47 protein-coding genes and 1 pseudogene are annotated in these 53,031 nt (G+C 62.4%); 25 read left to right on the forward strand and 23 right to left on the reverse strand.

The genetic code is table 11. The features are described 5' to 3' along the window. Positions 1–58: 58 nt before the first annotated feature. The 10 genes from ACFSUD_RS16575 to mutM all read right to left on the reverse strand — a co-directional run bounded on the left by ACFSUD_RS16575 (position 59) and on the right by mutM (position 12,134). Positions 59–736: a hypothetical protein gene (locus ACFSUD_RS16575; protein WP_386375621.1), complete on the reverse strand. Its 678-nt coding sequence runs from the start codon at positions 734–736 to the stop codon at positions 59–61. Next, positions 733–2,067: a DUF4365 domain-containing protein gene (locus ACFSUD_RS16580; RefSeq protein WP_386375622.1), complete on the reverse strand. Its 1,335-nt coding sequence runs from the start codon at positions 2,065–2,067 to the stop codon at positions 733–735. The genes ACFSUD_RS16575 and ACFSUD_RS16580 overlap by 4 nt, the downstream gene beginning before the upstream one ends. A gap of 515 nt (positions 2,068–2,582) precedes the next feature. Further along, on the reverse strand, positions 2,583–4,997 hold the full coding sequence (gene gyrB, locus ACFSUD_RS16585) for a DNA topoisomerase (ATP-hydrolyzing) subunit B (protein WP_386375623.1): 2,415 nt from the start codon (positions 4,995–4,997) through the stop codon (positions 2,583–2,585). Between the two features lie 79 nt (positions 4,998–5,076). Next, the gene (locus ACFSUD_RS16590; protein ID WP_386375624.1) at positions 5,077–5,697 is read right to left on the reverse strand and encodes a LysE family translocator; all 621 of its coding nucleotides are present in this window, start codon (positions 5,695–5,697) and stop codon (positions 5,077–5,079) included. Next, a complete protein-coding gene (gene recF / locus ACFSUD_RS16595) occupies positions 5,694–6,791 on the reverse strand; it encodes a DNA replication/repair protein RecF (RefSeq protein WP_386375625.1) in 1,098 nt (365 codons plus the stop codon). The genes ACFSUD_RS16590 and recF overlap by 4 nt, the downstream gene beginning before the upstream one ends. A gap of 55 nt (positions 6,792–6,846) precedes the next feature. Beyond that, positions 6,847–7,965 (reverse strand): DNA polymerase III subunit beta, encoded by a 1,119-nt coding sequence (gene dnaN, locus ACFSUD_RS16600; protein ID WP_386375626.1) that lies wholly within the window; start codon positions 7,963–7,965, stop codon positions 6,847–6,849. A gap of 139 nt (positions 7,966–8,104) precedes the next feature. Then, positions 8,105–9,484: a chromosomal replication initiator protein DnaA gene (gene dnaA, locus ACFSUD_RS16605; RefSeq protein ID WP_386375627.1), complete on the reverse strand. Its 1,380-nt coding sequence runs from the start codon at positions 9,482–9,484 to the stop codon at positions 8,105–8,107. Between the two features lie 522 nt (positions 9,485–10,006). Then, positions 10,007–10,270 (reverse strand): 30S ribosomal protein S20, encoded by a 264-nt coding sequence (gene rpsT, locus ACFSUD_RS16610; protein WP_386375628.1) that lies wholly within the window; start codon positions 10,268–10,270, stop codon positions 10,007–10,009. Positions 10,271–10,442: 172 nt separating this feature from the next. After that, positions 10,443–11,219 carry an enoyl-CoA hydratase gene (locus ACFSUD_RS16615; RefSeq protein WP_386375629.1) on the reverse strand — a complete coding sequence of 259 codons (777 nt, stop codon included), beginning with the start codon at positions 11,217–11,219 and terminating at the stop codon, positions 10,443–10,445. 63 nt (positions 11,220–11,282) lie between these two features. Further along, a complete protein-coding gene (mutM, locus tag ACFSUD_RS16620) occupies positions 11,283–12,134 on the reverse strand; it encodes a bifunctional DNA-formamidopyrimidine glycosylase/DNA-(apurinic or apyrimidinic site) lyase (RefSeq protein WP_386375630.1) in 852 nt (283 codons plus the stop codon). Between the two features lie 91 nt (positions 12,135–12,225). Here mutM and ubiE point away from each other — a divergent pair, with 91 nt between their 5' ends. Both ubiE and ubiB read left to right on the forward strand, forming a co-directional pair. After that, entirely contained in the window at positions 12,226–12,978 is a 753-nt protein-coding gene (gene ubiE / locus ACFSUD_RS16625) for a bifunctional demethylmenaquinone methyltransferase/2-methoxy-6-polyprenyl-1,4-benzoquinol methylase UbiE (RefSeq protein WP_386375631.1), read from the forward strand. After that, complete coding sequence (gene ubiB / locus ACFSUD_RS16630) at positions 12,978–14,510, forward strand: 2-polyprenylphenol 6-hydroxylase (protein ID WP_386375632.1); 1,533 nt, start codon at positions 12,978–12,980, stop codon at positions 14,508–14,510. The genes ubiE and ubiB overlap by 1 nt, the downstream gene beginning before the upstream one ends. A gap of 68 nt (positions 14,511–14,578) precedes the next feature. Here ubiB and ACFSUD_RS16635 read toward each other — a convergent pair whose 3' ends face one another. Then, on the reverse strand, positions 14,579–15,760 hold the full coding sequence (locus ACFSUD_RS16635; protein WP_386375633.1) for an acetyl-CoA C-acyltransferase family protein: 1,182 nt from the start codon (positions 15,758–15,760) through the stop codon (positions 14,579–14,581). Between the two features lie 126 nt (positions 15,761–15,886). Between ACFSUD_RS16635 and ACFSUD_RS16640 the strand changes: the two genes are divergently transcribed. The 4 genes from ACFSUD_RS16640 (at position 15,887) to ACFSUD_RS16655 (ending at position 19,879) form a co-directional block, all read left to right on the forward strand. Then, positions 15,887–16,453: a helix-turn-helix domain-containing protein gene (locus tag ACFSUD_RS16640; protein ID WP_386375666.1), complete on the forward strand. Its 567-nt coding sequence runs from the start codon at positions 15,887–15,889 to the stop codon at positions 16,451–16,453. 113 nt (positions 16,454–16,566) lie between these two features. Continuing rightward, positions 16,567–17,754 (forward strand): glycine C-acetyltransferase, encoded by a 1,188-nt coding sequence (locus tag ACFSUD_RS16645; RefSeq protein WP_386375634.1) that lies wholly within the window; start codon positions 16,567–16,569, stop codon positions 17,752–17,754. After that, positions 17,751–18,794 carry an L-threonine 3-dehydrogenase gene (gene tdh, locus ACFSUD_RS16650; protein WP_386375635.1) on the forward strand — a complete coding sequence of 348 codons (1,044 nt, stop codon included), beginning with the start codon at positions 17,751–17,753 and terminating at the stop codon, positions 18,792–18,794. The genes ACFSUD_RS16645 and tdh overlap by 4 nt, the downstream gene beginning before the upstream one ends. Positions 18,795–18,841: 47 nt before the next feature. Then, the gene (locus ACFSUD_RS16655) at positions 18,842–19,879 is read left to right on the forward strand and encodes a phosphatase domain-containing protein (protein WP_386375636.1); all 1,038 of its coding nucleotides are present in this window, start codon (positions 18,842–18,844) and stop codon (positions 19,877–19,879) included. A 35-nt stretch (positions 19,880–19,914) separates the two neighbouring features. Here ACFSUD_RS16655 and serA read toward each other — a convergent pair whose 3' ends face one another. Together serA and ACFSUD_RS16665 are read right to left on the reverse strand one after the other, a co-directional pair. Then, positions 19,915–21,510: a phosphoglycerate dehydrogenase gene (serA, locus tag ACFSUD_RS16660; protein ID WP_386375637.1), complete on the reverse strand. Its 1,596-nt coding sequence runs from the start codon at positions 21,508–21,510 to the stop codon at positions 19,915–19,917. 68 nt (positions 21,511–21,578) lie between these two features. After that, positions 21,579–22,742: a phosphoserine transaminase gene (locus tag ACFSUD_RS16665; RefSeq protein WP_386375638.1), complete on the reverse strand. Its 1,164-nt coding sequence runs from the start codon at positions 22,740–22,742 to the stop codon at positions 21,579–21,581. Positions 22,743–22,899: 157 nt separating this feature from the next. On the opposite strand from ACFSUD_RS16665, the gene serB reads away from it, so the two are divergent. Beyond that, positions 22,900–23,775: a phosphoserine phosphatase SerB gene (gene serB, locus ACFSUD_RS16670; RefSeq protein WP_386375639.1), complete on the forward strand. Its 876-nt coding sequence runs from the start codon at positions 22,900–22,902 to the stop codon at positions 23,773–23,775. 161 nt (positions 23,776–23,936) lie between these two features. Beyond that, positions 23,937–24,250, forward strand: a pseudogene (locus ACFSUD_RS16675) (YciI family protein). Positions 24,251–24,266: 16 nt separating this feature from the next. Here ACFSUD_RS16675 and ACFSUD_RS16680 read toward each other — a convergent pair. Continuing rightward, positions 24,267–25,247, reverse strand: a complete 981-nt coding sequence (locus ACFSUD_RS16680) for an asparaginase (RefSeq protein WP_386375640.1) — start codon at positions 25,245–25,247, stop codon at positions 24,267–24,269. Positions 25,248–25,426: 179 nt separating this feature from the next. Here ACFSUD_RS16680 and ACFSUD_RS16685 point away from each other — a divergent pair, with 179 nt between their 5' ends. Together ACFSUD_RS16685 and rlmN are read left to right on the forward strand one after the other, a co-directional pair. Beyond that, positions 25,427–25,957, forward strand: coding sequence for an invasion associated locus B family protein (locus ACFSUD_RS16685; RefSeq protein WP_386375641.1), 531 nt, complete (start codon positions 25,427–25,429; stop codon positions 25,955–25,957). A gap of 112 nt (positions 25,958–26,069) precedes the next feature. Continuing rightward, positions 26,070–27,263, forward strand: coding sequence for a 23S rRNA (adenine(2503)-C(2))-methyltransferase RlmN (gene rlmN / locus ACFSUD_RS16690; protein ID WP_386375642.1), 1,194 nt, complete (start codon positions 26,070–26,072; stop codon positions 27,261–27,263). A gap of 38 nt (positions 27,264–27,301) precedes the next feature. Here rlmN and ACFSUD_RS16695 read toward each other — a convergent pair whose 3' ends face one another. Continuing rightward, on the reverse strand, positions 27,302–28,156 hold the full coding sequence (locus tag ACFSUD_RS16695) for an LOG family protein (protein WP_386375643.1): 855 nt from the start codon (positions 28,154–28,156) through the stop codon (positions 27,302–27,304). 230 nt (positions 28,157–28,386) lie between these two features. Here ACFSUD_RS16695 and dapD point away from each other — a divergent pair, with 230 nt between their 5' ends. From dapD to ACFSUD_RS16735, 8 genes are all read left to right on the forward strand, one after another. After that, complete coding sequence (gene dapD / locus ACFSUD_RS16700; RefSeq protein WP_386375644.1) at positions 28,387–29,214, forward strand: 2,3,4,5-tetrahydropyridine-2,6-dicarboxylate N-succinyltransferase; 828 nt, start codon at positions 28,387–28,389, stop codon at positions 29,212–29,214. A gap of 104 nt (positions 29,215–29,318) precedes the next feature. Continuing rightward, on the forward strand, positions 29,319–29,573 hold the full coding sequence (locus ACFSUD_RS16705; RefSeq protein WP_386375645.1) for a GlsB/YeaQ/YmgE family stress response membrane protein: 255 nt from the start codon (positions 29,319–29,321) through the stop codon (positions 29,571–29,573). A gap of 62 nt (positions 29,574–29,635) precedes the next feature. After that, positions 29,636–29,974 (forward strand): hypothetical protein, encoded by a 339-nt coding sequence (locus ACFSUD_RS16710; protein WP_386375646.1) that lies wholly within the window; start codon positions 29,636–29,638, stop codon positions 29,972–29,974. A gap of 179 nt (positions 29,975–30,153) precedes the next feature. After that, complete coding sequence (gene dapE / locus ACFSUD_RS16715; protein WP_386375647.1) at positions 30,154–31,299, forward strand: succinyl-diaminopimelate desuccinylase; 1,146 nt, start codon at positions 30,154–30,156, stop codon at positions 31,297–31,299. After that, positions 31,296–31,718: a GNAT family N-acetyltransferase gene (locus tag ACFSUD_RS16720; protein WP_386375648.1), complete on the forward strand. Its 423-nt coding sequence runs from the start codon at positions 31,296–31,298 to the stop codon at positions 31,716–31,718. The genes dapE and ACFSUD_RS16720 overlap by 4 nt, the downstream gene beginning before the upstream one ends. After that, on the forward strand, positions 31,715–32,323 hold the full coding sequence (locus ACFSUD_RS16725; RefSeq protein ID WP_386375649.1) for a TIGR04282 family arsenosugar biosynthesis glycosyltransferase: 609 nt from the start codon (positions 31,715–31,717) through the stop codon (positions 32,321–32,323). Before ACFSUD_RS16720 ends, ACFSUD_RS16725 begins: the two co-directional genes overlap by 4 nt. After that, entirely contained in the window at positions 32,320–34,554 is a 2,235-nt protein-coding gene (gene rnr / locus ACFSUD_RS16730) for a ribonuclease R (RefSeq protein ID WP_386375650.1), read from the forward strand. Before ACFSUD_RS16725 ends, rnr begins: the two co-directional genes overlap by 4 nt. A gap of 99 nt (positions 34,555–34,653) precedes the next feature. Further along, positions 34,654–35,961, forward strand: a complete 1,308-nt coding sequence (locus ACFSUD_RS16735) for a lytic murein transglycosylase (protein ID WP_386375651.1) — start codon at positions 34,654–34,656, stop codon at positions 35,959–35,961. Positions 35,962–36,038: 77 nt separating this feature from the next. Here ACFSUD_RS16735 and ACFSUD_RS16740 read toward each other — a convergent pair whose 3' ends face one another. From ACFSUD_RS16740 to ACFSUD_RS16755, 4 genes are all read right to left on the reverse strand, one after another. After that, a complete protein-coding gene (locus ACFSUD_RS16740) occupies positions 36,039–37,217 on the reverse strand; it encodes an ABC transporter permease (protein ID WP_386375652.1) in 1,179 nt (392 codons plus the stop codon). Between the two features lie 2 nt (positions 37,218–37,219). Next, entirely contained in the window at positions 37,220–38,926 is a 1,707-nt protein-coding gene (locus ACFSUD_RS16745) for an ABC transporter permease (protein ID WP_386375653.1), read from the reverse strand. 93 nt (positions 38,927–39,019) lie between these two features. Next, entirely contained in the window at positions 39,020–40,126 is a 1,107-nt protein-coding gene (locus ACFSUD_RS16750) for an extracellular solute-binding protein (protein ID WP_386375654.1), read from the reverse strand. Positions 40,127–40,245: 119 nt separating this feature from the next. Beyond that, positions 40,246–41,346, reverse strand: a complete 1,101-nt coding sequence (locus tag ACFSUD_RS16755) for an ABC transporter ATP-binding protein (RefSeq protein WP_386375655.1) — start codon at positions 41,344–41,346, stop codon at positions 40,246–40,248. A gap of 234 nt (positions 41,347–41,580) precedes the next feature. Between ACFSUD_RS16755 and ACFSUD_RS16760 the strand changes: the two genes are divergently transcribed. Both ACFSUD_RS16760 and argE read left to right on the forward strand, forming a co-directional pair. After that, a complete protein-coding gene (locus tag ACFSUD_RS16760) occupies positions 41,581–42,762 on the forward strand; it encodes a M24 family metallopeptidase (protein WP_386375656.1) in 1,182 nt (393 codons plus the stop codon). Then, complete coding sequence (gene argE, locus ACFSUD_RS16765; RefSeq protein ID WP_386375657.1) at positions 42,759–43,916, forward strand: acetylornithine deacetylase; 1,158 nt, start codon at positions 42,759–42,761, stop codon at positions 43,914–43,916. Before ACFSUD_RS16760 ends, argE begins: the two co-directional genes overlap by 4 nt. On the opposite strand, the gene ACFSUD_RS16770 is transcribed toward argE, so the two are convergent. After that, positions 43,917–45,341, reverse strand: a complete 1,425-nt coding sequence (locus ACFSUD_RS16770) for an aspartate aminotransferase family protein (RefSeq protein WP_386375658.1) — start codon at positions 45,339–45,341, stop codon at positions 43,917–43,919. A 90-nt stretch (positions 45,342–45,431) separates the two neighbouring features. Next, complete coding sequence (locus ACFSUD_RS16775) at positions 45,432–46,118, reverse strand: GntR family transcriptional regulator (protein ID WP_386375667.1); 687 nt, start codon at positions 46,116–46,118, stop codon at positions 45,432–45,434. Between the two features lie 146 nt (positions 46,119–46,264). Here ACFSUD_RS16775 and ACFSUD_RS16780 point away from each other — a divergent pair, with 146 nt between their 5' ends. From ACFSUD_RS16780 to ACFSUD_RS16800, 5 genes are all read left to right on the forward strand, one after another. Continuing rightward, complete coding sequence (locus ACFSUD_RS16780; RefSeq protein WP_386375659.1) at positions 46,265–47,350, forward strand: polyamine ABC transporter substrate-binding protein; 1,086 nt, start codon at positions 46,265–46,267, stop codon at positions 47,348–47,350. 79 nt (positions 47,351–47,429) lie between these two features. After that, entirely contained in the window at positions 47,430–48,557 is a 1,128-nt protein-coding gene (locus tag ACFSUD_RS16785) for an ABC transporter ATP-binding protein (protein WP_386375660.1), read from the forward strand. Between the two features lie 34 nt (positions 48,558–48,591). Then, on the forward strand, positions 48,592–49,467 hold the full coding sequence (locus ACFSUD_RS16790) for an ABC transporter permease subunit (RefSeq protein WP_386375661.1): 876 nt from the start codon (positions 48,592–48,594) through the stop codon (positions 49,465–49,467). Next, positions 49,464–50,285: an ABC transporter permease gene (locus tag ACFSUD_RS16795; RefSeq protein ID WP_386375662.1), complete on the forward strand. Its 822-nt coding sequence runs from the start codon at positions 49,464–49,466 to the stop codon at positions 50,283–50,285. The genes ACFSUD_RS16790 and ACFSUD_RS16795 overlap by 4 nt, the downstream gene beginning before the upstream one ends. After that, positions 50,282–51,610: an NAD(P)/FAD-dependent oxidoreductase gene (locus ACFSUD_RS16800; protein WP_386375663.1), complete on the forward strand. Its 1,329-nt coding sequence runs from the start codon at positions 50,282–50,284 to the stop codon at positions 51,608–51,610. The genes ACFSUD_RS16795 and ACFSUD_RS16800 overlap by 4 nt, the downstream gene beginning before the upstream one ends. Before the next feature lie 32 nt (positions 51,611–51,642). On the opposite strand, the gene ACFSUD_RS16805 is transcribed toward ACFSUD_RS16800, so the two are convergent. Both ACFSUD_RS16805 and ACFSUD_RS16810 read right to left on the reverse strand, forming a co-directional pair. Next, positions 51,643–52,302, reverse strand: coding sequence for a flagellar hook capping FlgD N-terminal domain-containing protein (locus tag ACFSUD_RS16805; RefSeq protein ID WP_386375664.1), 660 nt, complete (start codon positions 52,300–52,302; stop codon positions 51,643–51,645). A 12-nt stretch (positions 52,303–52,314) separates the two neighbouring features. Further along, positions 52,315–53,031: flagellar hook-length control protein FliK (locus tag ACFSUD_RS16810; RefSeq protein WP_386375665.1), on the reverse strand; the 717-nt coding region annotated here is incomplete at its 5' end.

Raw genomic sequence — 53,031 nt, forward strand, 5'->3', positions numbered from 1 at the left:
CAAGTGAGAAGATCACCCGAACCGGCGCCGTTGAAGGGATAGCGTTCCGGATCAGCGACTAAATCAGCACCCTGTTAATCTTGCGCGGAATCTTGGCATCAGGATTGATGACATCTTCCCAAACGATCTGGATCGAGAATCTAAGGTCCATCGCCCGGGCCTTGAGCATTCCGCGAAAATTTGGCGATGCACCCTTGCTTGCTCCGAATTTGGCCGTCCCGTTGTCGATAACGCCATCGGACGCACGCTCCTTCCTCCAGACGCGTTCGGTTAGACTGACGGGCAGAGCAACCAGAACCACGTCTGGGCGATCATGATGAGCCTCCAGTTGCTCAAGCTGAGCCATCACCGCATCTACCGCCATCTCTATCGCCCGGATATCGCTCTGTTCTTTAATAATTTTTTCGATCTGGTTCTTCGTGAGCAACCCATCTTCGCCTGCCACCACCTCAAATCGACAGCGATAGGGGTTCTTATTTCTCAATCCTGGGAAGTCTGGATGAAGGTTTGGGTGTTTCTCCTTCTTGCCTTCGAATCCGTCCTCAATCGAGCTCAAGAACTCAGACGAGTTTTCCTTAGTGAGAGCACTTCCGACAATTCCGACCTTTATGGAATCTCCCAAATTTGTCTGAAGCGGGCCTGCCTGAAGCAGACCCAACCTGGGGGCAGGATGATGGTGTTGGTCACCAAACTCCAGTTCCGGCTCCGGAAAGATCTTTGTCCTGAACTGGCTCATATGTCGAAGCTACCTTGTTCATCCGTAGCCGATTGCCTTCTGGCCTTCTGCGCCTTAGCTCCCCAAACGTCTTCTGGGACACTTCTTGGTAATCCGATGATCGGCAGTTCAGCGAACCCAATGACATGATTGCCTTCGCGGCCAGAGCCCAGCAAACCACCTGCGTCTTCAAATTCCATGCCTGACAACAGCCGATGCCACATGATCACCTGCCCCCTGACAGTGCTGTTAGTATCAAGGCGCTTCTTCCCGGACAGCAGGGCATCAGGGTAATTAAGTCCACGTTCCCCGTCAGACGTAAAGTGATAGGATGGGTTGATGATCAGATACCATTGATCCGCCAGGCGCTCAAAACGGGGAACGAAGGAATGGTGCCGAACGTAATCAACAGGCCTCCCATCCTTCGATTTCTTGTAGACGCTGACGACCTCCGCCTGGGTCTTCTGCTTTGCACCCAGGTAATGGAACTTGCGCGCAACGCTGCCGGGGGTCGGCAAAAAGTAAAATTGCCGTTTCTTTCGATCCCACCCCAGTTGATCTCGAAAGTCATGCGCCAAAGTATGCCGCACCAGCCCCGCAAACTTATGTTGCTGATCCACTGCGTCATGTGTGGCCAGGAAGTTGGTTTCGATCTTTTCAACCTGATCCCTCTCAACGAGGTCGCGAACGGGCGTGGTCAGTGGATCGCAGAAGGTCCAGAGCGAAGTTCCATCAATCATCCAGTCATATCTCTGAATTCCCCGATTCATTTTCATTCGAGCGAGCGCCTTCTGCGGGGAAAGCTGAGTTTGCGCTACGAAGATTTCGTCCGGAAGCTTCAATGGGATCATGTTGACAATCGCGTCTTCTCCTCCACCGAGCGGTGGGACGTAGTATCCGTGCCCTTGCTTGGTGACCGTGAGAGAAGCAAGGCGATCCTTCGCTCTACTATCCAAAACGTCCAGTGCCTTGTTGAAATGCAATGTCCGTTCAGTCTCACCGACGAGATTTTCGAGCGACTGCCAATAGAAAGTGTCATCGGAGCTTCTGTAAAGCACCAAGATTACGGGTAGGTTGGAACCGCGCCAATAATCGAAGTCTGAAGCGCGAACTCTATAAGTGAACCCGGAATCGGTTTCCCCAGTATATCCGCCATTCTCTGTGGCCTTGACCTGCACAGCGATCATTTTTGCGGTAGGCTGATCATCCGCCATAACTTCCGCGATGCCGTCGATCCCTGCTTCGAGCCGTGACCGTCCATCGAATTGGAACCCCATTCGCAAGAATTGGAGATTAGCAGCCTTCTCACCAATTTCGCCAATTCTTTGGCTTGTTGTGATCCTCTTGTTCATAGGTCGATTCCCAAAGGGTTACCGGTTCGATTTGTAGCACCTTACCTTGCGTTACATAAGCCCACGACTACAATATGCTGGATAGGCCGCTACGGTGACTGACACTTGTAGCGAGCAGCTAATGGATCTCCGAAAACTTGGAAACCTTAGCGCTGGATCGCCGCAACCGGGATTTCTGCCTGTGTCGGTGGATATGGCCGCAGATCTTCATCGACGATGCACTGAAGGTCTATTGTGACAGGGAGTGCAATTCAATTTTGCGCTTGCGAACAAGTTACCGAAAGCACTTGGTTGAATGCCGGATCTGGCTACATTAGCGTTATGGGCAATGGCGGAATTCGGAGGATCGAGTGCTCAGAGCGAAAACACTGGCTGCCGACACATTATTGATCAGTCTCTGAGGCTAACAAAATGCCACTTTTTGGCTGCGATTGCCCAAGTGCTTGATACTAAATGAATACTTGGATTAACTGCATCCTCACGGCGCGAAAAAATATGCGCTCACCTACACCACATCAAAAATCCAGATTCTCCACGCTCAACGCGTTTTTCTGGATGAATTCGCGGCGTGGTTCCACGACGTCGCCCATCAGCTTCGTGAACAGGTCATCAGCCTCGGCCATGTCCTCGACCCTGACCTGCAGCAGCGTGCGGGCGTCCGGGTCCAGGGTGGTTTCCCAGAGTTGGTCGGGGTTCATCTCGCCGAGTCCCTTGTAGCGCTGGAGCGATAGGCCCTTTTCGCCTTCGGCTAGAATCGCGTTGAGCAGGTCCATCGGGCCGTGGATCAGTTGGCTGCGGTCCTTGCGGACCAGGGTGGCCGGGAGGTTATAGACCTCCTGCAGATGGTCGGTGAAGCTGCCCGAGCGTTTGGCCTCGCCCGAGCGAAGCATCCGGCCGTCGAGGCTGCGGACTTCCTCGACGCCGCGCAGGATGCGCGCCAAGCGAATGCCGTGGTCCTGCGTGATCCGCCCCTGCCAGCCACGCTCGTATTCCAGGGCGATGAGGTTGAGCCGGTCGGCGACCTTGTCGGCCACGCCCTGCAGATTCCCGTCCACGGCGCCCGGTACGAAGGCACCGGCGATGGCGGCCTGTTCCAGGATATGGCGGGGGTAATGGGTCGGGAAGGCTTCGAGCACCCGGCGCAGCTGCCGGGCAAGATCGACCACGCGTGCGAGATCCTGGCCGCTGATCTCCTCGCCATTGCCCTGACGCAGCATTGCGCCGTCGATACCCTGCTGGATCAGGTAGTCATCCATTGCCGCCTGGTCCTTGAGATAGACCTCGGACTTGCCGCGCGACACCTTGTAGAGCGGCGGCTGGGCGATGTAGAGATGTCCGTTCTCGATCAGCTCTGGCATCTGGCGATAGAAGAAGGTCAGCAGCAGCGTGCGGATATGGGCGCCGTCGACATCGGCGTCGGTCATGATGACGATCTTGTGGTAGCGCAGCTTGTCGATGTTGAATTCATCCCGCCCGATCCCGGTGCCGAGCGCCATCACCAGGTTGCCGATTTCCTGAGAGGACAGCATGCGGTCGAACCGGGCACGTTCCACGTTGAGAATCTTGCCCTTGAGCGGCAGAATCGCCTGGGTCTGGCGATCGCGGCCGGTCTGGGCGGAGCCGCCGGCGCTGTCGCCCTCGACCAGGAAGACCTCGGTCTTGGCCGGGTCCTTTTCCGAGCAATCCTTGAGCTTGCCGGCCAGAAAGTTCACGTCCATCGCGGTCTTGCGCCGGGTCAGCTCACGGGCCTTGCGCGCCGCTTCGCGGGCCTGCGCGGCCTCGATGATCTTGCCGACCACGATCTTGGCTTCGTTCGGGTTCTCCTCGAACCATTCCGCCAGCTTCTCGCCGACCAGACTTTCGACCGCCGGACGCACTTCGGAAGAGACCAGCTTGTCCTTGGTCTGGGAACTGAATTTGGGATCGGGCACCTTGACCGAGAGCACGCAGGTCAGCCCCTCGCGGGCATCGTCGCCGGTGAAGGAGACCTTCTCCTTCTTGGCGATGCCGGAGGATTGCGCGTAATTATTGATCGTGCGGGTCAGCGCGCCGCGAAAGCCCGCCATATGGGTGCCGCCGTCGCGCTGCGGGATGTTGTTGGTGAAGGGCAGCACCGCCTCATGATAGCTGTCGTTCCACCACATCGCGACCTCGACGCCGATATCGTCACGCTCGCCCGTGATGAAGATCGGTTCGGGCATCACGGAATGTTTGTGACGGTCGAGATATTTGACGAACTCCTTGACCCCGCCTTCGTAGAACAGCTCGGCGGTGAGCGGCTCCACGGGACGTTCGTCGCGCAGGATGATGCGCACCCCGGAGTTCAGGAAGGCAAGCTCCCGCAGACGTTTTTCGAGGGTCTCGAAGGAATATTCCAGATTGCTGAAGGTATCCGTCGAGGCGAGGAAGCGCACCTCGGTGCCGGTGCGGTCGGTCTCGCCGACGACTTTCAGGTGTTCGACCGTATAGCCGCCCTCGAAACGCGCCACATGTTCCTTTCCCTCGCGCCAGATCCGCAACTCCAGCCAATCGGAAAGGGCATTGACCACCGAGACACCGACGCCGTGCAGACCGCCCGAAACCTTGTAGGAATTGCTGTCGAACTTGCCGCCGGCATGGAGCTGGGTCATGATCACTTCGGCAGCGGAAACGCCTTCTTCCTCATGGATGCCGACCGGAATGCCGCGGCCGTTGTCGCTGACCGAAACCGAATTGTCATCGTGCAGCGTGACGGTCACCGCATCGGCATGACCGGCCAGCGCCTCGTCGATGCCGTTGTCCACGACCTCATAGACCATATGATGCAGGCCGGAGCCGTCATCGGTATCGCCGATATACATGCCCGGCCGCTTGCGTACAGCGTCCAACCCCTTCAAAACCTTGATGGAATTTGCGCCATAATCCTGGCTGGTCTGCGCGTTCTCGGACATTCGGTAAAACCCTTTTCATTTGCCCGTTTTATAGGGTTTCTGCGGGGGGTTGTCACGGCGCTGCGGCAAGTTTCTGCGCCTACATGAAGGGGATGAGCAGGCCGACGCAGATCAGCAGGACACCGGAGGTCATGTTGATCCTTTTGAGGATATGCGGCGCGGTCACCAGGGTACGGAGCCGCCCCACGAGGCCCGCCAGCAGGAGGTTGCCGACCAGCGGTATCAGCACCGAGGCGGCAGCGATGGCGGCGACATCGGGCCAGGAGATCTGTCGCAGATCGAAGAAGCCAGGCAGCACGCCGAGATAGAAGAGGACCGCCTTGGGATTGCCGATGATTGCCAGCAGCCCGGCCAGGAAGCCCGACCACATGCCGGGGCGGGTCAGGCTGCTGTCGGCGCTGATCTTCGCCCCGGCATGGCGGATCAGCAGCGCCCCCATGACGAGGAATACCCCGGCGGCGAGCCAGCGCAGCAACAACATGAAGATGTCGAACACGGACAGGATCCAGGAAATACCCAGCACGGCCACCAGCGGCCAGAGCAGATCGCCGACCGACACCCCGAGCGCCAGCGGCCAGGCGGCGTGAAACCCTCCCGAAAGCGCCCGTGCCATCATCGCCAGCCAGACCGGCCCCGGGGTCAGGAACAGGATCAGCAACGCGCCGCAATAGAGCAGCAGGTCGGGCAGGGTGATGGTCATGTCAGGGGTCCGACTCTGGAGCCGCCGTCTTCTTCGGTGACTTCGAGAAGCTGGGCGCGCGAGGCGATATGGTCGAACAGTTCCGGCCCGGTACCGGTCATCCAGGCCTGCGCGCCCAATGCGACGATCTCGTCATAAAGCGCGGCGCGGCGGGTGGCGTCGAGATGCGCGGCAACCTCGTCGAGCAGCAGGATCGGCGGTGCACCGATGTCACCGGCAAGAGCGCGGGCATTGGCGAGGATCAGCGACACCAGCAGCGCCTTCTGCTCGCCGGTGGAGCAATCGCGTGCCGCAACGCCCTTGTCGCTGTAGATGCCCTGCAGATCGGCCCGATGCGGCCCGATCAGGGTCCGCCCGGCGGCGAGATCCTGACGGCGGCTATCGGCCAGCGCGGCACGCAGCGCCTGGGTCTCGGTCGGCATGTCGCAGATCAGCGTCAGATCGGCCCGCGGGAAAGCGGTCTGCGCCTCGGCCTGCGCGGCCGCGATCGCCTCCAATGCCTGCAGACGGTTCGCATGGATCGCCGCTCCGGTCTCGGCCAGACGCGTTTCGAGCGCGCCATACCAGGACGGTTCGCGCACCATGTCCTTCAACAGCCGATTGCGCTCGCGCATCGCCTTGTCATAGCTCAGGGAGAGCTCCGCATGATCGGGCAGAAAGCTCAGGGTCATCCGGTCAAGAAACCGGCGCCGCCCCTCGGCCCCCTCGATCCACAGACGGTCCATCGCCGGGATTAGCCAGAGCACCCGGGCGATCTGCCCCAATGCCGTCTGTGCCGCGGCCTTGCCGTCGATGCGCAATTGCCGCGCGGCGCCGCCTTCGGACCAGATCTCGATCTCATGCAGGCTGCCGTGCGCGTGCAGCAGTCCCGTCAGCTTCCATCCCAGGGCTTCGGAACGGCGGGTCATGTCCTCGGCACTGGCACGGCGCAGGCCGCGACCGGGCGAAAACAGCGATACCGCTTCGAGGATATTGGTCTTGCCCGCGCCGTTCGGACCATGGATCGCGATCGGGCGCGCATCGCAATCGATCACCGCGCGTTGATGCGAACGGAAATGCGACAGGGTCAGCCGCGACAGATGGAGGCCGTTCATCTCAGGCGCCGACGTCTTTCAGCGGCGTCAGGCGCTTCGGAATGAGCGCGCTCGCTCACACCCGCATCGGCATGACGACATAGACCGCTGACATGTCGTTGCCTTCACGCATCAGCGTCGGATCGCCCGAAGAGTTGAACAGGAACACGGCATTCTCGCGGTCCACCTGGCTGGCGATCTCCAGCAGGTATTTCGCGTTGAACCCGATCTCCAGCCGCTCGTCGCCATAAGCCACGGCCAGCTCTTCCTCGGCAGCACCACTGTCGGGCGCATTGACGGACAGGATCAGCCGGTCTTCGTCGAGCTGCAGCTTCACCGCGCGGGAGCGTTCCGAGCTCACCGTAGCCACACGATCGACGGCCTGGGCGAAATCCTTGGCATCGACCTCCATCTTGCGCGTGTTTCCCTGCGGAATGACGCGGGTGTAGTCGGGAAAGGTGCCGTCGATGACCTTCGAGGTCAGGGTGATCTGCGGCGTGGCAAAGCGCACCTTGGTCTCGGAGACGGAGACCGCGATTTCCATATCGTCGTCTTCCAGCAACTTGCGCAGCTCGCCCACGGTCTTGCGCGGCACGATCACGCCCGGCATGTCACCCGCGCCCTCCGGCAGCGGCGCGTCGATCCGGGCGAGACGATGGCCATCGGTGGCCACACAGCGCAGGACACGCCCCTCGTCGCCATCTGCAATATGCATGTAGACGCCATTGAGGTAATAGCGGGTCTCTTCTGTGGAAATGGCGAATTTCGACTTGTCGAACAGGCGCCGCAGCACCGGCGCGGGAGCGGAGAAGTTCGACGCGTATTCCGACGAGGCCATGACCGGAAAATCTTCGCGGGGCAGGGTGGCGAGCGAGAAGTTCGAACGGCCCGCCTCGACCGTCACCCGCCCGGCGGCGCTGTCGGCGGTGATGTTGATCAGCGCGCCGTCCGGCAGCTTGCGCACGATCTCGTTGAGCAGCGTCGCGGAGACGGTGGTGGCGCCTGGGCGCTCGACCTGCGCCGGGGCCTTGTCGACCACTTCGATATCCAGATCCGTTGCCCGGAATGAGACATCGCTGCCTTCGGCTTCGATCAGGACGTTGGCGAGGATCGGAATGGTATTGCGCCGTTCCACCACGGATTGCGCCTGCGAGACGGCCTTGAGCAATGCGGCGCGTTCGATGCTGAATTTCATTGGCCTTCTCCTCAATGCCGGGAGAGGCAAACTACCCAATTCCCATGCTTCCACAAGACTTTTGTTGATTCGCCGACAGGATTGCAAGGGGCAGCCGCATGACAGCCCTCTTGCACCACGACAGCTGTTGCGCGGGCGCTCAGGACTCGAGCGCGCGGCGCAGCAGCTCGAGATCCTCGGCGATCTGCCCGTCGGTCTGTTTCAATTCTTCGATCCGGCGCACCCCGTGCATGACGGTGGTATGGTCGCGGCCTCCGAAACGGCGGCCGATCTCCGGCAGGGAGCGGCTGGTCATCTGCTTGCACAGATACATTGCGACCTGACGCGGCCGGGCATAGCTGCGCAGGCGTTTGGGGCCGATCATGTCGCTCAGCCGGATGTTGTAATGCTCGCTCACCTTGCGCTGGATCTCCTCGACCGAGACCTTGCGCTCGGAGGCGCGCAGCACGTCGGCAAGGCAATCTTGGGTCAGCTCCATGTTGATCTCGCGCCCGACCAGCGAGGCGAAGGCGAAGAGCCGGGTCAGCGCCCCTTCGAGAACCCGCACGTTGGAAGTGATGCGATGGGCGAGGAATTCGAGGATGCCGTCCTCGATCACCAGGCTTGGATAGCTCTGGCGCTGCACCTCGACCTTGCTCTGCAGGATGCCAAGGCGCAATTCGTAATCGGTCGGGTGCAGGTCCACCACCAGCCCACATTGCAAGCGCGACTTGACCCGATCCTCGAGATCCTTGATCTCGCCCGGCGCGCGGTCGGCGGAAATGATGATCTGTTTATGCTGGTCAACAAGCGCGTTGAACGTATGGAAGAATTCTTCCTGGGTGGAATCCTTGCCGGCGATGAATTGCACGTCATCGACCATCAGCACATCGACAGAGCGAAAGATTTCCTTGAAATCCATCATCTTGCGGTCACGCAGCGCCTGCACGAAACGATACATGAACTGCTCGGCCGAGAGGTAGAGCACGTTCATCTCAGGTTTGCGGATCGCCAGCTCCTGCGCGATCGCATGCATCAGGTGGGTCTTGCCGAGGCCGACACCGCCGTAGAGAAACAGCGGATTGAAGGTCACGGCGCCGCCTTCGGCGACCCGACGGGCGGCGGCATGGGCCAGCTCGTTGGGCTTGCCGACGACGAAATTGTCAAAGGTGAAACGGCTGTCGAGCGGCGCGGTGTTGAGAGTGGCGGAGCCGGGCGCGACGGCAGGGGTCGGCTTGGCCAGCGCGGCGCTGGTCTGTTCCGCCGCCGGTGCGGGCGCTTCGGCGGTCTCGGCCATCTGCGGCGTGATCGCGAAGTTGAGCCGGTTGACCGTCGGCTCGGCCATGCGGACCTCGTGCAGGATAAGTTCGGAGAAGTTCTGGCTGACGTAATTGCCGAAGAAGTTGGTCGGCACGTTCAGGGTCAGGATTCCATCACGGATCTCGCCGGGCGTCAGCGGCTTGATCCAGGTGGTGAAATTGTTCTGCCCGACCGTTTTCAGCAGCCGCTGTCCGATTTCGCCCCATTGATCCCAAGTCATCGCGCCTCAATCCTCTTGTCTCACACGCGGAAGGAATGCCCGACCGCCCAAACCTACCAATCGAAAGACAACAAGCCATACCCCCGGTCCCATCGGGTGCCGACCATGTTGTCCTCCGGACCTTTACAGATTGGTTTCGCCCGGCGGCCGCTGCTGATTTCTTCAGCGCTGGCCTTGCCGGACATAACCGCCCGCTCTCGTATCGTGACAGGGCAAATGTGCTGGCAGCAGCATTCGCAGACCGTTCGGCAGCCTTCGTCAGAAGATCACCATACGTCTCCGAAATCGTCGGCGCGCCCTTGCGGATCTGCCTTGTTTTCGGAGCCTGTCCCCCCATGCGATGTGACTCGCATCCCTGTCGTAGCAATTGAAACCGGTTGGCTTCAACACATCTTCAAACTTGACTCCGCCTTTGTCTGAAAAGAATCTGCGGCACCCAAATTCGTGCAACACTCCATAAAAAAAGGCGCCGCGGAGCGACGCCTTGATTTGTAAGATGTTTCGGTGATTCCCTCGCTGGGATCAGGCCAGAGCTTTGACCCGGGCCGAGAGGCGCGACATTTTCCGTGCGGCGGTGTTCTTGTGGAACACGCCTTTGGTGACGCCACGCATCAGTTCGGGCTGAGCGGTCTGCAGCGCCTTGGTGGCCGCGTCCTTGTCGCCGGAGGCGATCGCTTCTTCGACCTTGCGCAGGTAGGTGCGGATCCGCGAACGGCGGGCCTTGTTGATCGCAAAGCGCTTTTCGTTCTGGCGGGCGCGCTTCTTGGATTGCGGGGTATTTGCCATGAGTATCAACCTTCGGGTTCAGATGTTGCGTTTCGGATTGCGTGACGCCGAACCCATGCCGGAACGTGACCGGAAAGGTGATTCTAGCCAGAGCGGGCTGCACGCGCATGTATGGCGCCGCCTATACGTCAGTCGGCGGCGCATTGCAAACCGGTATCACCGGCGCGTCATTCTATTTGTCGCGGAACTGCGCCTCGCGCTTTTCGAGGAAGGCCGACATGCCCTCTTTCTGATCCTCGGTGGCAAAGAGCGAATGGAAGACCCGGCGCTCGAACAACAGCCCCTCGCGCAGCGGCACCTCATAGGCACGGTTCACCGCCTCCTTGACGACCATGACCGAAATCATCGATTTCTCGGCGATCTTGGCCGCGGCGCCGGTCGCCTCTTCCATCAGCTTCTTGACCGGCACGACCCGGCTCACCAGTCCCGAACGCTCGGCCTCGGCTGCATCCATGAAGCGACCGGTGAGGTTCATGTCCATCGCCTTCGACTTGCCCACCAGCCGCGTCAGGCGCTGGGTGCCGCCGATTCCGGCTACAACGCCGAGGTTGATCTCCGGCTGGCCGAACTTGGCGCTCTCCGAGCAGATGATGAAATCGCACATCATCGCCAATTCGCAGCCACCGCCAAGCGCATAGCCGGAAACCGCCGCGATGATCGGTTTGCGGATCTGCAGGATCTGCTCGGTTTCCGGGGTGAAGAGATCGCCGGCGAACGCCTCGACGAAGGTCTTGTCGCGCATCATCGAGATATCGGCACCGGCAGCGAAGGCCTTCTCCGAGCCGGTGATGATGATGCAGCGCACCTTCTCGTTTTCCTGACAGGCTTTCAGCGCCTTGGCCAGTTCGCTCAGGAGTTGATCGTTCAGCGCGTTCATCGCGTCCGGCCGGTTCAGCGTGATCAGCGCGATATGGTTGTCCACGTCCAGAATGATCGTTTCATAAGCCATCAAGAATGCTCTCGTTTGTTACGCTCAGAGACAGGGCATAACACGCAGCCCCCACGTTTCAAGTTATCTTTGACATAGCGCACAGTAGAAAGAGGACCGTCCCGATTGCACGATACGCCGGATCACCCCGGTGCAATCCGCGCGGCGACAGGGCGCGCCCTCGCGACCATAGACATCGAAACTGTGCTGGAAATAGCCGAGCTCGCCATCGGCCTGCCGGAAGTCGCGCAGCGACGAGCCGCCTGCCGCGATCGCCTCCTGCAGCACCGCGCGGATGATCGGGACCAATGTTGCCAGCCGTGCCGCCGATATCCGCCCGGCCGGCCGGCTCGGGCTGATCCCGGCCCGGTGAAGTGCCTCGCATACATAGATATTCCCAAGCCCGGCCACGATGCGCTGATCCAGAAGCGCCGCCTTGATCGGCATGCCGCGCCCCTTCAGCGCGCCGATCAGATGGGCCTCGTTGAACCGGTTGCCGAGCGGCTCGGGGCCGAGCGCCGCCAGCAATCTATGCGCCTCGGCGCTTTGCGTGGCCAGCAGATCCATCGCCCCGAAACGCCGCGGATCATTGAAAGTGATCCGCGCGCCGTTGTCCATGTCGAGAACTACGTGATCGTGCTTCTGAGCTGCGGGATGCTCATGGACAAATTGTCCCAGCGGATCACCCGAGACCAGCATGCGCCCCGACATGCCAAGATGGATGAGCAGCGATTCCCCGGAGGAGAGATCTGCCAACAGGTATTTCGACCGCCGCCGCAATGCCGTGACCCGCTGACCGGCCAACCGCTCCGCCATGCCCTCGGGGAAGGACCAGCGCAGGTCGGGCCGGTTCACCGCGGCGCGGGCAATCACCTGACCCTCCATCACCGGCGCCAGCCCGCGGCGCACGGTCTCGACCTCTGGCAATTCGGGCATTCTGTCCTTCCTTCCTGCGGCAATGGCACGGATTGTCCCTGCCGCCCTGAACACTATAACAAGGCATGAGCAGCAAGGACTACAAGACGCGATGAGCGAGCACACGGGCAAGACCACACATTTCGGCGCCAAGATGGTTCTGGAGAGCGAGAAGGCGGGCAGGGTCAAGGATCTGTTCGGCGATGTCGCGCATAAATACGACGTGATGAACGATGCGATGAGCCTCGGCATCCACCGGGTCTGGAAGGACGCGATGATGGACTGGCTGGCGCCACGTGCCGGGCAGAGACTGCTCGACGTGGCCGGCGGCACCGGCGACATCTCCTTCCGCTTCCTCAAGCGCGCCGGCTCCGGTCATGCAACGGTGCTCGACCTGACTGAACCGATGCTGGTCGAGGGGCGCAAGCGCGCCGAGGCGCAGGCGCTCGGAGACAGTCTCGACTGGGTGGTCGGCGATGCGATGGCGCTGCCGTTTCCCGACAATAGCTTCGACGTCTACACGATCAGCTTCGGCATCCGCAACGTGACCGGTCCGCAGGAGGCGCTGAACGAAGCGTTCCGGGTGCTGCGTCCCGGTGGTCGGCTGATGGTGCTCGAATTCAGCCAGTTGCCGAATCCGATGATGCAGAAGGCCTATGACCTCTATTCCTTCAACGTGATCCCGCGCCTTGGCCAGATGATCGCCAACGATCGCGATTCCTATCAATATCTCGTCGAGTCGATCCGCAACTTCCCCGATCAGGACACCTTCCTCGGCATGGTGCGTGCCGCCGGTTTCGCCCAGGCGAAATACCGCAACCTGAGCCTTGGCATCGCGGCGATACATTCCGGCTGGAAGATCTGATGCGCGGCCCCCACAACATCTGGCGGCTGATCCGCACCGGCGCGACGCTGGAGCGCACCGGGGCGATGAATGTCGTGCTCGATGCCTTCGATGCCACGCCGGGCCTGCGTTTCATGGCCCGTGCCCTCGGCCTGCCGTTCAAGTTTCTCGGCTACAGGGGCGACCCGTCGATGCCGCCCGCCACCCGTGCCCTCACGGCGCTCGGCCCGGCCTATATCAAGTTTGGCCAGGTGCTCTCGACCCGGCCCGACGTGGTCGGCGACGATCTCGCGGTGCAATTGCGCGTGCTGCAAGACAAGTTGCCACCCTTCCCGGTCGATGTCGCCAAGGCCGAGGTCGAACAGGAGCTCGGCCTGCCGATCGAGGCGATGTTCTCCCAGTTTAGCGCCCCGGTCGCCGCCGCCTCCATCGCCCAGGTCCATCACGCGCGCCTTGCCGAAACCGGCGAAGAAGTCGCCGTGAAAGTGCTGCGCCCGCAGATCGAACGCGCCTTTCGCAAGGATATTGACGCCTTCTACCTCGCCGCGCGGATGATCGAGTTGGTTTCGCCGGGATCGCGCCGCCTGCGCCCGATGGAGGTGATCCGCCATTTCGACGGCGTGGTGCGCGGCGAGCTCGACCTGCGCCTGGAAAGCGCCGCGGCGTCGGAATTCTCGGCCAATACCAAGGAGGACGCGGGTTTCCAGCTTCCGGCGATCAAATGGGAATATTCCGCCCGCCGTGTTATGACCCTGCAATGGGCCGACGGCGTGTCGATGGGCGACAATGCCGCGATTGACGCGGCCGGCCATGACCGGGTGGCCCTCTCCGAACGCGTGCTCCAGCTGTTCCTGCAGCACGCCCTGCGCGACGGTTATTTCCACGCCGACATGCACCAGGGCAATCTCAAGGTCGCCCCGAACGGCGATATCATCGCCTATGATTTCGGCATCATGGGCCATATCGACGAATATACCCGCCGGGTCTATGCGGAGATCCTCTACGGGTTCATCCGCCGCGATTATCACCGTGTCGCGCGGGTCCATTTCGAGGCCGGCTACGTACCCGCCGACAAGGATGTCGATGAATTCGCCCGGGCCCTGCGCGCCGTCGGCGAGCCGATCTTCGGCATGGATGCCACGCGGATCTCGATGGCGCGGCTGCTCACCTATCTCTTCGAGGTCACGGAGCGCTTCGGCATGGAGACCCGCACCGAACTCATCCTGCTGCAACGCACCATGGTGGTGGTCGAGGGCGTGGCGCGCTCTCTCAACCCGCATATCAACATCTGGCAGGTCGCCAGCCCCATCGTCAGCGATTATATCGCCAAATCCCTCGGCCCCCGGGCCGCGCTCGCCGACATGGCCAGCACCGCCAGGGTGCTCGCCCGTTTCGGACCGCGCCTGCCGGGCCTCGTCGAGGCTGCGCTCCTGCGCCAGAGCAACGAGACCCCGTCGAAACGCCGCCCGCGCAAACGCTGGCTGATCCTCTCCGCCGGGGTCGGCTCGGCCTTCACCATGGCGCTGGTCGCGTTGATCGAAACCTTGGTCTGACCGCCTCTTTATGCGGCAAATACTCTGCAGGGGTCCGGGGGTGCAAAACCCCCGGTCCGTCCTCGGCCTCAGGCAACCCGCTCGATCGCCAGCGCGATTCCCTGACCGCCGCCGATACACATGGTGATCAGCGCCCGACGCCCCTCGATCCGCTCCAGCTCGTAAAGCGCCTTCACCGCAATGATCGCCCCGGTGGCCCCCACCGGATGTCCCAGCGCAATCGCCCCGCCATTGGGGTTGACGCGCGCGGGATCGAAGCCGAGCACCTTGCTGACCGCCAGGGCCTGGCTGGCAAAGGCCTCGTTGCTTTCGATCACGTCGAAATCCGCCGCGTCCAGACCGGTCCGTGCCAGCAGGTTCTGCACCGCGGGCACTGGCCCGATCCCCATCACCTCCGGCCGCACCCCGGCATGGGCATAGCCAATGATCCGCGCCCGCGGGCGCAGACCGGCCTTCTGCGCCGCAGCCGCCGTGCCGAGCACCAGCGCCGCCGCACCGTCATTGATGCCGCTGGCATTGCCCGCCGTAACGCTGCCGTCCTTCTGGAAGGCCGGGCGCAGCCCGGCGAGTGCTTCGGCAGTGGTTGCCTTGGGATGCTCATCGCGCTGGAACGCCACCTTGTCACGCTTGACCCGCACCTCGACCGGGGTGATCTGCTCCGCAAAATATCCCGCCTCAATCGCCCGGGCGGCGCGGCTCTGGCTTTCCAGCGCAAATTCATCCATCTCGGCGCGGCTGATGTCATGTTCTCCGGCGACATTCTCCGCCGTCACCCCCATATGGCCGGTCCCGAAAGGACAGTTCAGCGCGCCGAGCATCATGTCGAGGCTGCGCACATCGCCCATCTTCTGCCCCCAGCGTGCGTCCGGCAGGATATAGGGCGCGCGCGACATGCTCTCCGCCCCGCCCGCCAAGGCGAAATCGGCATCCCCCAGCATCAGTGCCTGAACGGCCGACACGATCGCCTGCACGCCCGACCCGCAGAGCCGGTTGACGTTCATCGCGGGCACGCTATCGGGCACCCCGGCCTGCATTGCCGCAACCCGGCTGAGATACATGTCGCGCGGCTCGGTGTTGATCACATGGCCGAAGACCACGTGACCGATTTGCTCGGGCGCCACACCTGCACGCTCAAGCGCCGCTTTCGCGGCCACGGTCCCGAGGTCGATCGGGGATGTCCCGGCCAATGCCCCGCCGAATGTGCCGATCGCGGTACGCGCGCCGCCGAGGATGTAGATATCGTCTGCCATGGTGAAATCCTTTTCCGGGTCTGGCGCATCCTGACGCAGGTTGAAACGTCTGTCAGCCCCGACGTCCCGTCAGAGCTCCGGCAAACGGACTTGACAGCAAGGGGCGGACCGCCGCACTTGTCCGTCATGACGGAAAATCCTGACGCTATTCTGACCCAGCTGCCCGCCCGCCTGAAGACGGCGCGACAGGCGCAGGGCCTGAGCCTCGAGGCCGTGGCGAAGCTTTCTGGCGTATCGCGGTCCATGGTGAGCCAGATCGAGCGCGGCGAAAGCTCCCCGACGATCGCGACCCTGTGGAACCTGACCCGCGCGCTGCAGGTCGATTTCGCCGGTCTGCTCGACAACGCGCCGGAACGCGACGAGATCGAGATCCTCCGCGCCGCCGCCGTGCCGACGATCAATAACCTCGGCAGCGGCTGCCGGATCCGTATTCTCTCCCCGCCGGAGGAGGCGGGTCGCCACGAAGTCTATGAACTGCTCATCGCTCCGGGCGGTGCGCTCGAAAGCCCGCCGCATACCCGCGGCGCGCGCGAGCATCTCAGCATTTCCGAAGGCGTGGCAGAGATCTGCAGCGGCGCGGCCTGCGAGCATTTGCACCCGGGCGATACGGCGCGCTATGCTGCCGATGTCGCCCATGCGATCCGGGCGGTGGAAGGGCCGGTGCGAGCCTTTCTTGTCGTGCAGGATGCCTGACGCTTTGGCAAGCAGCCCTTCCGGCATGATGGATTAATTCCTGCATAACGGAAATCCGCTATTTCGGATGGGTTTCCGTTGTGATAGATAAGCCCTTGTAAGGGAGTCACGTCATGAACCAAGCCTATCTCGACCACCTGTCTGAAATTCTCGCAGGGATCGATGCCGACGGGATGATGAAGCAGGAACGGTTGATCACCTCGCCCCAGGGCAGCGAGATCACCGTCGGTCGGCGTGACGTGATCAACCTCTGCGCCAATAATTATCTGGGTCTCGCCGATCATCCCGACCTGATCGAAGCGGCGCGGGCCGCGTTGGCGCCCAAGGGCTTCGGCATGGCCTCGGTCCGCTTCATCTGCGGCACGCAGGACATTCACCGCGAATTGGAGCAAAAGCTGGCGCAGTTCCTCGGCAAGGACGATTCAATCCTCTTCGCCGCCTGTTTCGATGCCAATGGCGGGCTGTTCGAGCCGCTGCTGAGCCCCGAGGATGCGGTAATCTCCGATGCGCTCAATCATGCCTCGATCATCGACGGGATCCGCCTCTGCAAAGCCAGGCGCTACCGCTATGCCAACAGCGATATGGAAGAACTCGAAGCGCAGCTCAAAAAGGCGCGCGAGGACGGGGCGCGGTTCATCATGATTGCCACCGACGGTGTGTTCAGCATGGACGGCTATCTTGCCAAGCTCCCCGAGATCACCGCGCTGGCCGAGCGATACGACGCTCTGGTGATGGTCGATGATTGTCACGCCACCGGGTTCATGGGGCCGAAGGGCGCGGGCACGCCTGCCCATCACGGGGTCGAGGTCGATATCCTCACCGGCACGCTGGGCAAGGCGCTCGGCGGTGCGATCGGTGGCTATATCGCCGGGCCGCAGCCGGTGATCGACCTTCTGCGTCAACGGGCAAGACCCTACCTGTTCTCCAATTCGCTGCCCCCCGCCATCGTCATGGCCGGGATCAAGGCGCTGGAACTGGTGGAACAGGGCGACGAGCTGCGGGCGCGGCTGTTCGAGAACACCGAATATTGGCGCGCCGGGCTGGACCGGCTCGGCTTCGACCTGCTGCCGGGCGAACATCCGATCGTGCCGGTAATGCTCGGCGAGGCGGGCAAGGCGCAGGAAATGGCGGCGCGGCTTTTCGAGGAGGGCGTCTATGTCTCCGGCTTCTTCTACCCAGTCGTGCCGCGCGGTCAGGCACGGATCCGCACCCAGATGAACGCCGCGTTGAGCCAGGCGCAGCTTGACCAGGCGCTTGCAGCTTTCGAGAAAGCCGGAAAGGCCTGCGGGGTGATCCAATGAGCAACGAGATGAAGGCGCTGTCGAAGCTTCATGCGCGCGAAGGCCTCTGGATGACCCGCGCCCCGGTGCCGGAGATCGGCGCCGATGACGTGCTGATCAAGATCAACAAGACCGGTATCTGCGGCACCGATATCCATATCTGGAACTGGGACGAATGGGCGCAGAAGACGGTGCCCGTGCCGCTGATCACGGGGCATGAATTTGCCGGTGAGATCGTCGAGCTCGGTGCCAATGTCGAAGGGCTGAGCATCGGCCAGCGTTGCTCGGGCGAGGGGCATCTGATCGGGACGCAATCGCGCCAGAGCCGGGCGGGCAAGTTCCATCTCGACCCCGCGACACGTGGGATCGGCGTCAACGAACAGGGAGCCTTCGCGGAATATCTGAGGCTGCCCGCGTTCAACGTGGTGCCGCTGCCGGACGGGATCAGCGACGATATCGGCGCGATCCTCGATCCGCTGGGCAATGCCGTGCATACGGCGCTGAGCTTCGACCTCGTCGGGGAAGACGTGCTGATCACCGGTGCCGGTCCGATCGGCATCATGGCGGCGGCGGTGGCACGTCACGTCGGGGCGCGTCACGTGGTGATCACCGATGTGAATCCCGACCGCCTGGCACTGGCCGAGAAGGTCGCCGATGTGGTCACGGTCAATGTCGCGGAGGAAGAGCTGGCTCCGGTCATCGCACGGCTGAAGATGAAACAGGGTTTTGACGTCGGACTCGAGATGAGCGGCAACCAGCGTGCGCTCGACCAGATGGTCGAGGCAATGACCATGGGCGGACGCATCGCGATGCTCGGCATCCCGCCGGGCAAGAGCCCGGTGGACTGGAGCCGCATCGTCTTCAAGGCGATCACCATCAAGGGCGTCTATGGCCGGGAGATTTTCGAGACCTGGTACAAGATGATCGCGATGCTGGAGAACGGGCTCGATGTGTCCGGGATCATCACCCATCGCTTTCCGGTGGACGAGTTCGAAGCTGGTTTCGCCGCGATGAAATCGGGGCAGTCGGGCAAGGTGGTGCTCGACTGGCGCAAGGCATAGCGGGCCTGTCGCGCAGCCCGGCCGGTGAGCCAGAGAGCCGCGTTCCGATGCGGCTGAGGGCGGCGGTCGCGCGGCTGGTGCATGGCGTCGCCTGGCGGGCGGAATACCTGCTCGACCGGCTGCGCGGCCAGCGCGATCCGCGGGTCGTCATCGAGCCCTATATCGGCTATGCGGACCCCGATCACCTGGTCCTGCGCGGCCGGGTGCTGACGGCGTTGCGCCGTCACAAACCCGCGCCGACGCAATCGCTCTGGCTCAATTTCAAGCAGATGCTGTCGCTGTTCCTCACCGATGAAGTCGCCGGTGTCGAGCTGCAGGCGCGCGGGGTCACGGCGATCAGCGACGAGGAGGGCTATTTCACCCTGCTCCTGCCGCGCGAAGCCCGGATCGGGGCGGGCTGGCGCGAGATCCCTGTCAGCATTCCGGGTCGCAAGGGCAGCGCGATCTGCCCGGTGCTGATCGCTTCGCCAGAGGCGCGTTTCGCGGTGGTCTCGGATATCGACGATACGCTGCTCAGAACCGGCGCCTATTCGCTGCTGCGCAATCTCTGGACCTCGCTGACCGGCAACGCGCTGACGCGGCGTATCTTTCCCGATGCGGTGACCTTCATCCGGAGCCTGTCGCAGGACGGGCTGAACCCGGTCTATTACGTCAGCTCGAGCCCCTGGAACCTGCATCATTTCCTGACCCGGATCTTCGCAAGGGCCGGGCTGCTGCGGGGGCCGAAGTTCTTGCGCGATCTCGGGCTCAGCAAGACCCAGTTCATCACCGGCAGCCATGGCGATCACAAGGGCAGCAGCATCAACGTGCTGATGGCTGCCAATCCGGATCTGGCTTTCGTGCTCATCGGCGATACCGGGCAGAAGGATGCCTTCGTCTATCGCGACGCGGTGGCGCGGCATCCGGGGCGGGTGGCGGCGGTGGTGCTGCGCGAACCGGGGCCGGGGCCGGATGCCGCGAGTTCGCAGGCGATGGCGGAAATCGCCGCGCTCGGCGTAACGCTGCTGCATGGCCCCTCCTTCGAGGGCTTCGCCGCCGAGCTGCTGGCGGAGCCGGTGTCGCGAAAGGCACATCAGGCAATGTGACGCGGCGCTGACGCTGCGTCCTTCGGTGATTGTGCTCAGACCACGTCGAACTGCAGCGGCTTGATCTGCTTGAACATGCCGGTTTCGTGCAGCTTTGCGATCACCGAGGCGGGCACTTCCTCATCGACATAAAGCAGGGCGATGGCCTCGCCCTTCGCGGCCTGCCGACCAAGCGTGAAATTGGCGATGTTGACGCCGTTCGCGCCCATGGTCTGCCCGAGCGTGCCGATGATCCCCGGAACATCCTCGTTAGAGGTATAGAGCATATGGGCGCCGACCTCGGCATCGATGGTGATGCCCTTGATCTGGATGAACCGCGGCTTGCCGTCCGAGAACACCGTACCCGCGATCGAGCGTTCGCGTTTCTCGGTGACGACGGTGACCTTGATGTAGCCATCGAAAACGCCGGACTTGTCCTGGTTGGTGGTGCTAATCTGGATGCCCTTCTCGCGCGCCACGACCGGAGCGGAGACCATGTTCACATCCGGATTGGCGCGTTTCATGATGCCCGCCACGACACCGCAGTTCAGCGCCTTGTGGTTCATCGCGGCAACCGACCCGTCATAGAGGATGTTGATCGCCTTGATCGGCTCGTCGGTCATCTGCCCGATGAAGGCGCCGAGGTGATCGGCGAGCTTCACCCAGGGTCCCATGACCTTGGCTTCCTCGGCCGTGACCGACGGCATGTTCAGCGCGTTGGTCACGGCACCGGTCAGCAGGTAATCCGACATCTGCTCGGCCACCTGCAGCGCCACGTTTTCCTGCGCTTCGGTAGTGGCGGCGCCGAGATGCGGCGTGCAGACCACGTTGGGCAGGTTGAACAGCGGGTTCTCGGTCGCCGGTTCCTGCGCGAAGACGTCGAAGGCCGCACCGGCGACATGGCCCGATTTCAGCAGCTCCGCGAGCGCCTCCTCATCGACCAGCCCGCCGCGGGCGCAATTGATGATGCGTACGCCCTTCTTGGTCTTGGCCAGCGCTTCGCGGCTCAGGATATTGGCGGTCTGCTCGGTATAGGGCACATGCAGGGTGATGAAATCGGCGCGCTTGAGCAGCTCGTCGAGCTCGACCTTCTCGACGCCCATCTGCTCGGCCTTTTCCTCGCCCAAGAAGGGATCATAGGCCACGACCTTCATCTTCAATCCGCGTGCACGGTCGCAGACGATGCCGCCGATATTGCCCGCACCGATCACGCCCAAGGTCTTGCCGGTCAGTTCGACGCCCATGAACTTGGACTTCTCCCACTTGCCCGCATGGGTCGAGGCGCTGGCCTCGGGGATCTGCCGGGCCACGGCGAACATCATCGCGATGGCATGTTCGGCGGTGGTGATCATGTTGCCGAAGGGCGTGTTCATGACGATCACGCCCTTCTTGGAGGCGGTCTCCTTGTCGATGTTGTCGGTGCCGATCCCGGCGCGGCCGATGACCTTGAGGTTCGGCGCAGCGGCGAGGATTTTTTCGGTCACCTTGGTGGCCGAGCGGATCGCGAGGCCGTCGTAATCGCCGATGACCTCGGCGAGCCGGTCCTTGTCCTTGCCCAGATCGGGCTGGAAATCGACGTCGATGCCACGGTCGCGGAAGATCTGCACGGCGGCTTCCGACAGGCTGTCGGAGATGAGTACTTTGGGAGCCATGTTTGTGGTCCTTTGCAAAAATATGGGGGCAGGGGCAGCGTGCTGGGTCACGCGCCTGCTGGAATGTTTTACGCGTTGATTTCGGTCTCGAAAGCCCATGCGAGCCAAGGCAGCATCGCCTCGATATCTGCCGTCTCGACCGTGCCACCGCACCAGATGCGCAGGCCCGGAGGGGCATCGCGGTAAGCGCCCACGTCGAGGGCCGCACCTTCAGCCTCCAGCCGCTTGGCCACGGCTTTGGCAAAGGCTGCACCGTCCTGAATGCGGTCATCGGTGAACTTGAGGCAGACCGAGGTGTTGGACCGTGTCGCCGGATCGGTGGCGAGGAAGTCGATCCAATCATGCGCGTCAACGAAATCGGCAATCGCCTTGGTGCTGGCATCGGCCCGCGCGATCAGCCCCTTAAGACCGCCCACGGATTTCGCCCAGTCCAGCGCCTGCAGGTAGTCTTCGACGCAGAGCATCGACGGGGTGTTGATCGTCTCGCCCTTGAAGATGCCCTCATTCAGCTTGCCGCCTTTGGTCAGGCGGAAGATTTTAGGCAGGGGCCATGCGGGAGTGTAATTCTCAAGCCGCTCAACCGCGCGGGGGGAGAGGATCAACATGCCATGCGCCGCTTCGCCGCCTAGCACCTTCTGCCAAGAGAAGCTCGTCACATCCAGCTTGTCCCAAGGCAGGTCCATCGCGAAGGCTGCCGAGGTGGCATCGCAAAGGGTCAGACCCGCGCGGTCGGCGGGGATCGTATCGCCATTGGGCATCCGCACGCCGGAGGTGGTGCCGTTCCATGTGAAACAAACATCATTGTCATAGTTCAACGCGGCCATGTCGACGATCTCGCCATATTCGGCGGTGTGTACCTGTGCTTCGATCTTCAGCTGTTTGACCACATCGGTGACCCAGCCTGCACCGAAGCTTTCCCAGGCCACCATCTCCACGGGGCGTTCGCCGAGCAGCGACCACATGGCCATCTCGAATGCGCCGGTGTCCGAAGCGGGCACGATGCCGATGCGGTAGTCCGCAGGCACACCCAGCACGTCGCGGGTGGTGTCGATCGCTTCCAGCAGTTTCGCCTTACCGGGTGCGGCACGGTGGCTGCGCCCCAGCGGTGCGTCCGCGAGCATGGTCAGATCGAATGTGGGGATTTTGGCGCAGGGGCCAGAAGAAAAACGCGGGTTTGCCGGTACGGCAACGGGTTTCGTGACCGGCCGCGTTGCCGGTTGTTCAATAGCCATTGATGCTACCCTCTCAGATATGCGCCCTTCGTTGGGGAAGGGTGTCCCGCCTACAGGGGTAGGGGGTGGACCGCGCTGGCACAAGTCGGAAAATGCAGCTATAGCGCCGCTTGCAATGCTCATTGCGACATCTCTGGCGCGCATCGGAAACTTTTGAATGTATATTGCCCTTCTGCTCACCTCTCCTCTCGCCCCCGCTCTCGATCCGGCCTTGGTCGAGAATCTCCGCAATGCGTGGGGCGGCGGCGAGGCGATCTGGCTGGCACCGGACGAGACGGCAGAATTTTCCCTTGCGCGGATGCCGGCGAACCGTTGGCAGGTCTGGGAAGAATGTCAGGCGATGGGGGTGGACCTCGTGGTGTTGCCCCGCGAGGGTCGGCGCAAGAAGATGCTGTTGGCCGATATGGACAGCACCATGATCGAACAGGAATGTATCGACGAGCTGGCCGATGTGGCCGGGTTCGGTACGCAGGTCAGGGCGGTCACCGCGCAGGCGATGAACGGCGAACTCGATTTCGACGCGGCGCTCAAGGCACGGGTCGCCCTGCTGAGGGGGCTGCCCGAGACTGTAATAGACGAGGTGCTTCGCACGCGGATCACCCATATGCCCGGTGGGCCGGCGTTGCTGGCCACAATGAAGGCCGGTGGCGGCCATGCGGCGCTCGTCTCCGGCGGCTTCACCGCCTTCACCGGTGCGGTTGCCGAGGCGCTGGGTTTTGACGAACACCGCGCCAATCTCCTGCTGGCCGAGAACGGGCGGCTCACCGGCGATGTCGGGATGCCGATCCTGGGCAAGCAGGCCAAGGTCGATGCGCTGCGCGAGATCACCGCGCGGCTCGGCATCGACACGCAGGATGTGCTCGCGGTGGGCGACGGGGCCAATGACCTCGGGATGCTGCATCTTGCCGGGCTCGGCGTGGCGCTCCATGCCAAGCCGGTGGTGGCGGCGGAATGCGACATACGGATCAATTTCGGCGATCTGACCGCGCTTCTCTACCTGCAGGGCTATGCGAAAGACGAATTCCTCGGCTGAGCTGCTTCCGGCGCGGCCTCTCTGCGCACGGCAAGGTAGCTTTTCGCCCTGTCGTGGGTCACACTGTCCGCGTTGGGGACATTCTTTCGAGCATTCACCGGATTTGTCGGCGCGGGTCTGCCCCGCGGCAGCACCCGATGTCACGCAGAGGAGGAGAAATCATGCCAGAGTTCATTTTTGCCTATCACGGCGGTCAGAAGCCGGACACGCCCGAAGCGGGGGAGAAGGCCATGCAGGCCTGGAAATCCTGGTACGAAGAAATGGGCGACAACGTCGTCAACCCGGGCAATCCGGTGGGCATGTCCAAGACCGTGGGGGCCAGCAAGGTGACTGATGATGGCGGTGCCAACCCCCTGTCGGGTTTCACCATCGTGCGCGCCGCGGATATCGACGCGGCCTGCAAGATGGCGGGGGGTGCCCGCTGGTCGCCGATGACAGCGGCACCGTCGAAGTGGCGCCGCTGATCGAAATGTAGGCGTCTGGAACCGGGCTCAGGTGAGCGCGGCGGCCGGTTTGATCATCCCGGTCTCGATCCCGCGCCGGTTGTGGATCGGGGCGTTCATCCGCTTCAGGGTCGCCGGATGCGCGGCGTCGAGCTCACCGAGCTTCACCAGCAGCGCGGCGATGGCGCATTCGGCGGCGCGGGTGGTCCCGTCCGCGGCCTTCAGCGCGATGCCGAGCTTGCGGTGCGGGAGGATCGCGACGAAGAACCCTTCGGCGCCGGTCTTGAGCGCCACACGACCCTCCATGGCGCGCATCAGCTCGGTGCAGGCGCGCCGTTCGCCCGCCACGAGTTCTGGATGCAGGCGCATCGCCTGATGCAGACGCGCCTCCGGCGAACCGTCGGGCGCGGCGGCGAAATGTGCCATCGCGCGGGCCATGCCCTTGAGCGTGCAGGCAAAATTCGGCGCCGAACAGCCGTCGATTCCGTAGCCCGGCGACGTTTCCCCGGTGACCCGCTCGAAAGCCTCGAGACAGGCGCGCTGCACCGGATGATCGGGCGCGACATAGTCGGGCCCGGCACCGAGATGCGCGCCAAGCGTCAGGAAACCCGCATGTTTTCCCGAGCAATTGTTATGGATCTGGCAGGGTGTCTCATGCGCGCGGATCAGATCTTCCCGTGCCGCGCGATCGTCTGGCACCTGCGGGCCGCAGCGAAAGTCGTCATCGCTCATGCCGAGGGTGTCGAGCCAGTTCGCCACCCTGTCGGTATGGATCGCAGCGCCCTGATGCGAGGCGCAGGCAAGGGCGAGCTGCTCGGTCCCGAGGCCGAGCTTGTCTGCGGCACCGGAGGTGAGCAGCGGCAGGCCCTGGATCATCTTCGCCGAGGACCGCGGCAGGATCACCTTGTCCGGATCGCCCCAGCTTTGCACGATGGCACCGCTGTCGTCGCAGATGACGGCATGACCCGCGTGCACGCTTTCCAGAAACGGTCCGCGCCAGATTTCGGCGAAGGGGACTGGCTCAGTCATTTTTCCATCCTTTTCGTGGGCGAAATCCTGCCAATCAGGGTTTCGTGTGTCGCGTGTTTGCCGTTATTGTGTTTGTTGTCGAGGAGATTGCAGGCACATGCAAGAGAGCGCCCCGGCAAGGCAAGCCGGACGGTGTCTGGGGTAGTGATTGAGGTCAAGGACGGCTGGAGACTGGACAGATGGGAATAGTGAAAACGGTTGGATTCGCAGCGGCGATCGCGGCAGGCATCGCGAGTGTGGCCTGGGCTCAGGACCAGAGCACGAATCGCGTTGCGGCGAAAACCGACTGGAGCGTATTCGTCGAGGATAACCCGACCGAATGCTGGAGCGTCTCGACCCCGAAGGAATCGGTCAATTCGCGGGACGGCCGGGTGGTGGCGGTGAATCGCGGCCAGACCCTGTTGATGGTCTTCTACCGCCCTTCGGCGGGGGCCAAGGGTCAGGTGGCCTTTACCGGCGGCTATCCCTTCGCCTCGGGTTCGACCGTCAGCCTCGATATTTCGGGCGCCTCCTACGAGATGTTCACGGAAGGCGAATGGGCTTGGCCGGCGACCAGCGAGGATGACGGGAAGATCATCGCCGCGATGAAAAGCGGCGCCGATGCGGTGCTGACAGGGATGTCCGGCCGTGGCACCCAGACCAAGGACACGTTTTCGCTGCTCGGCTTCACCGCAGCGGTCGAGGATGCCGCCAAACGCTGCAGCGGCTGATCCCCTGCGCAGCGCAGCGTCCCGGCAGCCTCGCTTTCGCGGGGCTGTTTTCTTTTGATCTGGGCGCGAACACCTATATAGGGGTGCCTTGCCCCGCTATTGGAGATTCGTCATGTCAGCCTCCGGCCCCGTTTCCGCCCCCATCACACAGGATGTGATGACCCTGCCGCGCAAGCTGCCGGACGGACCGATCAATCTGGTCGGCCTGACCCGGGAGGCAATGCGCGACACCTTGATCGCCCATGGCACGCCGGAAAAACAGGCGAAGATGCGGGTCGGCCAGATCTGGCAGTGGATCTATCAATGGGGCGTGCGCGATTTTGATTCCATGACCAATCTCGCCAAGGGCTATCGCGCCCAGCTGGCGGAGCAGTTCGTGATCGAGGTGCCCGAGGTCGTGACCCGTCAGGTCAGCGAGGACGGCACCCGCAAATATCTCGTGCGGATCGCGGGCGGTCATGAGGTCGAGGTGGTCTATATCCCCGAAGAGGGGCGCGGTACGCTCTGCGTCTCCAGTCAGGTCGGCTGCACGCTGACCTGTTCCTTCTGTCATACCGGCACGCAGAAGCTGGTGCGCAATCTCACCGCTGCCGAAATCATCGGTCAGGTAATGGTGGCGCGCGACGATCTCGACGAATGGCCTGAAATCGGCGCGCCGAAGGACGAGACGCGGCTGCTGTCGAACATCGTGCTGATGGGCATGGGCGAGCCGCTGTACAATTTCGAGAATGTGCGCGACGCGATGAAGATCGCCATGGATGCCGAGGGCATTCAGCTCAGCCGTCGGCGCATCACCCTGTCGACCTCCGGTGTCGTGCCCGAAATTCACCGCACCGCAGCCGAGATCGGCTGCCAGCTCGCGGTATCCTTCCACGCGACCACGGACGAGGTGCGCGACAAGCTGGTGCCGATCAACAAGCGCTGGAACATCGAGGAATTGCTCGACGCGCTGCGCGCCTATCCCAAGGTCAGCAATTCCGAGCGGATCACCTTCGAATACGTGATGCTGCAGGGGGTCAATGACAGCGACGAGGACGCGTATCGGCTGATTGAGCTGATCCGGGGTATCCCGGCCAAGATCAACCTGATCCCGTTCAACGAATGGCCCGGCGCGCCCTACAAGCGGTCTTCCAACAACCGCATCCGCGCCTTTGCCGACATCATTTACAAGGCTGGCTACGCCTCCCCGATCCGCACCCCGCGTGGCGAGGATATCATGGCGGCTTGTGGACAGCTCAAATCGGCCACCGAACGCGCCCGCAAGTCGCGCAAACAGATCGCCGAAGAGGCCGGGCTGACCGGATAGGGCGCGCCGACCCGCCTTCGGGCGGGCCGGGTGACGTGTCAGGCCGGGGTGGAACGCCCCGGGACTTCCTCACGCGGCGGTGCCACGTCCCAATTCTCGATCAGCTCCATCGCCTCGTCCGCTGTCTCGACAAAGCGGAACAGGTCGAGATCCTCTGCCGAGATCGTTCCGGCATCGGCCAGCGCGTCCCAGTTGATGATCTTTTCCCAGAAATCGCGGCCGAACAGCAGGAAGGGGATGCGCTGCATCCGTCCGGTCTGGATCAATGTCAGCGCCTCGAACAATTCATCCATCGTTCCGAAACCGCCGGGGAAGACGCAGACCGCCTTGGCCCGCATCAGGAAATGCATCTTGCGGATCGCGAAATAATGGAAATTGAAGCACAGGTCCGGGGTCACGAATTCGTTGGGCGCCTGCTCGAAAGGCAACACGATGTTGAGCCCGATCGAACGCCCGCCCGCATCGACCGCGCCCCGGTTGCCGGCTTCCATCACGCCGGGCCCGCCGCCGGTGACGATGACATTCTCGCAGCCATCGCTTTCCATCGACTTCAGCGTCATCAGCCGGGCGAATTCACGGGTTTCGTCATAAAAGCTCGACAGATCGGCCAGCGTCTGGGTTCGCGCCGTATGTTTGAGCGAGGGCGGCGGGATTCGCGCGCCGCCGAACAGCACGATGGTCGAGGTGATGCCATGCGCGTCGAGCATCAGCTCCGGTTTCAGCAATTCGAGCTGCAGCCGCACCGGACGCAGCTCGGGCCGACACATGAAATCCTCGTCCGTGAAGGCGAGACGATAGGCCGGGGCGCGGGTCTGCGGCGTGTCTGGCACATCCTTGGCCTGGGCCCGGTCGGTATGGGCATTGCGCAAGGGGTGGCGGGCGGCATCGTTCATCAAGCACTCCGGTTCTGCTAGGGGGACATATCCCTTTATCGCCAGTCTGCAACGTATCGACAGGATTGACACGCAGCTTTTGCAAATTCACCGGGTGGATTGGTAAAAACCTCGTCAAAACAGGCCTTTTGCAGCCGAGCCCGCAGCGCGGCCGCCTCGGAGATTGCGCGACGTCACCCGGACTTGTATAGCGCTGGGAACGCATAATTCAGCAGCCGGAGATCAAGACAATGTCCAACGCCCAACTCGAGACCGCTATCGAGGCCGCCTGGGAGACCCGCGAGCAGATCACCTCGGCCACCACGGGCGAGACCCGCGATGCCATCGAGGAGACGCTGAACGCGCTCGACAGCGGCAAGCTGCGCGTGGCCGAAAAACAGGATGACGGCGATTGGAAGGTCAATCAATGGGCCAAGAAGGCGGTGCTGCTCGGCTTCCGCATCAAGGACATGGAGCATCACGAAGGCGGCCCGCAGGGGGGCGGCTGGTGGGACAAGGTGGACAGCAAGTTCAAGGGCTGGGGCGATGCGGAATGGAAAGCCGCAGGCTTCCGCGCCGTGCCGAACTGCGTCGTGCGCCGCTCCGCCTATATCGCGCCCGGCGTGGTGTTGATGCCCTCTTTCGTCAACCTCGGCGCGCATGTGGATGAAGGCACCATGGTCGATACCTGGGCAACCGTCGGCTCCTGCGCCCAGATCGGCAAGAACGTGCATCTCTCCGGCGGCGTCGGCATCGGCGGTGTCCTGGAGCCGATGCAGGCCGGTCCGACGATCATCGAGGACAATTGCTTCATCGGAGCCCGCTCCGAAGTGGTCGAAGGCTGCATCGTGCGCGAGGGTTCGGTGCTCGGCATGGGCGTGTTCATCGGCCAATCTACCAAGATCGTAGATCGCGAGACCGGCGAGATCATGTATGGCGAAGTGCCCGCCGGGTCGGTGGTCGTGGCCGGGTCGATGCCCAGCAAGAACAACGTCAATCTCTATTGCGCCGTGATCGTGAAGCGCGTCGACGAGCGCACCCGCTCCAAGACCTCGATCAACGAATTGCTGCGCGACTGACCGCATTCCCCCGATGCCCCCTCCGGTGCGCGTCTGACGCGCCGGAGGGGGAACTTCTTACATTTTCGTGAGTTTCTCCTGCGATATGAACAAGGAGTGATATCATGGAGGGATTGGGGTGGTTTGCCGCGATTATCGTCGGCGGCCTGGCTGGTTGGATAGCTGAGAAGATCATGAAGTCCGATATGGGGCTGATCATGAACATCATCCTCGGTATTATCGGGGCGCTGGTTGCCAACTGGATTTTCATGCTGATTTTCGACGCCACATTGGGCGGCTGGATCGGTCAGCTGGTTGTCGGTGTGATCGGGGCCTGTCTGTTGATCTGGGTCGCGAGATTGATACGCGGGCGCGCCTGACCCTTTTCAGACCGGATGGAACAGGATAGGGCTGCCGCATCTAAAATGCGGTGGCCCTTTTCATGTCCGATCCCAAAAAACCTAAGAAAGCCTCGCGTCAGCAGGTCTATACCCTGTTGGTCCAGATCGGCCGCAAGGACGGCGATGGGCTGCCCGACAAGGCGACCGGTGCGGCGCTGATGTGTTTCGCCTCCGGTATCGACGAGGCCGAAGCGGTGCGTGAGACCGTGGCGATTCTCAAACAGGCGGAGACCAACCCGCTCGACGTAACCGGCTATGGCACGCTTTCAGAGCGCGAGGCCGATGGCCAGGAGATCGACGCGGAGGAACGTGCCCTGATGCAGCGCGCACTTGAGGAAAATTCGGTGATTATCGCGCAGATGACCCCTTTCTTCGACTGATTTTTCGCAAGACCGCGGGCGCGTCAGAGCGCTCACTCGCGCGGAACGGCTGTCCAGAACGGGTGCTCACCGAACTTGATGGGGCTGCCACGCAAAGCATTTCGCTTGCAACCAAACCCCCGCCGCGCTTTTTTCGCGACAGAAGCAAGACCGACATGCCGCCGCCAAAGGAGCCACCAATGTCTGATCTCGACCCGGTTGACCTGACCGCCAAGCTGGTGCGCTGCGCCTCCGTTACCCCGGTAGAGGCAGGCGCGCTCGAATTGCTGCACAGGCTGCTGAGCGAAGCCGGTTTCGATTGCGCCTGGGCCGACCGCGGCGAGGTGCGCAACCTGTTCGCGCGTTGGGGCAGCAAGGGCAACGAACGGATTTTCGGGTTCAACGGTCATACCGATGTGGTGCCGATCGGCAATGAGGCGGATTGGACGATGCCGCCTTTCGGGGCCGAGATCAAAGACGGCGTGATGTATGGCCGGGGCACCACCGACATGAAATCAGGCGTCGCGGCCTTTGTCGCCGCGGCGGTGGATTTCGTTCGCGACACGCCGCCCGACGGCGCGATCGTGCTGGCGATCACCGGCGACGAGGAAGGCGATGCGGTGGACGGCACCACGGCGCTGCTCGATTATATGACCGCCGCGGGCGAGCGGATGGATGTCTGTCTCGTGGGCGAGCCGACCTGTCCCGAGCGGATGGGCGAGATGATCAAGATCGGGCGGCGCGGCTCGATGAACGCGCATTTCCGTGTGATCGGGAAACAGGGACATTCGGCCTATCCGCACCGCGCCAAGAATCCGCTGCCTGCGATGATGCGCCTGATGGACCGGCTGGCGAGCCACGAGCTCGATCAGGGCACCGAACATTTCGATGCCTCGACACTCGCGGTCGTCACCGTCGATACCGGCAACAAGGCCACCAATGTGATCCCCGCCCAATGCAGCGCCACCATCAACATCCGGTTCAACGACGCCCATTCCGGCGCCAGCCTGTCGGGCTGGCTGCAGGCCGAGGCGGACAAGGTCGCGACAGAATTCGCCATCGAAGTCGGATTGCAGATTACCATCTCCGGCGAGAGCTTCATCACCCCGCCGGGTCCGCTTTCGGATCTGGTCTCGCGCGCCGTGGCGGCGGAAACGGGGGTGACGCCCGAGCTGTCCACCAGCGGCGGCACATCGGATGCGCGTTTCGTGCAGCATCATTGTCCGGTGGTCGAGTTCGGCCTCGTCGGGCAGTCAATGCATCAGGTCGATGAACATGTGCAGATCGCGCATATCCGGCAGCTCAAGGCGATCTATTCCCGCATCCTGCGCGATTATTTCGCATGAGCGTCAAGATCGGTCTGAGCGATGACATCGCCGCCTGCCGTGCCCTGCGCCGCGTGGTGTTCATCGAGGAACAGCAGGTGCCCGAGGCCGAGGAGATCGACGATCTGGACGGGGTCGCCCTGCATCTGCTGGCGCGTGAGGGCGGGGTCCCGGTGGGCAGCGCGAGGATCATCCTGCAGGGAGAGACCGCCAAGATCGGCCGGGTCTGTGTCCTGAAATCGCATCGCGGCACCGGGCTCGGCGCGGCGTTGATCCGCGCAGCGCTGGACGTGGCGCGCGAACAGACCGGCGTTGCCCGGGCAAAGCTTGGCGCGCAGATCCATGCGCTCGGGTTCTACGAGAAGCTCGGCTTCGTCGCGACGGGTCCGGTGTATCTCGATGCCGGGATCGAGCATCGCGACATGGTGCGGGAGCTTTGAGACCGACACTGGTCGTGATGCTGAAGGAGCCACGTCCGGGCCGGGTCAAGACGCGGCTGGGGCGCGACATCGGCATGGTCGAAGCCGCCTGGTGGTTTCGCCATCAATCCGCCGCCCTGCTGCGCCGCATCGAGGATCCGCGCTGGCGGCTGGCGCTGGCCGTGACACCCGACAGGGCCGGGCTGCAGAGCCGCGTCTGGCCCGGGCATCTGCCACGCTGGGCGCAGGGGAGAGGCGATCTCGGGGCGCGGATGGCCCGGATGCTGCGCCGTGCCGGGAGCGGACCGGTCTGCGTGATCGGGGCGGATATTCCCGGCATCAGGCGCTATCATATCGCGCAGGCCTTCGCGGCACTCGGCGCGCATGACGCGGTCTTCGGCCCGGCGGGCGACGGGGGTTATTGGCTCGCCGGTCTGAAACATGGGGCCCCCGCGCCGCGCTCTCTTTTTCGCAATGTGCGCTGGTCTGGCCCCCATGCGCTGGAGGACACCATCGCTTCGCTGCCGGGATTCAGGATCGCGCAGGTTGCGGAATTGCACGACGTCGACACGATCGACGATTTGTCCATGACGACGCCCGGGGTGCGTGCTACCTCAAAGGTATGAGCAAAATACCTTCCAAAGCCGAGATCCTCGAATGGGTCACTCAGAACCCCACCCTGACCGCCAAACGCGACATTGCCAAGGCCTTCGGCATCAAGGGCGCGGCGCGGATCGACCTCAAACGCCTGCTGAAAGAGCTGGAGGCCGAGGGGCATCTCGAAAAGCGCAAGCGCAGCTATCAGGATCCCGACCGGCTGCCGCCGGTCTCGGTGCTGCTGGTGACCGGGCCGGACGGGAATGGCGATCTTTTCGCAAAGCCGCTGGAATGGCATGGCGAGGGGGTCGAGCCTGTCGTGCTCGTTCTGCCGCGCGCTTCCGATCCGGCGCTGGGCGAGGGCGACAGGATACTGGCGCGGCTGACCCAGGTCACCGGCGAGGATCATCATTACGAGTCGCGGCTGATCCGCCGCATCGGCACCAATCCGAAGAAGGTGCTGGGAATTTTTCGCAAGGGTGAAGAGGGTGGAAGGATCGTGCCGATCGACAAGGGCGCCGATCTGGAATGGATGGTCGGGCGGGACGCCACGCATGGCGCACAGGACGGCGAGTTGGTCGAGGCCGAACAGGCCGGGCCGAAGGCGCGGATGGGCCTGCCGCGCGCGCGGATCATCGAGCGGCTGGGCGACCCCTCCGCGCCGAAGGCCGTGTCGCTGATTGCCATCCATCAACACGGCATTCCCGACGATTTCCCGGACGATGTGATTGCCGAAGCCGATGCCGCCAAGCCGATGGGGCTCAAGGGCCGCGAAGACCTGCGCGATCTGCCGCTGATCACCATCGATCCATCGGACGCGCGCGATCATGACGACGCCTGTTATGCCCATGCCGACGAGGACCCGAAAAACGAGGGCGGTCACGTGGTCTGGGTCGCCATCGCCGATGTCGCCGGGTATGTGACGCCCGGCTCGGCGCTCGACCGCGAGGCGCGCAAACGCGGCAATTCCACCTATTTCCCCGATCGCGTGGTGCCGATGCTGCCGGACCGGCTGTCGGGCGATCTCTGCAGCCTGCACGAGGGCGTGCCGCGTGCCTGTATCGCGGTGCGCATGGTGCTGGATGCCAAGGGCGAAAAGCTCGGTCACAGTTTCCATCGCGGGCTGATGCGTTCCCCTGCCTCGCTGCATTACGAAGAGGTGCAGGACGCGATCGACGGCAATCCGAATGACCGGACGGGGTCGCTGCTGGAGCCGATCCTGAAACCGCTCTATGCCGCCTATGGCGCGTTGAAGGCGGCGCGTGCGCGTCGCCAGCCGCTCGACCTCGATCTGCCGGAACGGCGCGTCGAACTGGGCGCGGACGGCAAGGTCAAGTCGATCAACTTCCGCGAAAGGCTCGATGCGCATCGCCTGATCGAGGAGCTGATGGTGCTGGCCAATGTCGCGGCCGCCGAGACCTTGCTGGCCAAGAAGGTACCGTTGCTGTTCCGTATCCATGAGGAGCCGACACCGGAAAAGCTCGAGGCCCTGCGCGAGACCGCCCAGGCAGCCGGATTCACCCTGGCCAAGGGGCAGGTGCTGCAGACCGCGCATCTCAACAAGCTGTTGAACGATGCGGCGGGAAGCGATGATGCCGAGCTCATCAATCTCTCGACCCTGCGCTCGATGACCCAGGCCTATTACGGGCCGCAGCATCTGGGGCATTTTGGCCTGGCCCTGCGGTCCTATGCCCATTTCACCTCGCCGATCCGACGCTATGCCGACCTGATCGTGCATCGGGCGCTGATCACCGCGCATGGCTGGGGCAAGGATGGTCTCAGTCCCGAGGCGATCGAGGATCTGGAACAGACCGGCGCGCATATCTCGGATACCGAGCGCCGCTCGATGATGGCCGAGCGGGACACGACCGACCGCTATCTCGCCGCCTATCTCTCCGAACGGGTGGGCAACGAGTTCACCGGGCGGATCAGCGGCATCGCCCGGTTCGGGGCCTTCGTGAAGCTTGACGAGACGGGGGCCGACGGTCTGCTGCCGATGCGGGCGCTGGGGCGTGAATATTTCGTGCATGACGCTGAATCCCAGACGCTGATGGGCTCGGACAGCGGCACGATCATCGGCCTCGGCCAACGGGTCACCGTGCGGCTTGCCGAGGCGGTGCCGGTCACCGGGGGCATCGCGCTGGAACTGATCGAGATCGAGGGCGCCAAGATCGCGCAGGGGCGGCAATCCCCGGCGGGGCGCAGTCCGCGACGCAAGGGGGTAAAGGCCAAGCGCAAGGTCACCAGAAGCCGCCGCTGAATCGTCGATCGGCAACACTTCGCGGAAGCCGCGCATCGGCCTTTTTGCGCCACAGAATCGCGGTTAGGCTTCGGAAAACGCGAACCGAGGGGGCAAGCGATGCGACGTATTCCGTGGACGATCCTGACAATCAGCGGCGCCCTGCTGGCGAGCGGCGCGGCGGCGGCGGAGCTTGGCAGCTCGCTGCGCCCGGTGACCCGGGCGGGAGATGCCACGCAGGTCAGCGCCGGCGCACCGGCGAAGCCTGTCGTCGCGGCCTCCGAAGCCGCCAGCGATGGTTCGCAAGAGGGGCTGGAGCGTTGGATCGCCGCCTTCCGGGAAAGGGCGCTGGCGCAGGGGATCAGCGCGCAGACCTTCGATCAGGCGCTCGGCTCGGCGCGGTATGAACCCGACGTGATCCGCCGCGACCGCAATCAGTCGGAATTCACCAAGACGATCTGGGATTACCTCGAAACCGCGACATCCGAACTCCGGGTCAAGAACGGTCGCGCGGCGCTGGCGCAGCATGAACGCACCCTGACGCGGATCGAGGCGCAATACGGGGTCGAGAAAGAGGTGGTCACCGCGATCTGGGGGCTTGAAAGCGCCTATGGCAGCTATCGCGGCGGCAACCTCGTGGTCGATGCGCTGGCGACGCTGGCCTATGACGCGCGCCGCGCCGCGTTTTTCGAGGGCGAACTGCTCGGCGTGTTGAAGATTCTGCAGAGCGGCGATACCTCCCGCAGCCGGATGACCGGAAGCTGGGCCGGGGCGATGGGGCATACGCAATTCATGCCATCGTCCTATCTGGCCCATGCGGTGGATTTTACCGGCGACGGGCGGCGCGACATCTGGGGCGACGATCCGAGCGATGCCCTGGCCTCGACCGCGGCCTATCTGAAACATTTTGGCTGGACCGCGGGCCAGCCCTGGGGCGTCGAGGTGATCCTGCCGGAAGATTTCGATTACCTGCTGGCCGACCGCAGCATCAAGAAGAGCCCGGGCGACTGGGCGGCGCTGGGAGTGCGGGACATCCATGGCAAGCTGGTGGCGGATCATGGCGAGGCCTCGCTGTTGTTGCCCGGCGGTGCTGCCGGGGCGGCCTTTCTGATCTTCGACAATTTCGCGGTGATCGAGCGCTACAATACCGCGGATGCCTATGTGATTGGGGTCGGACATCTGAGCGACCGGATCGCGGGTGGCGAAAAGATCCGTTCCGACTGGCCGCGCGATGACCGGGCATTGAGCTATGACGAGCGGATCGAACTGCAGACGCGGCTGACCGATGCCGGTTTCGATACGGAAAAGATCGATGCGCGGATCGGGCCGCTGACGATCAATGCCGTGCGCCGGTATCAGCAGGCGCGCGGGATGGTGCCCGACGGCTATGCCTCGCTGCGCCTGCTGGAACGGCTGCGCGAAGGCTGACAGCGCCCCCCTGACATGAAAGCGCCGGGAGCATATTCTGCTCCCGGCGCTTCCTTTTCGCATTTCCGAGGATCCGCTCAGCCCGGCGACAGGCCGCGCAGCCGTTCGGAACGGCGGCGCAGCATCTCGACAACGGTCAGCAGGCAGATGGAGATCCCGACCAATATCGTCGCCACCGCGAGGATCGTCGGGCTGATCTGCTCGCGCAGGCCGGTGAACATCTGCCAGGGCAGGGTCTTCTGACCGGCCGAACCGACGAAGAGCACCACGACCACCTCGTCAAAGGAGGTGATGAAGGCGAAGAGACCGCCGGAGATCACGCCCGGCATGATCAGCGGCATCTGTACCCGGAAGAAGGTGGTAACCGGGTTGGCGCCCATATTGGCCGCGGCGCGGGTGAGCGAGCGGTCAAAACCGACCAGTGTCGCGGTAACGGTGATGATCACGAAGGGAATGCCGAGCGCGGCATGGGCGAGGACCACGCCGATATAGGTGCCCTGCAGGCCGATGCGGCTGTAGAAGAAATACATCCCCGCGGCCGAGATGATCAGCGGCACGATCATCGGCGAGATCAGGATCGCCATGATGGCGCGGCGGAAGGGCACATGTGGCTGGCTCAACCCGATCGCGGCGAGGGTGCCGAAGCCGACGGAGAGCAGCGTCGCGACCGGGGCGATCTGGATCGAGTTGCGCACCGCCTGCTGCCAGTCCGGGTTGTTGAAGAAGTCACGGTAATGCTTCAGCGAATAGCCCTCGGGGTCGAAACGCAGCATTTCCGGCGTGAAGGTGAAGAAATTCTCGGCGTTGAAGCTGAGCGGCATGACCACCAGGATCGGGGTGATCAGGAAGACGAGGATGGCGCCGCAGATTACCCGGAAAGCATAATGCCACAGCACCTGACCGGGGGTCAGATAGGGCACCAGCTTGGCCCGGTAGCGTCCCTCGTAGAGCCAGAAGATCAGCCAGCCGAAGAACAATCCGAACAACCCGCCGATGATCGCAGCCGGGATGCCGCCGATCAGGAAGCCGCCAATCGCCATGACGAGCACCAGCCCGTAGCGCCCGAGCTTCTCGTTGCCGAGCAGTTCGGCGAGCACATAGGCCAGCGCGCCCATGATAACCGCCCCGAGGATCAGCCCGATGAGGCCGTTGCCCTGCGCGGTGCCGACCAAGAGCCCGGCAAAGGCGCCGAAGGCGGCAACGACCGAGGCATAAAAGGAGGCGGATGTGCGTGAAATGGGTGTCAGTGCGGCCATGATCAACCTCCCAGCTTGACGTTGTCGATGCCCACGATCTTGTCATAGGCATAATAGAGCAGCAGCACAGCCGCGAGCAGGATGCTGCCCAGTGCAGCGGCCAGACCCCAGTTCAGCGATTGCGAGATGTGATAGGCGATCCGGTTCGAGATGAAGGTACCCGAGGTACCGCCGACGATTTCCGGCGTGATGTAATAGCCGATCGCCAGGATGAACACGAGGATCGACCCCGCCCCGATGCCGGGCACCGATTGCGGGAAATAGACCCGCCAGAACGCTGTCCAGTTGGTCGCACCCAGGCTCTTGGCGGCGCGCAGGTAGCTTGGCGGGATGGTCTGCATCACCGAGTAGAGCGGCAGAATCATGAAGGGCAGCAGAATATGGGTCATGGCGATGATCGTGCCGGTCTGGTTGTTGATCAGCACCAGACGGTTGGCGGTGTCCACGAGGCCGAGCCAGACCAGCGTGTCGTTGATCACCCCCTGCTGCTGGAGCATCACCTTCCAGGCGCTGGTACGCACCAGCAGCGAGGTCCAGAAGGGCAGCAGCACCAGGATCATCAGCAGGTTGGCGGTTCGGGCCGGCAGGTTGGCCAGCAGCCAGGCGACCGGGTAACCGAGCAGGATGCAGGAGGCGGTGATCGTCAGCGACATCACCAGCGTGCGCCAGAACAGCTTGAGATAGAGCTGTTGGTTTTCCGGGCGCATCTCGACCCCGTCAACGGTGCGTTGCATGTCGATGGCGTTGAGGAAATAGCCGCTGGTCAGTTTCGGCGAGTTGATGCGGATCGTTTCCCAGACCTCGGGGGTCAGCCAGTCCTTGTCGATATCATCGAAGGCGGCCTTGTAATCGACGGTCTCGAACGTGCCGACCGCTGCGGCGGCTTCGGCCAATTCGGCGGCGCCGGGGCCCGCGTAACCGCTGAGCTGGGCTTCGGAAGTGCCGCTGAGGTCGTCATAGAGCGCCGAATAGACCAGCGCCCAGGGATCTTCCTTGGCGAGATTGTCCTCGTCGACATTCTGCACGAAATTCGCAAAGACGCGGAATTTGGCGGCGGTCTCCGGCAGGATCTCCTCGATCCCTTCACGGATCTCGAAACGCGGCTGGCGATCGCCGGTGGCCGGATCCCAGGTGGCCATGTCTTCCAGCCAGCTGTCCGAACCCATCATCTTGTTCCAGTTCTCGCCGTCCTTCCAATAGGCGTTCAGGTCTTCGAACTGGTCCTGATAGACCTCGCCCATGTCCTCGACCTTGCGGCCGGATTTGCGGAACAGGGAGGACATGCCGGTCAGCTCGTAGTTCAGCCGTCCGCCGAGCACGGTATGGGTCTTGCCCTCCTGAGCGATGAACATGTCTTCGTAAAGCGCCTTGAACACCGCGTCACCCGGCACTTCGCTGCTGTCAGGGTCCCAATCGGCGAGCGCCACGGTGGTGCGCGGCAGGGTGTTGGACACGATGTCATTCTCGACCGAGCGGAACAGCATGTCGGCGATCGGCGCGATGAAGGTGAGCAGGACAAAGATCAGAAGCGGCGCGATCAGCATCAGCGCGCGCATCTTCTGCATTCTGAGCGCACGGTTGAGTGAGCGTTTGAGCGGTGTGCCGTCGGCGGCGAGGACCGGGCCCTTGGCCTGGGCATCGGCCATGCGCAGCGCGTCATCGGGCGTCGGCGCTCGCTTGGCTGTGGTTGCGTCTGTCACGTCACTCATGTGGGCCTCGCAGGCTGGGTCGGTCAGGGAAGGAAAAGTTACTAACGAATAAAAGGGGTGAAAGGGGCCACGAGGGCCCCTTTCCGGTGGCGCTTATTGTGCCAGCCACGCCTGGAACTTGGCGTCGATGTCGTCACGGTAGTCGGCCCAGAACTCGTAGTTGTAGAGGAACGTGTTCTTGGCGTTTTCCGGATCGGTCGGCATATGCGGCGCCATGTCGATTCCGAGATCGGCATGCTTGCCGACCAGCGGCGCGGAGGATTTCCGGGCCGGACCGTAGGAAATATAGGCGGCCTGATCCGCCAGACGCTGGGTATCCGTCGCGAACATGATGAAGTCGAGCGCGCGGGCCTTGCGGTCCTCCGGCAGGTCGGCGGGGATGATCCAGCCATCGAGGTCGAAGACCTGCGCATCCCAGAGCATCGCAACCGGCTGGTCCTGCTCTTCGATCAGGCTGAACAGACGACCGTTGTAGGTCGAACCCATGATGACTTCGCCATCGGCCAGAAGCTGCGGCGTGTCGGCACCGGCGGACCACCAGACGACGTCGTCCTTGATGGTTTCCAGCTTGTCGAGCGCCTGCTGCTGACCTTCCGGGGTCTCGAGCACGTCATAGACCTCTTCCTTCGCAACGCCGTCGCAGATCAGGGCCCATTCCATGTTGTTGATCGGACGTTTCTCGAGGCTGCGCTTGCCGGGATAGGTCTCGGTGTCGAACAGCGCGCAGATGTCGGTCGGGGGCGTATCGCCGACCAGGTCGGTGCGGTAGCCCACGGTGGTGGAATAGACGATCTGCGGAATGAAGCAGTCGCCGACCAGCAGGTCGCCGAAATCTTCCGACGCCTTGGTGCCGTCCGGCGCATCGGCCAGCATGGTGTCCGGGTCGATCTCCATCGCCAGACCTTCGTCGCAGAGCCGCAGTGCGTCGGAAGCTACCACGTCCACCACGTCCCAGGTGACATTGCCGGCTTCCTTCATCGCGCGCAGCTTGGAGACCGCCTCGTTGGAGGATTCATCGTTGATGATCTTGACGCCGGTCTTCTCCATATAGGGTTCGTGATAGGCCTTCTGCTGCGAGTTGGAATAGGCCCCGCCCCAGCTGACGATGGTCATCTCGTCGACCATGTGCGATTCCGCAAAGGCCATCCCGGCTGCAACGGTCAGTGCCGAGGTGGCCATGAGCGTATTGGTCAGTTTCATTCGGTATTCTCCCTTATTTCACCCGCTTGGATAATCCGAGCTGTGACGGCGGGCTTCTTCACAGCCGCTTTGTCGTTGCCGCGACGAAGACAATCATCGGCGGCAACTTGGCGCACGCATCAGGCATCCAATGCGCGGCAATCCTCCGGCAGCCAGCCGATCTCGATCTGCTCGCCCGGTACCAGGCGTTTCTGATCGGGGGCGTTGCGGGTCTTGATGATGAAGTCATCGGTCCCGGCGACCCGAAGACGGGTGCGGAAGATGTCGCCCATATAGATGAACTCGAGCACTTCGGCCTGCAGCGTATGCGCATCGGCATGCAGACGGCTCTTGTTGAACTCGACGCGCTCGGGACGGATCGAGACGCGGGTGCGTTCCCCGGCCTCGCTCACGTTGACCGGCATGGCGTCGATCAGGCCACCGCCGTCGAGCTGCACCAGCGCGACGCCGTTCTTGATCTCCTTCACCGTGCCTTCGAGCGTGTTGTTCTCGCCGATGAACTGCGCCACGAAGCTGTTCTGCGGCGCTTCGTAGAGCTCATCGGGCGGGGCGAGCTGCTGGATGCGGCCATCGTCGAAGACGGCGACACGGTCGGACATGGTCAGCGCTTCGGTCTGGTCATGGGTCACATAGACGACGGTGATCCCGAGCTCATGTGCGAGATTGGTGATCTCGAACTGCAGGGTTTCGCGCAGCTGCTTGTCGAGCGCGCCGAGCGGTTCGTCCATCAGCACCAGCTCGGGTTCGAAGACCAGAGCGCGGGCCAAAGCGATCCGCTGCTGCTGGCCGCCGGAAAGCTGTGTCGGGCGGCGCCCGGCAAAATCGTTCATCTGCACCATGCCAAGGGCGCGCTTGACCTTCTCCTCGCGCTCCGACTTGCCGATCCGGCGCACTTCAAGCGGGAAGGACAGGTTTTCGGCCACGGTCATATGGGGAAACAGCGCGTAGTTCTGGAACACCATGCCGATACCGCGCTTGTGCGGCGGGATGTTGTTGATCGATTTTCCGTCGAGGCGGATATCGCCATGGGTCGCGGTCTCGAACCCGGCGAGCATCATCAAACAGGTGGTCTTGCCCGATCCCGACGGCCCGAGCATCGTCAGAAATTCGCCCTTCGGCATGGAGAGGTTCAGGTCTTTGACAACCAGATTTTCGCCGTCATAGCTCTTTTGAACGCGCTCGAATTCGACGAAAGCGCCGTTGGTAGTGGTGTTGGCCAAGATAGGCTCCCTGTTGGTACGGCGATTTTTCGCCCTTGTTTCCTGAAACTAAAGCCTCCCCTGCGCGGCATTGCAACCGGTTTACGACAGTTTTCATGCAATAAGCGGCAATCGCTTGTCGCAACCGCTGAAATTCGCGTCGAAGTGCCATGCGGATGCGCAAATATCTTGCGTCGGTTTGGGCTCTGTCCCACCGTGCGGGAACATCGCGGACAACAGGGAGGGAACGCTGATATGCCACCGATAGATCTGCCTTTCGAGCGCTCGGAATACGACCGCCGCCTTGCCCTTGTGCGCGACGAGATGGCCGCGCGGGGGCTCGAGGCGCTGTTTGTGACGGACCCGAGCAACCAGGCCTGGCTCACCGGCTACGACGGCTGGTCCTTCTACGTGCATCAGGGGGTAATCGTCCTGCCCGATGCCGAGCCGATCTGGTGGGGGCGCAACCAGGACCGCAACGGCGCGCTGCGCACGGTCTGGATGGGAGAGGACCGTAGCCTGGGCTATGCCGACAATTACGTGCAGTCCACCGAGCGCCATCCGATGCAGGATCTGGCCGGTCACCTGCGCGCGCTGGGGCTGGAGAAAGCCCGGATCGGCGTCGAGATGGACAATTACTATTATTCCGCCAAGGCGCATAGTGCCTTGTGCGAGAGCCTCCCGGATGCGCGATTCCTCGATGCGACGGCGCTGGTGAACTGGCAGCGCACGATCAAATCCGCGCCCGAACTGGCCTTCATGCGCAAGGCGGCACGGATTTCCGAGAAAATCGTCGACGGCCTGCTCGAGCGGGTCGAACCCGGCGTGCCAAAGAACGAGATCGTGGCGGAGATCTACCGGGACGCGATCCGCGGGGTCGAGGGCGCTTGGGGCGATTATCCGGCGATCGTGCCTTTGCTGCCATCGGGCTCCGACGCGGCGGCACCGCATCTGACCTGGGATGGCCGGGCCTTCGCCAGTGATGAGGCGACGTTCTTCGAGATTTCAGGCTGTTACCGGCGCTATCACGCGCCCTTCTGCCGCACGCTCTTCCTCGGCGAGCCGCCCGATTTCCTGCGCCGCGCCGAGGCCGCGCTGGTCGAGGGGCTGGAGGCCGGGCTCGAGGCGGCGCGTCCGGGCAACCGGGCCTGCGATGTCGCCAACGCGCTGGCCGCGCCGCTGGAGAAGGCCGGGATCGAACGTGGCGCGCGCTGCGGCTATCCGATCGGGCTGAGCTATCCGCCGGATTGGGGCGAGCGCACGATCTCTCTGCGCGCGGAGGACGAAAGCGTGCTCGAACCCGATATGACCTTTCACTTCATGCCCGGTCTGTGGATGAAGGATTGGGGCATCGAAATCACCGAGAGCATCCGCATTCGCGATCATGGACCGGCCGAAACCTTCTGCAACCGGCCGCGGCAGATGTTCGTGAAATGACCAGACTGGCAGAGACGGTCGAACTGCTCGGCAGGCTGGTGGCCTATCCGACGATTTCGAGCGACAGCAACGTGGCGCTGATCACCGATCTGCGCGATCGGCTTTCCGACCTCGGGGCGCGCTGCCATCTGTTCAGCACGGGCGACGGGTCGAAGGCCAATCTCTTCGCTTCGATCGGACCCAACGAGCAGGGCGGAATCCTTCTGTCCGGTCATTCGGACGTGGTGCCGGTGATCGATCAGGACTGGAGCAGCGATCCCTTCGTGATGCGCGAGGAGCATGGCCTGCTGTTCGGTCGCGGCACCTGCGACATGAAGGGATTTCTGGCCGCGGTGATGGCCATGGCACCGCATTACGCGGCGCTGCCGCTGCGCCGACCGGTGCATTTCGCCTTCACCTATGACGAGGAGATCGGCTGTCTCGGCGCGCAGAGCCTGGTTCCGGAACTGCAGCGCCTCGGGTTGAAACCGGACATCGCCATCATCGGCGAGCCGACCGAGATGCGGGTGATCGAGGGGCACAAGGGCTGTTGCGAATACACGACGCGATTCTACGGGCTCGAGGGCCATGGGTCGAATCCGGGTCTCGGGGTCAATGCGGCAGAATTTGCCGCGCGCTATGTGGCACGGCTGCTGGCGCTGCGAGCCGAACTGCGCCAACGCACGCCTGCCGACAGCAGGTTTGAGCCGCCGGAGACCACGCTCAACATCGGCCGCATTTCCGGCGGCCACGCGCATAACGTGATCGTCGGCAAAGCCGAGGTCGATTGGGAATTTCGCCCGGTGCAGCGCAGCGATCTCGATTTCGTCAAGCAGACGATGGAGCGTTTCGTCGAAGAGGAACTACTGCCCGACATGCGTGCCGTCTCTCCAGATGCCGATATCGTCACCGAAACGATGGGCGAGGTCGTCGGGCTCGAACCGATGCGCGACAATGCGGCACGCGAATTGGTGGCGGGGCTGCTCGGGCTCAACGGGGCGGAGGTCGTGCCTTTCGGGACCGAGGCAGGGCTGTTCCAGCAGATGGGCATGGACGTGGTTGTCTGCGGCCCCGGCTCGATCCGACAGGCCCACAAACCCGATGAGTTCGTGAGCCTGGAACAGTTGAGCGCCTGCCTCGCGATGCTGGAACGGCTGGGCGAGCGCCTGCTCTGATCAGCCGAGCGGGGAGGGGGCGTCATGCTCTTCCGCCGCGCGCAGCATATCCTGCGCCTTCAGATCGGCATATGTCGCATCGAGCGCGGCCCTGGCCCGCTCGGCAAAGATCGCGATCTCTTCCGGCGTGATCACCAGGGGCGGCGAGATGATCATCCGGTCGCCGACATGGCGCATCACCAGATTATGCGCAAAGCAATGTTCGCGGCAGATGTAGCCCACCGTCCCCTTGTCCGCGGCGAAGGCGGCCCGGCTTGCCTTGTGCGGCGTGAGCGGCAGCGAGGCCATCATGCCGGAGACATTGACCCCGCCGACCAGGGGATGCTCGGCAAGCCCGTCGAGCGCTTCCTTCAATGCCGGGGCGGCGACGTTGCGCACGTGATCGAGCAGGTTTTCTTCCTGCATGATCCGCAGGTTTTCGAGCGCCACCGCGGCGCAGACCGGGTGACCCGAATAGGTGTAGCCGTGATTGAATTCGCAATTGCCGATGACTTCGGCGACCTCGTCACAGACGATCGACCCGCCGATCGGCGCATAGCCCGAGCTCAGCCCCTTGGCGATGGTCATGATATGCGGCTTGATCCCCATGGTCTGCGAGCCGAACCAGTTACCGGTACGCCCGAAGCCGCAGATCACCTCGTCGGCGATGATCAGCACGTCGTGTTTTTCGCAGATTCGCTGAATCTCGGGCCAATAGCTCTCGGGCGGGACGATGACGCCGCCGGCGCCCTGCACCGGCTCGCCGATGAAGGCGGCAACCTTGTCCGCCCCGAGTTCGAGTATCTTGTCTTCGAGCGCCCGAGCACAGGCCAGGCCAAAGGCCTCCGGCGTCTGATTGCCGCCTTCGCTCCACCAGTCGGGCTGTGCGATATGGTGAATCCCCGGAATCGGCATGCCGCCCTGTTCGTGCATCGGCGTCATGCCGCCCAGGCTGCCGGAACCGACCGACGACCCGTGATAGGCATTCTTGCGGCTGATCACATGGCTCTTTTCGGGTTTGCCCTTCTGCGCCCAATAGGTGCGCACCATGCGCAGGTTGGTGTCGTTGGCCTCCGACCCGGAACCGGCGAAGAACACATGGTTGAGATCGCCCGGTGCCAGGTCGGCAAGCTCCTTGGCCAGCGCGATGCCGGGCACGTGGGTGGTCTGGAAGAAAGTGTTGTAATAGGGCAGTTCGTTCATCTGCCGCGCCGCGACCTTGCCCATCTCCTCGCGGCCATAGCCGAGATTGACACACCACAGCCCTGCCATGGCATCGAGAATCTCGTTGCCCTCGCTGTCGGTCAGATAGACGCCCTTGGCACGGGTGATGATGCGCGCGCCCTTGTCGGCGAGTTCCGAATTGGTGGTGAAGGGATGCATGTGATGCGCCGCATCGAGCGCCTGAAGCTCGGCGGTGGGCAGGTGGTTGGTAACGGAGGACATGAAGATCACCTCGGATTTTGCGACGGAACGGGCTCTGCTGGCAGGATATGATCAAATTAAACGCTGTCAAATCGAATCGACGCAGGCCACCTACTTTTCCAGCGCCGCGGTGATCTGCCTGATCCCCTGATCGACGTCGCCGGTCATCGCCGTCGCGGCGGCCTCCGCGTCGCCCGCGGCGATGGCGCGCAGCAGGTCGGCATGTTTGTCCGGCAGGTTGCTGGTCCCGAACCGGCCGCAGACCACGCGCAGGGACGGGCCGAATTGCAGCCATAACTGGTCCACCGTGGTGGCCATGATCGGCGCTTCGGCGCTTTCATAGATGAAGCGGTGGAAAGTGTAGTTCTGGGTCAGATAGCCGCCGACATCGCCCCGGTCGATGGCCCGGTTGAGCGCGTCGTCGCAAGCCCGCAGGCGCGCCAGCCCCGTCGCATCGATTCGCGCCACCGCGCGGCGCGTGAGCTCCGGTTCCAGCGCTTTTCGGATGAATCCGAGCTCTTCGATACAGGCGCGGGACAGGACCGGCACGGTCACCCGACGGTTGCCCTGATGGGTCAGCGCGCCCTCGGCGATAAGGCGGCGCAGGGCCTCGCGAACCGGGGTCATCCCGACGTTCAGCGCTTCGGTCAGCCCCTGGATGGTTACCGCCTGGCCGGGGGCCAGATCGCCGAACAGGATCAGGGCGCGCAGCCGTTCGTAGGCCTGCTGATGGGTCGGGATCTTGCCGGTATCGACATCCCGTTTGGGTTGGGTTCTGCTGGTCACGAGTGTTTCCATTTTCGGGCCTGACATTCGAGGATTCTGCCGCGGTTGCGCCGCTTACATTTGCATGAAAGCATAAATCATCTTGCCGCAAGAGGCAAAACTTGATCAAATTGGCGAAAGGGTCGGGATAAACCCGGCCTCACCATGGGGAGCAACAGATGAACTACCGTTTGATGAGCGGCGTCGCCGCCGCCACGCTGATCGCCGCCACGGCACATGCCGAACAGGTGCGCGTCTACAACTGGTCCGATTACATCGACGAATCGCTGCTGGAGAAATTCGAGGCCGAGACCGGCATCGATCTGGTCTATGATGTTTTCGACAGCAATGAAGTGCTCGAAACCAAGATGCTGGCGGGCGGGTCAGGCTATGACGTGGTGGTGCCCTCGGGAACCTTCCTGCAGCGTCAGATCACCGCCGGCGCCTTCCAGAAGCTCGACAAGGCGAAGATCGAGAATATCGACAATGCCTGGGATGTGATCAGCGAACGGGTCGAGAAATACGACCCCGGCAACGAATACGCGGTCAATTACATGTGGGGTACAACCGGGCTCGGCATGAACATCAACAAGGTCAAGGAGGTGCTCGGCGAGGATGCGCCGGTTGGCTCTCTGGCGCTGATCTTCGAACCTGAGAACATGGAAAAGCTTGCCGATTGCGGCGTGCATTTCCTCGATGCGCCGGTCGAGATGATCCCGGCGGCCCTTGCCTATATCGGTGAGGATCCGGACAGCCAGGACGCCGAGGTGATCGAGAAAACCGAACCGGTGCTGAGTGCCGTCGCGCCCTATGTGCAGAAATTCCATAGCTCCGAATATATCAACGCGCTGGCCAACGGCGATATCTGTGTCGCCTTCGGCTGGTCCGGCGACATCCTGCAGGCCCGCGATCGCGCGGCAGAGGCGGAGAATGGTGTCGAGATCGAATACCACGCGCCCAAGGAAGGCGCGTTGATGTGGTTCGACCAGATGGCGATCCCGGTGGATGCGCCCAACCCGGATGCGGCGCATCAGTTCATTAACTTCATGATGGATGCACAGCACGCCGCCGCGGCGTCGAATTACGTCTATTATGCCAATGGCAACAAGGCGAGCCAGGAATTCCTCAGCGAGGACGTGATCGGCGATCCGGCGATCTATCCGGACGAGGAAACGCTGCAGAACCTCTATACCACCAGCCCCTACGGACCCAAGGTGCAGCGGGTTGTGACCCGGCTCTGGACGAAGATCAAATCCGGCACCTGAGCCTTTCAGTCCGGGGCGGGCCGTCCGGTCCGCCCCCGTTTCAAACCCCTGTTTGGGGGGACCAGAGGATTTCCATTTCGTGCCACAGACTGTCTTCGCGCCCTGGGACGATCCCCGGGAAACGCCATTGATCCGTTTCCAGAACGTGACCAAGAAATTCGGCGAATTCGTTGCCATCGATGATCTCACCCTCGATATCTACGCCAAGGAGTTCTTCGCGCTGCTGGGCCCCTCCGGCTGTGGCAAGACGACGATGATGCGGATGCTTGCGGGTTTTGAGGATCCGAGCAGCGGACGCATTGACTTGGCCGGTCAGAACATCGTCCCGGTGCCGCCGAACAAACGCGCTGTGAACATGATGTTCCAGTCCTATGCGCTGTTTCCGCATCTCTCGATCTGGGACAATATCGCGTTCGGTCTGCGCCGCGACAAGAAGGACAAGGATCAGATCGCCGCCCGCGTTGACGAAATGCTGAAGTTGACCCGGTTGGAGAAATTCGCCCGCCGCAAACCGCATCAGATCTCGGGCGGTCAGCGTCAGCGGGTGGCGCTGGCGCGCAGCCTCGCCAAGGCGCCCAAGCTGCTGCTTCTCGACGAGCCGCTCGGAGCGCTCGACAAGAAACTGCGTCAGGACACGCAATTCGAGCTGATGGACATCCAGGAAACCACGGGTACCACTTTCGTGATCGTGACCCACGATCAGGAAGAGGCCATGACCGTGGCAAGCCGGGTCGCGGTCATGGACGAGGGGCGCATCATGCAGGTCGCCACCCCGGCGGAAATCTACGAGGCACCGAACTCGGTCTATGTCGCGGATTTCATCGGCGATGTGAACATCATCGAAGGCCGTGCGACGCCGGATGGCGAGGAACTCTATCGCATCGACTGGGCCGAGGGGCAGGAACCGCTCCATGCCGCTTCAGCGCGGTACTTCAGCGCGGGACAGAAATGTCATCTGGCCATTCGCCCCGAAAAGATCTTCATTGCCACCGAGAAGCCTGTCGATGCGCAGAATGCGGTGCAGGGCAGGGTGCTGGACATCGCCTATCTCGGCAATCTCTCGACCTATCATGTCGAACTTCCCGGCGGGCAGATCATCAAGGCGCAAACCGCCAACACCCGGCGGCTCGCGCGTCGCTCGATCACCTGGGAAGATCGCGTCTGGGTCGGCTGGAGCGCCACGGCCGGCGTGCTGCTCGACCAATGAATGGTTCGAACCGACGCCAAGCGGAGGCATTCTGATGCGCAGATTCGTATTGATCGCAATACCCTACCTGTGGCTGCTGGCGCTTTTCCTTGTGCCCTTCCTGATCGTTTTCAAGATTTCCCTGTCGGATATCGCCCTGTCGATTCCCCCCTATACGCCGACCCTCAAGGACGGCATCGCACAGATGTTCGCGGCGTTCGATTTCGAGAATTTCGCCTTCCTGACCTCTGATGACCTTTATTGGAAGGCCTATCTGAGCTCACTGCGCATCGCGTTGATCTCGACTTTCATCACCCTGCTGATCGGCTATCCCATCGCCTATGGCATGGCGCGGGCGGCCGAAGAATGGCGCCCGACCCTGATGATGCTGGTGATCCTGCCGTTCTGGACCTCCTTCCTGATCAGGGTCTATGCTTGGATGGGCATCCTCAGCAGCGAGGGATTGCTGAACCAGTTCCTGATCTGGATCGGATTTATCGACACGCCGCTGACAATCCTTAACACGACCACCGCCGTCTATATCGGCATCGTTTACACCTATCTGCCCTTCATGATCCTGCCGATCTATGCGGCCCTCGACCGGCTCGATGAATCGCTGAACGAGGCGGCCGAGGATCTGGGATGCTCACTGATACAGGCCTTCTGGCTGGTAACCGTACCTCTGTCGAAGAACGGCATCGTCGCGGGGTGTTTCCTGGTCTTCATTCCGGCACTCGGCGAATTCGTGATCCCGTCACTGCTGGGCGGGTCCGGCACGCTGATGATCGGCAAGGTGCTCTGGGAAGAATTCTTCAACAATCGCGATTGGCCGGTGGCTTCGGCGGTTGCCGTGATCCTGCTGCTGATCCTGGTGATCCCGATCGTGCTGTTCCAGCGCAACCAGCAAAAACAGGCGGAGGCAGAGCGATGAGACGGTTTTCCTGGTTCAACGCCACCTCCCTGACCCTCGGCTTTGTCTTTCTCTATCTGCCGATGGTGATTCTGATTATCTACAGCTTCAATGCGTCGAAGCTGGTAACGGTCTGGGCAGGATTCTCGACGCGCTGGTATGGTGCCCTGTTTCAAAACGAAGCCTTTCTGAACGCCGCCTGGGTCACCTTGAAAGTAGCGGTGGCCTCTTCGACCCTGGCCACGATGCTCGGCACAATGGCGGCCTATGTCCTCGTGCGCGGCGGTCGTTTCCTCGGCCGCACACTGTTCTCGGGGATGATCTATGCACCCTTGGTGATGCCGGAAGTCATCACCGGCCTGTCCCTGCTGCTGCTGTTCATCGGCATCGGGCTCGACAGAGGCATCCTGACCATCGTTCTGGCTCATACGACTTTCTCAATGTGTTATGTGTCAGTCGTTGTCTCTTCTCGCCTGGTGTCTTTCGACCGCTCTTTGGAAGAAGCCGCGCTCGATCTGGGGTGCTCCCCATGGGATGCTTTCCGTCTCGTGACCCTGCCGATAATCGCACCGGCTGTGATTTCCGGCTGGCTGCTGGCATTCACGCTTAGCCTCGACGATCTAGTGATTGCATCCTTTACCGCAGGACCTTCGGCGACCACCTTGCCAATTAGGATTTTCTCGGCGGTTCGGCTCGGCGTCTCGCCGGAGATCAATGCGCTCTCCACCATCATGATCTCGATCGTCACCATCGGGGTGATCAGCGCCTCATTGATCAGCAAACGTAACAGCCTTCGGCTGCGCAAGGAAGCGCAGGCAGCGGAGCGCGCAACAGGATGAGGCGGATCTACCCCGCTTTCGCCTATAGTGATGCGCCGCGCGCGAACTGCTGGTGGGATCAGACCTGCGAATTGCCGAGACGTCCCAGCTTGCAGTCTGCGCAGCGTTGTGATGTGGCGATCATCGGTGCCGGATTCACCGGTCTCTCCGCTGCGCTGCATCTGGCGGAAGCCGGAGTCTCGGTCATGGTGCTGGAAAGCCGTCACGTTGGATGGGGGGCATCGGGCCGTAACGGTGGCTTCTGCTGTCTCGGCGGTGGCATGTTGCCGAATTCGGCGCTTGAGCGGAAATACGGCTATGAGGGGCGGCGCGATTGGCGACAAGCGGAGATCGATGCGGTCCGCCTGGTCGAGGAAATCATCGATCGGCACGGTATCGAAGTAGACCGCCATTCCACCGGCGAGACCCAACTCGCGCATCGGCCAAGCGATTTCAGCGAGTTGCAGCGCAGCATCGGCAGGATTGAGGAGGATTACGGCGTTTCTCCCGCCCTTATCGCAAGAACTGAGCTTTCCGATCATGGTATGAGTTCCGACTTCCACGGCGCGCTGACCCTGCCGATCGGTTTCGCACTGAACCCGCGCAAATATGTAAACGGTCTTGCGAAGGCTGCGGAAGCTTCCGGCGCGGTGGTTTTTCATGACACGTCGGTGACAGAGATTTGCCGCCGAGACGGTGGCTATCTGTTGCGCAGCCCGACGGCAGAGCTGCGGGTAGAAAAAGTTATCATCGCGACAAACGGCTATTCCTCGGAAGACCTGCCGCCGTGGTTCGCAGGGCGCTACATGCCTACCCAGTCGAGCATCATCGTAACGCGTCCACTCAGTCACTCTGAGCTTTCTGCGCAGGGATGGACCACGCCCCAAGCCTGCTATGACACGAGGCATTTGCTTCACTATTTTCGACTGATGCCGGACCGTCGCATGCTGTTCGGCGTGCGTGGTGGCTTGCTCGCGAACCGGGCTTCGGAACGTCGCGCATTGCAGCGGGCGCGGCACGATTTCGATGAGATGTTTCCTGCTTGGGAGAATGTGGAGACACCCCATGGTTGGTCGGGCATGGTGTGTATTGCTCGCGACCGGATGCCATTCGTCGGCACGGTGCCGCGAGAACCGGACATGTATGTTGGGCTTTGCTATCATGGCAACGGGGTAGCGATGGCCAGTTATTCCGGTGCGCTTCTGGCAGATCTGGTTCTGGGGCAGAAAACGGACCGGACCTATCCTGCAGCGATGCGCTCTCCTTTGCGTCAGTTCGAGATGGGGCGCTTTCGGCGCGCGCTCATGCCATTCGCTTACGCGGGCTTTGCGCTGGCGGATCGATGAGCGCCGACGAGATCGCAAGTGCCGTTTAATGCTCATGTCGCTGCCCTCAAACCGCTAACATCGCTTGCGGGAACCGTTGACCCGCCTTCGAGAACCAGCAACGGCAGCCCGTCCTGAATGCGTGTCTCAATAATTTTAGCGTAGCTTTCGGCAGCGTAGCTGTCGAGCAGCTCGCCCTTTGCTTGGCTCTCGATCTCGAACCTGTAAATTCCATTCGGAAACGGCACACCGCCCTCTGTCACACCCGCCCAATCGACAGAACCGGAATCATGTGACAGCGCGCGGCGCTGCACCTCGGCCCCCGCTGCATCATAAACGACCAAGGTCATCTGATCCGCGCCGACAGCAGGGCGAGTTTCAATGGTGATAGGAGCGCCGTCAAACAAAACAGCGGCGCTCGTTCGCACTTCCATTCCGATCCAACCTGGATTCAGTGCCGCTGCGCCCGAGCCAAGCTGAGTGGATAATGTTGTCAGTAGATCATTGGAAAGAACTTGCTGCTCTACCATAGAGAATTGTGCAAGTTGAGCCGCATATTCGGAGGAGTCGAGCGGTTCCAACGGGTCCTGATACTTGGCTTGTGTCGTAAGCATCTGCAGGAAGGTTTCGAAATCTGACGACAGCACTGCTCTCGCTTGCGGTGACGGAGCTGCAATATTTGAGGTTTGGTTTTCAATTGACGATATGATCAACTTTTTGCTCCTTTAGAGTCGAATATCCAGCCCGGCCTCTTTCGTTATGCGGTTTTTGGAACTCACTGGCATTTCGTAAACGTCGTCGTTTCGCCACTCGTCATCTGGCCTTAGGTCGCCTCGCCCATTTTCGCCTGAAGTCTCAGTTTGACTATCCTCGCTGCGCGCGAAGGAAAACGCGATTTCGTCGTAACCAAGCGCACGAAAATCTTGCCCCAGGTGATCAATATGGCGGCGCATCAGGTCAAGCGTATCGGGTCGCTCGGCCAGGATATTCACGGTCACAGCCCCATCCATCGTCGTCACAGATAGGCGCACATGCCCCAGTTCGTCCGGGCTCAGATTGATCTGCACCGGTGTGCCAAAGTTCCGCGGCGCATTTTCGGCAATTTGCCTAGCGACTTGCTGCCCAATATCACCGCGCTGCTGACCGATATTGGTAGCAAAGTTTGTCTGTGCCGAGACCCTGCGTAGCGCGTCCAGTTCAAAGTCGCTCGTCGACATCGGATCAAAAAATATTTCTGGGGAGGGAGACGATGGGTCCAGAAGCGGAGTCGCCAGCTGAGGAGAAGACTGAGTCCGGGAAGGGTGGGAGGCGAGGTGTTCAGTGGCATCGGACACGGATTGTTGTGGTCCTCGTATATAGGGATTGTGAGGTGGCTCGGTTTGTCTGAACAGCTTCGAGCCGTTTCCTAAGTGGATTTCCCGCTCGGTTATGCCGCGACCGGG

Source organism: Sulfitobacter aestuarii (assembly GCF_042685005.1).
Taxonomy (GTDB): Bacteria; Pseudomonadota; Alphaproteobacteria; order Rhodobacterales; family Rhodobacteraceae; genus Sulfitobacter; species Sulfitobacter aestuarii.

Excerpts from the sequence above, each read along its gene's own strand:
- ACFSUD_RS16575 (WP_386375621.1), bottom strand. The coding sequence starts at position 736 with ATGAGCCAGTTCAGGACAAAGATCTTTCCGGAGCCGGAACTGGAGTTT.
- ACFSUD_RS16580 (WP_386375622.1), bottom strand. The coding sequence starts at position 2,067 with ATGAACAAGAGGATCACAACAAGCCAAAGAATTGGCGAAATTGGTGAG.
- gyrB (WP_386375623.1), bottom strand. The coding sequence starts at position 4,997 with ATGTCCGAGAACGCGCAGACCAGCCAGGATTATGGCGCAAATTCCATC.
- ACFSUD_RS16590 (WP_386375624.1), bottom strand. The coding sequence starts at position 5,697 with ATGACCATCACCCTGCCCGACCTGCTGCTCTATTGCGGCGCGTTGCTG.
- recF (WP_386375625.1), bottom strand. The coding sequence starts at position 6,791 with ATGAACGGCCTCCATCTGTCGCGGCTGACCCTGTCGCATTTCCGTTCG.
- dnaN (WP_386375626.1), bottom strand. The coding sequence starts at position 7,965 with ATGAAATTCAGCATCGAACGCGCCGCATTGCTCAAGGCCGTCTCGCAG.
- dnaA (WP_386375627.1), bottom strand. The coding sequence starts at position 9,484 with ATGACTTGGGATCAATGGGGCGAAATCGGACAGCGGCTGCTGAAAACG.
- rpsT (WP_386375628.1), bottom strand. The coding sequence starts at position 10,270 with ATGGCAAATACCCCGCAATCCAAGAAGCGCGCCCGCCAGAACGAAAAG.
- ACFSUD_RS16615 (WP_386375629.1), bottom strand. The coding sequence starts at position 11,219 with ATGGCTTATGAAACGATCATTCTGGACGTGGACAACCATATCGCGCTG.
- mutM (WP_386375630.1), bottom strand. The coding sequence starts at position 12,134 with ATGCCCGAATTGCCAGAGGTCGAGACCGTGCGCCGCGGGCTGGCGCCG.
- ubiE (WP_386375631.1), top strand. The coding sequence starts at position 12,226 with ATGAGCGAGCACACGGGCAAGACCACACATTTCGGCGCCAAGATGGTT.
- ubiB (WP_386375632.1), top strand. The coding sequence starts at position 12,978 with ATGCGCGGCCCCCACAACATCTGGCGGCTGATCCGCACCGGCGCGACG.
- ACFSUD_RS16635 (WP_386375633.1), bottom strand. The coding sequence starts at position 15,760 with ATGGCAGACGATATCTACATCCTCGGCGGCGCGCGTACCGCGATCGGC.
- ACFSUD_RS16640 (WP_386375666.1), top strand. The coding sequence starts at position 15,887 with ATGACGGAAAATCCTGACGCTATTCTGACCCAGCTGCCCGCCCGCCTG.
- ACFSUD_RS16645 (WP_386375634.1), top strand. The coding sequence starts at position 16,567 with ATGAACCAAGCCTATCTCGACCACCTGTCTGAAATTCTCGCAGGGATC.
- tdh (WP_386375635.1), top strand. The coding sequence starts at position 17,751 with ATGAGCAACGAGATGAAGGCGCTGTCGAAGCTTCATGCGCGCGAAGGC.
- ACFSUD_RS16655 (WP_386375636.1), top strand. The coding sequence starts at position 18,842 with ATGCGGCTGAGGGCGGCGGTCGCGCGGCTGGTGCATGGCGTCGCCTGG.
- serA (WP_386375637.1), bottom strand. The coding sequence starts at position 21,510 with ATGGCTCCCAAAGTACTCATCTCCGACAGCCTGTCGGAAGCCGCCGTG.
- ACFSUD_RS16665 (WP_386375638.1), bottom strand. The coding sequence starts at position 22,742 with ATGGCTATTGAACAACCGGCAACGCGGCCGGTCACGAAACCCGTTGCC.
- serB (WP_386375639.1), top strand. The coding sequence starts at position 22,900 with ATGTATATTGCCCTTCTGCTCACCTCTCCTCTCGCCCCCGCTCTCGAT.
- ACFSUD_RS16680 (WP_386375640.1), bottom strand. The coding sequence starts at position 25,247 with ATGACTGAGCCAGTCCCCTTCGCCGAAATCTGGCGCGGACCGTTTCTG.
- ACFSUD_RS16685 (WP_386375641.1), top strand. The coding sequence starts at position 25,427 with ATGGGAATAGTGAAAACGGTTGGATTCGCAGCGGCGATCGCGGCAGGC.
- rlmN (WP_386375642.1), top strand. The coding sequence starts at position 26,070 with ATGTCAGCCTCCGGCCCCGTTTCCGCCCCCATCACACAGGATGTGATG.
- ACFSUD_RS16695 (WP_386375643.1), bottom strand. The coding sequence starts at position 28,156 with ATGAACGATGCCGCCCGCCACCCCTTGCGCAATGCCCATACCGACCGG.
- dapD (WP_386375644.1), top strand. The coding sequence starts at position 28,387 with ATGTCCAACGCCCAACTCGAGACCGCTATCGAGGCCGCCTGGGAGACC.
- ACFSUD_RS16705 (WP_386375645.1), top strand. The coding sequence starts at position 29,319 with ATGGAGGGATTGGGGTGGTTTGCCGCGATTATCGTCGGCGGCCTGGCT.
- ACFSUD_RS16710 (WP_386375646.1), top strand. The coding sequence starts at position 29,636 with ATGTCCGATCCCAAAAAACCTAAGAAAGCCTCGCGTCAGCAGGTCTAT.
- dapE (WP_386375647.1), top strand. The coding sequence starts at position 30,154 with ATGTCTGATCTCGACCCGGTTGACCTGACCGCCAAGCTGGTGCGCTGC.
- ACFSUD_RS16720 (WP_386375648.1), top strand. The coding sequence starts at position 31,296 with ATGAGCGTCAAGATCGGTCTGAGCGATGACATCGCCGCCTGCCGTGCC.
- rnr (WP_386375650.1), top strand. The coding sequence starts at position 32,320 with ATGAGCAAAATACCTTCCAAAGCCGAGATCCTCGAATGGGTCACTCAG.
- ACFSUD_RS16735 (WP_386375651.1), top strand. The coding sequence starts at position 34,654 with ATGCGACGTATTCCGTGGACGATCCTGACAATCAGCGGCGCCCTGCTG.
- ACFSUD_RS16740 (WP_386375652.1), bottom strand. The coding sequence starts at position 37,217 with ATGGCCGCACTGACACCCATTTCACGCACATCCGCCTCCTTTTATGCC.
- ACFSUD_RS16745 (WP_386375653.1), bottom strand. The coding sequence starts at position 38,926 with ATGAGTGACGTGACAGACGCAACCACAGCCAAGCGAGCGCCGACGCCC.
- ACFSUD_RS16750 (WP_386375654.1), bottom strand. The coding sequence starts at position 40,126 with ATGAAACTGACCAATACGCTCATGGCCACCTCGGCACTGACCGTTGCA.
- ACFSUD_RS16760 (WP_386375656.1), top strand. The coding sequence starts at position 41,581 with ATGCCACCGATAGATCTGCCTTTCGAGCGCTCGGAATACGACCGCCGC.
- argE (WP_386375657.1), top strand. The coding sequence starts at position 42,759 with ATGACCAGACTGGCAGAGACGGTCGAACTGCTCGGCAGGCTGGTGGCC.
- ACFSUD_RS16770 (WP_386375658.1), bottom strand. The coding sequence starts at position 45,341 with ATGTCCTCCGTTACCAACCACCTGCCCACCGCCGAGCTTCAGGCGCTC.
- ACFSUD_RS16775 (WP_386375667.1), bottom strand. The coding sequence starts at position 46,118 with ATGGAAACACTCGTGACCAGCAGAACCCAACCCAAACGGGATGTCGAT.
- ACFSUD_RS16780 (WP_386375659.1), top strand. The coding sequence starts at position 46,265 with ATGAACTACCGTTTGATGAGCGGCGTCGCCGCCGCCACGCTGATCGCC.
- ACFSUD_RS16790 (WP_386375661.1), top strand. The coding sequence starts at position 48,592 with ATGCGCAGATTCGTATTGATCGCAATACCCTACCTGTGGCTGCTGGCG.
- ACFSUD_RS16795 (WP_386375662.1), top strand. The coding sequence starts at position 49,464 with ATGAGACGGTTTTCCTGGTTCAACGCCACCTCCCTGACCCTCGGCTTT.
- ACFSUD_RS16800 (WP_386375663.1), top strand. The coding sequence starts at position 50,282 with ATGAGGCGGATCTACCCCGCTTTCGCCTATAGTGATGCGCCGCGCGCG.